The sequence below is a fragment of the Halalkalibacter akibai JCM 9157 genome, from assembly GCF_000513135.1.
Taxonomy (GTDB): Bacteria; Bacillota; Bacilli; order Bacillales; family Bacillaceae_D; genus Halalkalibacter; species Halalkalibacter akibai.
Map to the genome: position 1 here is coordinate 1 of NZ_BAUV01000010.1, position 57671 is coordinate 57671.

Below are 57671 nucleotides of genomic sequence, written 5' to 3' on the forward strand. Positions count from 1 at the left end.
ACTTAAAAAACATAACTGTAGTTGGATGAAATAAGCACAACAAGTTCATACTACTCCTAGATATGTAAAAGGAGGAAGTTGTGAATGACGATGGATAATCCGAACCCAGAACAACAACCAGCGCCTTCCGCGCCACCACAAAAAGATAATAAAGGTTCAGGAATCATAGAGAAAATTCAAGAACTAGGTCAAACGAATGTACCTGATATGGGACAATCAAACATTCACTGTATGACAGTTGTGGGGCAAATAGAAGGGCATATGCAACTACCACCACAAAATAAAACGACTAAATATGAACATATAATTCCGCAGCTAGTTGCTATAGAGCAAAACCCTAAAATTGAAGGATTGTTACTAGTATTAAATACCGTTGGTGGAGATGTAGAAGCAGGCCTGGCTATTTCTGAGATGATTGCTTCCATGTCTAAACCATCTGTCACACTTGTTTTAGGGGGAGGTCATTCGATAGGTGTGCCAATTGCTGTAGCAGCAAATCACTCTTTTATTGCGGAGACAGCAACGATGACGATTCACCCTGTCAGATTAACTGGTTTAGTTATAGGAGTACCTCAAACGTTTGAATATCTTGATAAAATGCAGGATCGTGTCATCAACTTCGTAACGAAGCACTCCACGATCACTGAGGATAAGTTCAAAGAACTAATGTTTTCTAAAGGGAATTTAACAAGAGATATTGGAACAAATGTTGTCGGTACGGATGCAGTAAAATATGGTTTAATCAATGAAGTTGGCGGAATAGGGCAAGCCCTTAAAAAATTAAATCAATTAATAGATCAAAATAAATCAAGCCAACAAGGAGATGTAGTTCAATGATTCTTTATACGATGATGCCCCATGAGTATATCTTTCCTGAAGAAGAACAAAATTGGACATCGCAACAAGTCATATCTTGTGAAGCAGGGCATTTAGTCGTTGAACAAATTAATCATACTCAATATCGTATTGTTCGGTTATTAAGTGGGAATGCCATGAATTATCTTGATGAAAAATATGCACCGGGTTCGATAATTCAAGCAAAACCGCAACTTTAGTTATGTAGACTGGCAATTTCTTATGATATAATTAATTTCATCCAAGCGTGGTCGAAGCAGCCTATTTTGGCTGCTTCTTGTATAGGTTGGTTAGATACAGTAGTAAAGGGTGAAATTGTATGGCAAGGCGTAAGAAAAAAAGAAAAACCGAGTGGAAGTCACAGCTTACGTATGAATTAATTGGTCTCGGTCTACTAGTCATTGCCGTTGTAACTTTTGCAAGATTAGGTAGTGTTGGCGAAACATTTGTAAGACTTTTTAGATTCTTTCTAGGTGAATGGTTTATTGTTTTAGCAATTGGTTTATTAGTCATTTCTTTATACATAATGATTAAAAGACAGAATCCGAAGTTGTGGTCTCGGAGAATATCTGGATTATATGTAATTATTCTTTCATTTGTTTTATTTAGTCACGTGGGTCTTTTCCATCAACTAAGTGGAAAAGAAGGATTTCAAGACCAATCCGTAATTCGTAACACATGGCATTTATTTTGGATGGAAATGAGAGGAGAAACTCCGCCTTCTGATTTAGGAGGGGGGATGATTGGTTCTATTGCTTTTGCAATTAGTCATTTTTTATTTGCGGAGATGGGAACGTATTTCTTATGTTTTGTCTTGTTTATCATTGGCTTTATATTACTAACAGGTAAGTCAATTTCTGAACTTCTCGGTAAAGCTATAAGAAAATTTTATTTATTTACTCTTGATACATTTAGTAGTCTGATACAAGAACTAAAATTGGTGAAAGAGAAGGCTACAGAGCGTATCCAAGAAGAAAGAGAAGTTCAAAAAGCAAGGAAAAAAGCTCTAGTTGAGGAAAGCAAGGCTAATGAGAATGTTGATTCTGATCAAGAATTAATAGACAAGATAGAACCAGAAATTGTTGACTTTACTCAAAAAGCTTATAGAGAGCCCGAACAGAAGAAAGAAGTGACAAAACAGAAAGACACGCAAGATGATGGACAAGAAGAAGATGTGCAAACGCCTCTTGTAACAGTTACTGCCACAGAAACAAACGAAGCTTACAAACTACCTAGTGTTGACATATTGAAACTACCAAATAATCCGAGTCAAATTAATGAGAAAAGACACTTAACCGCTAATGCTAAGAAGTTAGAGGATACACTAGAAAGTTTTGGTGTTAAGGCTAGGGTCTCAAAAGTTCATTTAGGTCCTGCAGTGACTAAGTATGAAGTAAATCCAAGTGTAGGTGTTAAAGTTAGTAAGATTGTTAATTTGGCTGATGACTTAGCTTTAGCTCTAGCGGCCAAGGATATACGGATTGAAGCACCGATTCCTGGTAAATCGGCAATTGGAATCGAAGTTCCTAATCAAGAGGTGGCTATTGTAACTCTTCGAGAGGTGCTTGATTCTCCAGAAGGAGCGAGTGATAAAAGCGTGCTTGCGGTCGGACTGGGAAGGGATATTTCAGGTGAACCTGTTTTTGCACATCTGAATAAAATGCCTCACTTACTTGTTGCTGGTGCAACAGGGAGTGGTAAGAGTGTTTGTATTAACGGAATCATTACGAGTATTTTATTGAATGCAAAACCACATGAAGTTAAATTAATGATGATTGATCCTAAAATGGTTGAATTAACCATTTATAATGGAATACCGCATTTGTTAACACCGGTTGTGACCGAACCTAAAAAAGCATCTCAGGCTTTGAAAAAAGTGGTAGCAGAGATGGAAAGACGTTACGACTTATTCTCTCATAGCGGGACTAGAAATATCGAAGGGTATAATGATCTAGTAAAACGCCAAAATGAAGAAGAGGAAGCAAAACAACCACTTTTGCCGTATATTGTTGTTATTGTGGACGAGTTAGCTGATCTAATGATGGTTGCTTCTGGCGATGTAGAAGATTCTATTGCTAGGTTGGCTCAAATGGCTCGTGCAGCAGGAATTCACATGATTATTGCAACACAACGTCCATCTGTTGACGTTATTACAGGTGTAATTAAAGCGAATATTCCGTCTAGAATAGCGTTTGGAGTCTCATCCCAAATTGATTCGCGTACCATTTTAGATTCTGGTGGAGCAGAGAAACTTTTAGGAAGAGGAGATATGCTTTACATGCCGGTTGGGGCAACAAAGCCTAAACGAATACAAGGGGCATTTCTTTCAGATGGTGAAGTAGAAGAGGTAGTGAACTTTGTTATTTCGCAACAAAAAGCTCAATATCAAGAAGAGATGGCTCCTTCTGAAGAACAAGTTGTAACAGAAAAGGTAGAGGATGATTTATATGATTCCGCAGTAGAATTAGTAATGGAACTAAACACCGCCTCCGTATCAATGTTACAAAGAAGATTTAGAATTGGATATACAAGAGCAGCTAGATTAATTGATGAAATGGAAGTCCGGGGTATTGTTGGCCCTTATGAAGGAAGTAAACCGAGAGAAGTTCTTGTTGATAAACCGAGAGAAGATGAGGCTTCCTCATAATGAAGGGATTGTGCAAAAGGGGTGCAGAGTGTGATTAAAGCAGACCACAGACCATTGTATTTACAAGTAATAGATCGTATCAAAGACGATATTGATCAAAAAGTTTATGAAGAAGGGGAGAAACTCCCCTCTGAATTTGAACTTTCTAAAATTTTAGGAGTTAGTCGTGCTACCTTAAGGGAAGCATTACGTCTTCTAGAAGAAGAAGGAGTAGTTGTACGTAGGCATGGAGTGGGAACCTTTGTTCATTCGAAACCACTTTTTTCAGCAGGGATTGAGGAGCTATATAGTGTCACAGATATGATTGTAAAGGCGAACATGCAACCTGGTACCATCTTTTTATCATCTTCCGTTAAAGAAGCAACAGAGGATGATCGTAGAAAATTTTCGAACGAAAATATTACTGAGATGATGGAGATTGAACGTGTAAGAACAGCAGATGGTTCTCCTGTTGTCTACTGTTTGGATAAGATTCCAAATGATCTTGTTAAAAACCATTCCATACATGAAACAAAATCAATTTTTCGTTTTTTAGAGGAACTAGGTCGAGATATTACTTATGCTGTTACTTATATTGAACCAATTGGCTATCATGATCATGTATCTGAGATATTAGAGTGTGATCCAGGATCGTCATTGTTGTTACTAAAGCAAATGCACTATGATCAGTCAGAACAACCTTTATTATATTCTTTAAACTATTTTCGTGCAGATAAATTTAAGTTTCACGTAGTAAGAAAAAGAGTATAAGCATAACCTATGTAAGATTGGTAAAGGAGATGATGAGCGTGGAGCAATTAGCGGAAACTGTTCATGAATTAAAAGGGTTAACAGTTCATTCCATGAAAACAAGTAAATATAAAACCAATTCACTTATTTTAATGATAAAAGCACCGCTAACAAAAGAAACGGTGGCAATGCGGGCATTACTTCCGCACTTATTACAAAATGGTACGGCAAAAAGTCCAACTAGAAAGCAATTGCGTGAACGTCTTGATGACATGTATGGGGCTATGCTTGCAACGGATGTTCAAAAAAAAGGTGAAGAACACGTTATTACTATTCGTTTGGATGTTGCGAATGAACGGTTTTTAACGGACTCCACACCTTTATTTGAACAAGCCATTGAGTTGTTAGCTGAAGTAGTTTTCGAACCGAATCTAGAAGGTAATTCATTCTCAAAATCTGTTGTCGAAAGCGAAAAGCGCTCTCTTAAACAACGGATTCAATCCGTTTATGATGACAAAATGCGTTATGCTAATGTGCGTGTAACAGAAGAGATGTGTACGAATGAGCCATTTGCCCTAACTGCTTTTGGTCAAGAAGAAGAAGTTGATTCAATCACACCTGAAACGATGTTTAACTATTACAAAGAAGTATTAGCATCAAATCAATTTGATTTGTATATGGTTGGAGCCATAGATGACCGTCAAGCGGTAGAATTAGTTTCTTCTAAGTTTCAAAAATTGGCTGAAGCGAATTCTGTTACTTCAACGAAGACAACAGCTAGTCCTGAGATCGTTGACGTTAAAATTGTGAATGAAGAACAGGATGTGAAGCAAGGGAAACTGCACATGGGATTTAGAACTTATACTACTTATGGCGATGATGACTATGTTGCCATGCAGGTGTGCAATGGACTTTATGGTGCGTTTTCACATTCAAAACTTTTTATTAATGTTCGTGAAAAAGAAAGTTTAGCTTACTACGCTGCATCAAGATATGAGAGTCATAAAGGAATTCTCATGGTCATGTCTGGAATCGAATTCAATAAATATGATCGCGCTGTTGAAATTATTAAAGAACAGTTTGAAGCAATGAAAAAAGGTGACTTTACTGATGCTGAAGTTGAACAAACAAAAGCGATGCTTAAAAACCAAATATTAGAAACGGCAGATGTTGCAAGAGGGTTAGTTGAAATATCCTACCATCAAGTTGTGAGTGGCAAAAAGCGTTCAATTAGCGAATGGATGACTGAAATTGATGCTGTTACAAAAGAGGATATTGTAAATGTCGCTCAAAAAGTTCGTTTGGATACAATTTATTTTTTAACAGGTAAGGAGGAGAACAAATGAAACCAGTTCAATTCTCTCAAGTAGAAGAAACTCTTTATCACGAAAAGCTCGATAATGGCTTAGACGTATACGTTCTTCCAAAAGAAGGTTTTAACAAAACGTTTGCTACCTTTACGACTAAATATGGTTCTATTGACCAACAATTCACTCCTCTTGGAAAAGATGAGGTGCTTAAAGTTCCTGATGGGATCGCTCACTTTTTGGAACACAAAATGTTTGAGGAAGAAGAGGGAGATGTGTTCCAAGATTTTAGTAAACAAGGTGCATCTGCTAACGCTTTTACTAGTTTCACTAGGACGGCCTATTTATTTTCGAGCACAACAAATGTTGAAAAAAACTTAGATACTCTTATTGATTTTGTTCAACATCCTTATTTTACAGAAGAAAACGTTGAGAAAGAAAAAGGCATTATCAACCAAGAAATTACGATGTATGATGATAACCCAGATTGGAGAGCTTACTTTGGGGTTATTGAGAACATGTTCCATACTCACCCTGTAAAAATTGATATTGCTGGCACTATTGAATCTATTTCAAAGATTACGAAAGATTTATTGTATACTTGTTACGAAACTTTTTACCATCCAGCTAACATGCTTTTGTTTGTTACTGGGCCTGTTGATCCACATCAGGTAATGGAACAAGTAAAAGAAAATCAATCTAATAAAACGTTCGCAAAGCCAGAAGAAATTAAACGTTTCTTTGATGATGAACCAGATACAGTTGCTAAAGAAAAGCATGTCATTTCAATGCCTGTCCAAACCCCTAAATGTCTGATGGGCTTTAAAGAAAAAGGAGCTACCCGTCAAGGTAATGATTTATTAAAAAGGGAGCTATCTTTAAATGTTCTCCTGGATCTTATGTTTGGTCAAAGCTCCGATAACTATCAGGCGTTATTTGATGAAGGATTAATTGATGATTCATTCTCCTTTGATTACTCTGCTGAGGAGGGTTTTGGCTTTACGATTATTGGTGGGGATACAATGTATCCTGATAAGCTTTCTAATCGAATTAAAGAAATGGTAGAAAAATTCAAGAAAACAAATTTAACGGGTGCGCAAGTAGATCGTGCAATTAAGAAAAAAATTGGTTCATTCCTTCGTTCGTTAAATTCACCAGAGTATATTGCAAACCAGTTTACTAGGTATGAATTTAACAACATGAATTTATTTGATGTTGTTTCTATGCTTGAGAGTCTGAATGCAGATCATTTGCAAGAAGTTCTTGAAGATCACTTCCAATTTGAACGATTCACAGTGTGTCAAGTGAAAGCAGAGGGGTTTGAAGAGTAACGTGAAAAATATATTAATTACGGGAGCATCAGGAGGAATTGGCTCTGCGATTGCAAGAGAGCTGGCATCTCCAAGCTGCTCTCTTTTTTTGCATTATAGTACGAGTCTGGAAAAGATAAAGAATGCAGCAAAGGAATGTCGTGAAAAAGGAGCGACTGTTCACGTCATTCAAGCTGATTTAACTAAAGAAGCAGGTGATGAACAACTTCTGCGGGCAATTCCAAGCGACATTTCATTTGATATTATTGTTCATAATGCTGGCGTATCACACTTTGGTTTATTCACTGACATGACAAACCAAGAAATAAAAGATATCATGAATATCCATTTATTAAATCCAATGAAGATTACTCGAAGCCTTCTGCCTAATATGATATCGAAACAACACGGGAAAATCATTGTTATATCGTCTATTTGGGGCTTAACTGGTGCTTCTTGTGAAGTGACTTATTCAGCCGCTAAAGGAGGGTTAAACAGCTTTGTAAAAGGTTTAGCTAAAGAGTTAGCGCCAAGCCAAATCCAAGTTAATGGAGTCGCGCCAGGAGCGATTAATACGAACATGCTTAACGAAGATTTTCTCATAGATCTGACTGAAGAAATACCAGCAAATCGAATTGGAACCCTCGGGATGTAGCTCATGCTGTTGAATTTTTGAGCTCTAATCGAGCAAATTACATAAACGGACAGATCCTTTCAGTAAATGGAGCATGGTATTGTTAAATCACGAAAATAACATGAAAAAAGCTATATGATGAATAATCTTGTTTTTATTTGAAAAAATAAGATCGTAGTACATTACAAGGGAGGGCTTAATATGTCTGTACTTGACAATTGGGATCAATGGAAAGATTTTCTTGGAGATCGTTTAAACCAAGCTCAAAAAGAAGGAATGAATCAAAGTGTTGTGTCTGATGTTGCTTATCAAGTTGGTGAGTATTTGGCGCAGCAAGTTGAACCGAAAAATGAGCAAGAGCGCGTTTTAGCTGAGCTATGGAAAGTAGCAGATGAGCAAGAGCAACACGCAATTGCAAACATGATGGTTAAACTTGTTCAAAACGAAGGTTAATGTTTGTAAGAAAACGTCGCGTATCGCGACGTTTTTTTATCTTTATGGGCGACACATAATTTCCTTTAAAGGAAGCAAACTGTTATTAAGGGAACTATTAGAAAACTCATCTTTGTCAATGGACAATTATTTCCGACAAAGTTCTTTCATTTACATTCAAAATCAATTATGATGATAGTTAAGATGCATACAATGTCTTATTTACATACAAAGGGTGAGGTAAATGAGTTTGAAGGAATGGTATCTAGAATATCAAATACATAATAATAGACCTGGTTTACTTGGAGATATTTCTTCACTCTTAGGGATGTTAGCGATTAACATTGTTACGATTAATGGTGTTGACAACATGAAACGTGGAATGCTTATTAGAAGCTCCAATGATGACCAAGTCGCTAGATTTCAGGCAATCTTGGAAACAATAGAAGATATTAGTGTGATAAAAGTGAGAGAACCAAGATTACGGGATCGGCTCGCGATACGCCATGGTCGTTATATAGAGCGGGATGCTGATGACAAGAAAACATTTCGTTTTATCCGAACCGAACTTGGACTACTTGTTGATTTCATGGCTGAACAATTTAAACGTGATGGACATTTTCTAGTAGGTATTAGAGGGATGCCTCGTGTTGGGAAGACCGAGTCCGTTGTCGCAGCAAGTGTCTGTGCAAATAAAAGATGGTCGTTTATTTCTTCAACGTTGCTCAGACAAACGGTTAGAAGTACACTTGCTGAAGATGAAATGAGTGAAGATCATATTTTTATTATTGATGGAATTGTAACAACGATGCGATCAACAGAAAAACACCGTATGCTTGTCAGTGACATTATGAGGCTACCAGCAGTTAAAGTGGTTGAGCATCCAGATATTTTCGTACGTGAAACCGAGTACGAGTTAGATGATTTTGATTGCATTATTGAGCTACGGAATGATGACTCGGAAGAAATTACATACGAGGTAGTAGAATCAGGTTTTTCTTCTTTTGATATAAGTTAAAGAGTGTAGGTAGGTGTTAGGATTGTCAGAATTAGGTCAACATTTAAAGGAAATAAGAGAGCAAAAGGGTATATCATTAGACGACCTGCAACAAACGACCAAAATTCAAAAAAGATATTTAATTGCGATTGAGGAAGGACGCTTCGATACTTTACCGGGCATTTTCTATGCGAGAGCGTTTGTTAAAACGTATGCAGAAGCTATTGGATTAGATCCAGATCCATTGTTTGATCAATATAAGAACGAGTTGCCAAATCCTCAACGGGAAGCTGTGACTTTGCCATCACGTTCTGAACGTACAAAAACAGTTACGCCACCCAAAAAAAGAAATAAGAAAAGTTCGTTCTTACCAGCGCTCGCAGCAATAATCTTTATTACAGCTGTAGTAGTGGGGATTTGGATTATGGCTCAAGGTAGTGGAGCTAGGGAAGACGGAGCCATTGCTCCAGATGATAGTGAAAACTTAGATGCAGAATTTGCAGACGAAGTTGGAATTCCTGAAGAACCTGAGTCTGAGGAAGAAACAGGGACCGAAGAAACAGAAGAGCTAGATGAAGTAGAAGAGGAAGAGGTTGAACCAGAGCCGGAACCATCTTTCACCTTGACTTTTATTGAAAGCTCTGGCAATACATCTTACTTTGAAATGAAAGATGGACAATTGTCCGATGTATTGATTGAACTAAATGGTAGTTCATATATCGATGTTAAAAATGCTTTGGGAAGAGTATTTTATAGCGGTCAACCTCCAACAGGGGAAAAAGTAACTCTTGATTTATCAGCGGAGGAACGAATTGTTTTTAACTTTGGTGCATCGCAAAACGTTGATTTCTTTATTAACGGTGAGGAGTTTGAGTTTCCTCTAGATAGAACGCATCAAAAGGTTGATATTATAATCATTGATGAAGCTGAAGAGTAAAAAGAGACTCAGAAGTCCTCACGGGGACGAACGAAACGTTCAAGCTGCTAGTGTTTAGCAGAAACCGAACTTAGTATTTCGTCCCTTGTGAGTCTGGAGTCTTTTTTTATTTGAATAATGGTTGAATTTATCAATTTGACTTAATTATGGTACAATGTTTATAACCTGTCTTAATATCAGATTTTAAAGTGAGAAAGTAAATGTTTTTAAAATGTTACACTGAATGAAGGAAGGGAACCTTGTTGAATTTACCAAATAAAATAACGATTTCTCGAATTTTTCTTATTCCATTATTTATGATTTTCCTATTAGTGCCTTTTTCGTTTGGTGACGTGAATTTTTTAGGTACGGTGATTCCGATTGCTCATTTGATCGGAGCAATTATTTTCATCATAGCGGCTGTTACTGACTTTTTAGATGGTTATCTAGCAAGAAAATATCAACTAGTTACTAATTTAGGTAAGTTTTTAGATCCATTAGCAGATAAGTTGTTAATAACCGCAGCATTAGTTGCGTTAGTTGAATTACAGCTTCTTGCAGCGTGGATTGCGATTATCATTATTAGTCGTGAATTTGCAGTCACTGGCATCAGGTTAGTTGCTGCGGCAGATGGGTCAGTTATTGCAGCTAGCCAATTAGGGAAATTAAAAACAATTACTCAAATTGTGGCAATATCAGCTTTAATGTTACATAATTTCCCATTCCAAGCAATCTCCTTACCTTTTGACATGATAGCTATATGGGTAGCAACGTTTTTAACAATCGTATCAGGGATCGAGTATTTCCAGAAAAACCAACATATTATTTTCAAATCAAAATAGAAGGCGGTCGATACAATGAACGCTGAAATTATTTCTGTGGGATCAGAACTATTGCTCGGGCAAATTGTAAATACAAATGCAACCTTCATCTCTCAAAAACTTGCCATTATAGGAGTAAATGTTTTTTATCAAACAACGGTTGGAGATAACTCCAAACGCTTAACAGAGGCATTGAGACAAGCTAGATCAAGATCAGATTTAGTTATTTTGACAGGTGGATTAGGTCCAACGAAAGACGATTTAACCAAAGAATCAGTTGCAGACCTTATTGGGAAACCGCTTGTTTATCATCAGGAATCGCTTCATTATATTGAAAACTATTTTAAAAAGCGAAATAAACCGATGTCTGAAAACAATAGAAAACAAGCGTTGGTTATAGAAGATAGTCAGGTTTTAGCAAATCATTTTGGCATGGCTCCAGGTATGATAGCCTCGTTTGAAGACTGTCAATTCATCTTATTGCCAGGACCACCTAAAGAAATGAAACCTATGTTTTTAAATGAATTACTCCCTTATTTAATAAACCAAATAGGTGGTATTGAATCAATCACTTCTAGAGTTTTAAGGTTTTTTGGTATTGGAGAGTCTCAACTTGAAACAGACTTACTTGATTTGATTGAATCTCAAACAAACCCGACAATCGCACCATTAGCTAATGAAGGAGAAGTAACATTAAGATTAACTGTAAAGCACTCAAATATAGAAGAGCAGAACCGGTTATTAGATGAAACTGAAGCACTTATCATGGATCGTGTCGGGGAGTATATGTATGGGTATGATGATACTTCATTGATGGAGCAGCTTTTTTTGCAATTGAATGAAAAACGCTGTACGATAGCTACAGCAGAAAGTTTAACTGGTGGTAAATTTTCAGGATTACTCACTTCTTTTTCAGGGGCTTCCTCTGTTTTTAGAGGAGGAGTGGTTTCATATGCCACGGACGTGAAGGAATCAGTTTTAGGTGTGTCGAAAGATGTAATTGATCGACATGGGGTAATAAGTAGTGAATGTGCCATTGAAATGGCCGCTTCAGCAAAAGAAAAATTAAATTCCGATATAGCTATTAGTTTTACTGGTGTGGCGGGTCCAGGTACTCAGGAAAACAAAGAGCCGGGTACAGTGTTCATTGGAATTGCTGGTTTATCAGCAGAGCCTATGTATTGTCAACTAAACTTAGCCGGTGGACGAGAAGCGGTTCGAGACCGTGCGATTAAATATGGATGTTTTTATTTATTGAACCAATTGAAAAGGTGGAATAAAGCGGAATGACAACGTATTTTAATGATTTTCAGATTTCAGATTCAATCAAACGAGCAATTAAAGACATGGGATTTGAAGAACCATCTCCCATACAAGAAAAAGCGATACCAGTTATTTTAGAGGGAGGAGATGTGATTGGACAAGCGCAAACCGGAACAGGTAAAACCGCTGCATTTGGAATTCCTGTAGTCGATAAAGTTACTTCTGACCGTTATGTCCAAGCTTTAATTTTAACTCCAACTAGAGAGCTTGCGATTCAAGTATCAGGTGAATTACAAAAGTTGTCTGTACATAAGTCGATTCGAACACTTCCTATTTATGGAGGTCAACAGATAGGACATCAAATACGTGCCTTAAAACAGGGTGTTCAAGTTGTAATTGGTACACCTGGTAGAATTATTGATCATTTAAAACGTCAAACACTTAAACTGGACCGAGTTCATACGGTCGTCCTAGATGAAGCTGATGAAATGCTAGATATGGGATTTGTTGAAGACATTGAGTCTATTCTTTCACAAGTGAATACAGAAAGACAAACGCTATTATTCTCAGCTACTATGCCTCAAGCAATTAGAAAGTTATCGCATAAGTACATGACTACCCCAAAAGTAGTAACCATTAACAAAGGGGAAGTAACAGCTCCTTTAATTGACCAAATGTACTATAAAGTGTTAGAAAGAAATAAAATTGAATCCCTGTGTCGAATTATTGATAGTGAAGACATTGAGTTAGGAATCTTATTCTGTCGCACAAAAAAAGGTGTTGCAGAATTGGCTGAAGCTTTACAAGCTCGCGGTTATTTGGCTGATGGGTTACATGGTGATTTAACACAGTCTCAGCGTGATGCTGTCATGAAGAAATTCAGAGATTCTTCCATTGAATTTTTAATTGCTACAGATGTAGCCGCCCGGGGTATTGATGTTGACAATGTGACTCATGTCATAAATTATGATATTCCGCAAGATCCAGAAAGTTACGTTCATCGGATTGGACGGACTGGTCGTGCAGGTCGTAAAGGTTTAGCTTTAACGCTAGTTACACCTCGCGAGATGAAACATTTACGTTCTATTGAACAAGAGATAAAGATGACTATTCCATCTCAGGATGTTCCAACTATTGAGGAAGTGGTTGTGAAACAACAAAATTCCTGGAAGAAATTAATTGCAGATGCAATTACGAACGGTGGAAAAGAAGTAGAGCTATTTACTCCTCTTGTTGAAGAGATTCTTAACGAGTATCCTGCTCGTGATGTGGTATCTGCACTTTTAAAACTAAATTTCTCTCCGTCTACAACGTCTGAAGAGTCTGGTTATAATTTTGGAGATACTGGTGCTGCAAAAGGAATGGTTCGTTTCTTTATCAATGTAGGTAGAAATGTCAACATGACTCCGAAAATACTAGTTGAAGCTATTTCTGAACTCGTTGGCATCCCAGGAAAAGCAATTGGGAAAATTGATATTTTTGAAAACTTTACGTTCGTAGAAGTTCCTGAGGAGTCGGCTCCATTCGTATACGAAGCCCTTCGTTACTCACGCATTAGTGGAGCTAGAATTAACCTAGAGCCTGCAAAACCACGTCCAAAGCGTGAACGCCCTGTTACACGTGAACAAAGGACAACTCCAACACGTCGTTAGTTATTAAATAAGAAAGAGTCTCACCCTCTTTGACTCTTTCTTATTTCCTTCTTATTCCCTTAATTTCCCTAAACCATTTTAGCGAATAAATGTTCGTAAAAACTCTTGGCAAAAGCGAAAAAACAAGGTATGATAGAAAAGAACAAAACACATAGATTCGCTTTTCCAATTTTATATATATATTTTTTATTATAGAGGAGAGATTTTAATGAGTGATCGTAAGGCTGCCCTTGATATGGCACTACGTCAAATCGAAAAACAATTTGGTAAAGGGTCCATTATGAAGCTTGGTGAACAAGCTGAGCAACGAGTATCAACCATTTCGAGTGGTGCTCTTGCATTAGATATTGCGCTTGGGGTTGGCGGATATCCTAAGGGACGTGTTATTGAAGTATATGGTCCGGAGTCATCAGGTAAAACGACTGTAACTCTTCATGCAATTGCTGAGGTTCAACGTAATGGTGGTCAAGCTGCATTTATTGATGCTGAGCACGCTCTTGATCCTGTTTACGCACAGAAACTAGGAGTAAACATTGATGAATTGTTACTTTCACAACCAGATACCGGGGAGCAAGCTTTAGAAATTGCTGAAGCTCTTGTACGAAGTGGAGCAGTTGATATTATCGTTATCGATAGTGTCGCGGCTCTTGTACCAAAAGCTGAAATTGAAGGAGATATGGGAGATAGCCACGTTGGACTTCAGGCTCGTTTAATGTCGCAAGCTCTGCGTAAGCTTTCAGGAGCTATTAATAAGTCTAAAACCATTGCCATCTTCATTAACCAAATCCGTGAAAAAGTAGGGGTTATGTTTGGTAATCCTGAAACAACACCAGGTGGCCGTGCATTAAAATTCTATTCATCTGTTCGTCTTGAAGTTCGTCGTGCAGAAACGTTAAAACAAGGAAATGATATGGTTGGTAATAAAACAAAGATAAAAGTTGTAAAAAATAAAGTAGCGCCACCATTTAGAGTAGCTGAAGTTGATATCATGTACGGAGAAGGAATCTCTCGTGAAGGATCTATTTTGGATATTGCAGCTGAACTTGATATCGTTCAAAAAAGTGGTGCGTGGTATTCATTTAATGAAGAGCGTTTAGGGCAAGGTCGCGAAAACTCAAAGCAATTTTTGAAGGAAAATGCACATCTTGCTGAGCAGATTGAAACACTTATTCGTGATCATCACGGACTTAACGGTGAAATTGAAGTGCCAGCTACAGATGAGCCAGAAGAAATTCCGTTTGATTTAAAATAAGGCTTTTATATGAAAATGGTAAATAAGCACCTTTTTTGAGGTGCTTATTTATTTTTTTATATGTTTCTTATAAAGTAAGAATGTTGATAGAATAATGGACATAAAAAGGAGTTATGAACTTTGAAGTTTTTATATGTGACCGATACACATATACGTGGAACAACACCCAAAAATCGTTTAGATATTTATGTAGAAACGTTAAAAGCTAAATTAGTTGAAGTCATTGAATTGGCTAATTCCGAAAAAGTAGATATGATTTTACATGGAGGAGATGTTTTTGATCGTCCAGACTTAGCTCCAAACGTCGTTGGGCAATTTGCAAAAATTTGGATGAAAGCAAACATGCCGATATACGTAGTAGCAGGTAATCATGACACGTTTGGTCACAATCCAGAAACGATTTCAAGAACGATGCTAGGACTTATGGATTCGTTTGGAATTATGACTGTGATTGATCAGACAAAGCCAGTATTATTTGAAAAGGATGGTTTGAGAATTCAAATCAGTGGTCAACCATACCATTATGACCTAGATCAAAGAGATCCTAAGTTAGACTATTACCCAACTAATGCAACCGAAGCAGATGTACTCATTCATATGGTCCATAGTATGCTTGTAGAAAAGGCACTACCAGAAGGTGTACCTCATACACTGATAGACCATATTTGGGGTACGACAGCAGATATTTTATTTACTGGGCACTTTCATGGTGGCTTTGGCATTAAAGAACGAAATGGAAAATTTATTTGTAATCCTGGTGCATTAGCTCGAGTAAATAATCATTGGTCTGAAATGAGTAGAATGCCGAAAGTTATTATTGGTGATGTTGCCAAAGAAAAAATATTGTTGAGAGAAGTTCCGATTAAAGTTGCACTAAAGGGAGAAGCGGTTTTAGACCGAACATTTCTTGAGAAAGCAGTTCATCAAGAAGAAAAACTTCATAGTTTTGTTCAGCAAGTAAAAGAATCAAGTCAATTTCAATCTCTTAATATGAGTGATATTATCTTAGAAATTGCTTCTTTGAAAAATGTAGAAGAAAAAGTGAAGCAAGAGGCACTTAGAAGAATGACAGTCGTTGAGGAAATGTGGAAGGATGAAGAGTATGAAAAACATTAAAGCTGTCCGACTAGAAAACTTTCAATCTCATCTAGATACATATATTGAATTTGGCGACGGTTTAAATGTGATTGTCGGACAATCAGATAGTGGGAAAACAGCAATATTAAGAGGGATTCGTTGGGTTTTATACAATCAACCACGTGGTACGGATTTTATCCGAGTATCAGGAGACTTTGTTAGAGTGTCGATCACTTTCGAAAACGAGACGGTTATCATTCGAGAGAGAACTGGTTCTAAAAACAGGTATACGATTAAGAAAGCAGGACATGAAGATCTAGTTCTTGAAGGGTTCGGGATTCATGTTCCTGAGGAAGTAATTGAATCTCATGGCATGGGGTTGATGAGAATTGATCATGATAATGAATTAATGATTCATCTATCTCAGCAACTAGATGGTCCTTTCTTATTAGAACAAACTAGCTCAATCCGTGCCAAAACACTAGGTCGCATAAGCGGGGCTCATTTTTTAGACATGGCTATTCGCGATACAACTAAGGATCTTTCTCAGTTGAATCTCAAGATGAAGCAAGAACAAGCAATCATTGAACAACTTAACAGTGATTTAGAGCCATTTAATGGTTTAAGTGAGTTACAACATAAACTAGTAAGCTCTGAACAAAGAATAGAAAAAGTTAAAACAATGTTAAAAAGAAAAGAGAAGCTTGTGAAGTTACAATCCAAGTGGGTTCAGATGAAGAAAGAAGAGGAGCTAGCATCAACCAAAAAAAGGTTAGTCAAAGATGTAGACAATTGGGATGAAGGGTTTAATCGAGTACAACAATTGGTTCAGCGTTTTTTAATATTTAAACAAAAAAAACAAAGAAATGACGAATTAAAACGCTCTATTCAAATTTGCCATAACTGGATTGAAAAAACACAACACACAGGAACTGTAAGCTCGAACTATGAGAGATTGCTAGATGAAGTGAAACAAGTACAAAAATTTAAAGAACATGCAGTTATATGAAACAATTACAAACATCAATAGACCAGCAGTTAAACCAACTAAAGAAAACGACCTTTATAGACTCGGTGAACATTCACGAAATCAATAACATTATGGAACAAAAAAGCAAAAGGGAAACTCTTTATGCTTATCAGCAAAGGCTACAACAAAATCAAATTCAGTTGTCAAAAGTTCAAAACTTTCAAAGGAAATTACCTGATATGAATGCCTTAAAGCTTAAGCACGAGCATATAGAAAGATTGTCTTTGAAACACCAGAAACTACAATTAATTCAAAATCAAATAAAAGATTATCAAATGAGAATTGTTGATGGGAAGCATTTCAAACTAAAACAAATAAAAGAACAAGAACAAGCAGAGAAAGAGTTGCAAGATCGTTTATTAGAAATGGGAACTTGTCCTACATGTGGACAAAAAATTTGTAAGCATGGTGAACAGAAGTAGGAGGAGAACGATGTCAGTAGAACAACAGTTGGCTCAAATAAAAAAGGCAATCGACAAAGCACGTGATATGCGATACAGAGCAGAAGCAAAATTAGAAGAATTGGAAAATCAAAAAACAAGATTACTAGTTGAGTTAGAAGAATTAGGAGTTAAGCCTGAAGAACTTGAACAAGAAATACAAAGGCTAGAAAGAGAGATTGATCATTCATTGAAAGAAACATGGGATCTAATTCCTAAGGAATTGCTAAACAATGAATGATTACTCCTTTCAATTAGAGAAACTCGAAGCAAGGTTTAAGAAAGCTCAAGATCAATGGACAAGGCTTGATGCAAAAAAACAATTACTTGAAGAACAATTGGCGAACAAGATCAAAGAGCTTGATTCTTTTTTTGAAACGATAGACACTTACGAAAAGACAAGAGTCTTATTACAGCAATCAGCTGAGTATGCGAGGGAACAAGCAAAACAACAAATTGAAACGTTAGTGACCAACGCATTGCAATATGTATTTGGTCCGTTATTTTCTTTTCAAATTGAACTTGAAGAGCATGGAAACAAAGCGGTTGCAGAATTCTATGTAGTTTCTGAGTATGAGGGAGTAAAAGTTAAAACGAGACCACAAGATTCTAGAGGCGGCGGTGTAGTTGATATTGTAACACTAGCTTTAAGGATCGCGTTAATTGAAACAGTCCAACCAAGAAGAGAGGGCCCTCTTCTTTTAGATGAGCCAGGTAAACATGTTTCTGGAGATTATGTTTTATATTTATATGAATTTCTTAAATCATTAAGTACAATGTTTAATCGACAAATTATCATGATTACTCATAACTATCATTTAGCACAGTCAGGCGATGTGGCATATGAAGTTTCGATAAAAGATGGAATTAGTGAAGTTACTAAAATTGACAACACTTGACATTAATATGAACGAGCTTTAAAATTAAGTGGAATGCGGTGAAGTTTTATGTCATATTTATTTTTTTCCGCGATCAAATGTAATATGCGTTTGTTTTTAATATTCTTGAAAGTATGACAAATTTGAAAACCAACAATTAGATAGCAAGGGGAGGTGAAAGAGTATGGATATTTTAATCATCTCCATTTTGCTTGTTGTCTCTGCAGGTATTGGTGCAGTTGTTGGATATCTTGTTCGAAAATCCATTGCAGAAGCGAAAATTTCCAGTGCGGAACATGCAGCAAAACAAATTTTGGATGATGCGAAACGTGATGCGGAAGCGAGTAAAAAAGAAGCAGTTCTTGAAATGAAGGACGAAGCTCATAAAATTCGAACTGAAGCAGAACGTGAAGTTCGTGAACGTAGAAATGAGATTCAAAAACAAGAGAATCGTTTGGTTCAAAAAGAAGAGATTCTTGACCGGAAGAGTGAAACCTTAGATAAGAAAGAAGAGTCTTTGGATAAAAGGGAGGAATCTCTCACCAAAAAACAACGACAAATTGAAGAGATGGATAGCAAAGTGGAGGAAATCTTGAACAAGCAGCAAACTGAGCTTGAACGAATTTCTGGATTTTCCCGCGAAGAGGCTCGTGAAACCATTCGAAGTGAAGTTGAGCAAGAGCTTGCTCATGAAACGGCTCTTATTATTAAAGAGAGAATGGCACAAGCGAAAGAAGAAGCCGATAAGAAGGCGAAAGAAGTATTGTCACTTGCAATCCAACGTTGCTCTGCTGATCATGTTGCAGAAACAACGGTTTCGGTTGTTGCCTTACCAAATGATGAAATGAAAGGTCGCATCATTGGTCGTGAAGGACGTAATATCCGGGCACTAGAAACATTAACAGGGATAGATTTAATTATTGACGATACACCTGAAGCTGTTATTCTATCTGGTTTTGATCCAATTCGTCGTGAAATTGCTCGTACAGCATTAGAAAAACTTGTTCAAGATGGACGGATTCATCCTGCTCGTATTGAAGAAATGGTCGACAAGTCACGTAGAGAAGTGGACGAAGCGATTAGAGAGTATGGTGAACAAACGACCTTTGAGATGGGTATACATGGTTTACACCCTGACTTAATTAAGATACTTGGTCGTCTTAAGTTTAGAACAAGCTATGGTCAAAATGTCTTGAAGCACTCAATGGAAGTTGCTCATTTAGCTGGTTTAATGGCTTCTGAGTTAGGAGAAGATGTTAAACTTGCGAAACGAGCTGGTTTACTACATGATATCGGAAAAGCGATTGATCATGAAGTAGAAGGAAGTCACGTTGAGATTGGTGTTGAGCTTGCTACAAAGTATAAAGAACATCCAGTTGTTATTAATGCAATAGCATCTCATCATGGAGATACAGAATCAACCTCCATCATTGCGACCCTTGTCGCTGCCGCTGATGCATTGTCAGCAGCTAGACCAGGTGCTAGAAGAGAGACGCTCGAAACATATATTCGTCGTTTAGAGAAACTTGAAGAAATTTCAGAGTCGTTCGAAGGCGTTGAAAAGACCTATGCTATACAAGCTGGGCGTGAGGTGCGTATCATGGTACGACCAGATGTCGTTGATGACGCCCTTGCACATAAGCTAGCTCGTGATATTACGAAGCGAATTGAAGAGGAACTTGATTACCCAGGGCACATTCGTGTCACAGTCATTAGGGAAACAAGAGCAGTTGAATATGCAAAATAAAGTGGCGGTTTCACGCCACTTTATTTTTTTGGAACACTGTTTTGATATAATCTTGGACTGAATCCTTTGAAAATAATAGTAAAAGATAGTAAAGAGGCTTCTGCTTTTTTACATCATGATATAAAGGAGATTATATGAGAATTTTATTTATAGGTGACGTGGTAGGTTCGCCTGGCCGCAAAATGGTTAAAGACTACACGATGAAATTGAAACAAAAATACAAACCAACCATTACCGTGATCAACGGGGAAAATGCAGCATCTGGAAAGGGAATAACAGAGAAAATCTATAAAGGATTTTTAGATGCAGGTGCACAAGTTGTTACGTTAGGAAATCATAGTTGGGATAACCGAGAGATCTTTGAATTTATTGACAGAGCAAAATCCCTTGTGAGACCTGCAAATTACCCTGCTGGTGTTCCAGGTAAAGGCTATACACTTTTTAAATTCAATCAAATTGAAATTGCTGTTATTAACTTGATGGGGAGAACATTCCTTCCGGCGATTGATTGTCCATTTCAAAAAGTGGATGAAATACTAGAAGAGCTCAACGGGAGAACTCCATTTATTTTTGTTGATTTCCACGCAGAAGCTACAAGTGAAAAACAAGCAATGGGCTGGTATTTAGATGGACGTGTATCGGCAGTTGTTGGAACTCATACTCATGTTCAAACAGCAGATGAACGTATACTTCCTGATGGAACAGCTTATTTAACCGATGTGGGAATGACGGGGCCTTATGATGGGATTTTGGGTGTTGAGAAGGAAGCAGTGTTGCATAGATTTCTAACTAGTTTACCAGTTCGTTTTAATGTCGCTGAAGGTCGTGAGCAATTAAATGGTGTTGTGATTGATTTAAATCCTAAAACAGGTCAAGCGACATCGATTAAAAGAGTCGTTATTAACGAAGATCATCCATTTTTTGAGTAAGCGATAATAATTTTAAGATTTTAGGAATAAGGATAGGTTTTCTGAAATATGATGAATTAGATGAACATCTTGTACGATTAGCGATTTCCTTGCTAATGTCACAGAATGCATGACGACAATCGTAATCATGACAGCCCACTTATCGTTTACAGAGGAGGTACAAGAAATGGAAGTCTTAAAAGTTTCAGCAAAATCTACTCCCAATTCTGTTGCTGGCGCCCTAGCTGGTGTCATACGTGAACGTGGAGCAGCAGAGATTCAAGCAATTGGAGCAGGAGCGCTTAACCAGTCGATAAAAGCGATTGCGATTGCCCGTGGGTTTGTAGCCCCTAGTGGAATTGATCTTGTTTGCATCCCGGCATTTACAGATATTAAGATTGAGGGAGAAGAACGCACAGCAATGAAAATTATTGTAGAGCCAAGATAATAAAACTTAGCTCACGAGGTTAAATCAATTGGTTATGACCAATTGATTTAACCTCTTTTTTTGTGAGTTAACTTTATATACTTCTTATCCGAAAAAGCTTGCTTTTTCGGATAAGAGAGACTATTATAAGGACGTTTGATAGCTTTTAACATTTCAGAAATCGAGTAATTCTAGTAAAATACTCGGAAAAATGCTAAAATATTAGAAAATAACCGAAATGTGATACGAGTCTATATAGATACGCAAGGAGTGGAGAGAGTGAGAGAGCAATTATCATGGAAAGTTGGCGGTCAGCAAGGTGAAGGTATTGAAAGTACAGGAGAAATTTTTGCTTCTGCCCTAAATCGTCAAGGATATTTTCTTTATGGGTACCGTCATTTTTCATCGAGAATTAAAGGTGGGCACACAAACAATAAAATTCGTGTAAGCACAAAACCTTTAAATTCGATTTCCGATGATTTAAATATACTTGTTGCATTTGACCAAGAAACAATTGATGTGAATATTCATGAACTTCGTCAAGACGGGATTATTATTGCGGATGCAAAGTTCAATCCTGTAGTAACGGAAGGGTTCAATGCTCGTTTGTTTGCTGTGCCCTTTACAGAAATTGCGACAGAACTTGGAACCTCACTCATGAAAAACATGGTTGCGGTTGGAGCTTCTAGTGCGATATTAGGCTTAGATCCGGAAAGTTATAAAGATGTAGTAGAAGACTTATTCTTAAAAAAAGGAGCTTCCGTTGTTGAAAAAAACATGGAAGCGATTCATGCAGGAGCAGCCTTTTTCCGAAATGAAGCTGGAAATGACTTACCTGACTTGAAATTAGCACCTGCAGATGGGAAAAAGCGTATGTTCATGATTGGAAATGATGCAATCGGTCTTGGGGCAATTGCTGCAGGAAGTCGTTTTATGGCAGCATATCCTATTACTCCGGCATCAGAAATTATGGAGTATATGATTGAAAAGTTACCTGAATTTGGTGGAACGGTTATTCAAACAGAAGATGAGATTGCTGCTTGTACGATGGCGATCGGGGCTAACTATGCTGGAGTACGTGCTTTTACAGCCTCAGCAGGACCAGGTTTATCTTTAATGGCAGAAGCTATTGGTCTATCAGGTATGACAGAACAACCGCTTGTTATCGTAGATACACAACGAGGTGGTCCAAGTACTGGATTACCAACGAAACAAGAACAGTCTGATTTAATGGCAATGATCTACAGTACTCATGGTGATATTCCTAAAGTTGTAATTACTCCAAGTACAGTAGAAGAAGCGTTTTATGATACAGTTGAAGCGTTTAACCTCTCAGAGGAATATCAATGTCCAGTTATTTTAGTGACAGACTTAGCTTTGTCTCTTGGAAAACAAACAGTAGAACCACTTGATTTTAATCGAGTAGAAGTTCGACGTGGTGCACTAAGACTTGAGAGTGAGATTCCAGAGAGAATAGATGGAGCCTATTATAAGCGTTATGAAGTAACCGAAACTGGAGTTTCAAATCGTGTTATTCCAGGCATGAAAAATGGGATTCATCATGTAACAGGTGTTGAACATGACGAGACAGGAAAGCCTTCTGAATCTCCCGAAAATCGGGTAGCTCAAATGGATAAGCGTATGCGCAAACTAGCTAACTTACCAAAGACGTTCAAAGATCCTCTTTATGTACATGCTGAGCATGAACAAGCTGATTTGTTAGTGGTTGGGGTCAACTCAACACGTGGAACGATAGAAGAAGCTATCCCTAGACTTGAAGCTGACGGAGTAAAAGTAAATCATGCACAAATTCGTCTATTACACCCGTTTCCAACTGATGAGTTAATGACTGAAATTGCAAAAGCGAATAAAGTGGTTGTTGTTGAGAATAATGCCACTGCACAACTGGCGAACATTATTAAAATGAATGTCGGCAATGTAAAAATCGAAAATGTTTTAAAATACGATGGAAATCCATTTTTACCTGGTGAATTACATGAAAAGTGTAAGACATTAGTTGAAACAAGCAAGGAGTTGGTGTAAATGGCGACATTTAAAGATTTTCGGAACAAGGTAAAGCCTAACTGGTGTCCTGGATGTGGTGATTTCTCTGTTCAAGCTGCGATTCAGCGTGCTGCTGCTAATGTAGGGATTGAACCAGATGATCTTGCTGTTGTTTCTGGTATTGGGTGTTCAGGTCGTATTTCTGGTTACATTAATTCCTATGGTCTTCACGGTGTGCACGGACGTGCTCTTCCAATTGCCCAAGGTGTTAAAATGGCAAACCGTGATTTAACTGTTATTGCTTCAGGTGGGGATGGTGACGGATTTGCAATTGGAATGGGTCACACCATTCACGCGATTCGCCGTAATATTGATATTACTTACATTGTCATGGATAACCAAATTTATGGTTTAACGAAAGGCCAAACGTCACCTCGTAGTGACATGGGCTTTAAAACAAAGAGTACTCCAGGTGGTTCAATTGAATCAGCCTTAAACGTGATGGAAATGGCTCTTACAGCTGGTGCAACATTTGTTGCTCAAAGTTTCTCTAGTGATTTGAAAGAGTTAACCTCTTTAATTGAACAAGGAATGAATCATAAAGGATTCTCTCTTATTAATGTTTTTAGTCCGTGTGTGACATTCAACAAAGTGAACACATATGAGTGGTTTAAACAAAACATTACGAAACTAGCTGATGTAGAAGAGTATGACCCGAATAATCGCATGAAAGCGATGCAGACATTAATGGAGCATAATGGACTAGTGACTGGTCTTATCTATCAAAATACGGAACAACCGTCTTACCAACAGCTTATTGATAGCTATGATGAAAAGCCACTTGCTCACCAAGATTTAAAAATAAGTGAAGAGAAGTTTAATCAGTTGATGACTGAGTTTATGTAACAATGAAAAATCGACGCTTACTTAAAAGAAGTGTCGATTTTTTCTGTTCATTCTTCTATTTTTTATTGTATGAAGATCATAAATTTTTTCTAATGAAAGCTTATTAATAGAACCTTTTATACTTGTTCTGAAATCGACAAACAAGTTTCATTGAGTTTATGAAAAGTTCCACGTATAATGTATGAAGGAAACTTCGCTAAAATTCGCTCAAAACAGATGGGCTTTTTATATTTTGGTTGTACGTATGATAGGAAGGAGTTTTAAAGATGAACGAAGATCAACGTTTAGGACGTTTAGGAAATACTTCAGACGCTGATAAGAGCCAGACAGAAGAGAAACCAAAAAAAGATTATGGGAAGTATTTTGATTTCTCGAATGCGAAAGTTATATCAGAAGAAGACAACAAAAAGGTGATTAGGATTGCTGGACGCGAAATCTCAATCTATGATCAACCTGACTATAAACAGGGGAAACGCAGAGGGAAAGAGGATGTACAAGTTCTTCGTCCTGATAGCTTGATTCCTGATGATATGAAGGAAATTGGAAAAGGGAAGAAATTTCTCATTCGGACGTATGGCTGTCAAATGAATACACATGATTCAGAAAATATGGCTGGGCTATTACAAGAAATGGGTTTTGAGTCAACTGAAGAAACGACAGAGGCTGATGTAATTCTTCTTAATACATGCGCGATTCGCGAAAATGCAGAAAACAAGGTTTTTGGTGAAATTGGACACTTAAAAACATTAAAAGTTGAGCGCCCAGAAGTCATTGTTGGGGTTTGTGGATGTATGTCACAAGAAGAAAATGTTGTTAACCGCATCATGGCGAAACATCAGCATATTGACTTGATTTTCGGTACGCATAATATTCACCGTTTACCTGAGCTTCTTCGTAATGCTATCTATGGCAAGGAAATGGTCATCGAGGTTTGGTCGAAAGAAGGGGACATTGTTGAGAATATGCCCCGTGCTCGCCAAGGAAAGACTCTAGCTTGGGTGAATATCATGTATGGCTGTGATAAATTTTGTACGTACTGTATCGTACCTTACACTAGAGGAAAAGAGAGAAGTCGTCGACCAGAGGACATTATTAGCGAAGTTCGTGATTTAGCTAGACAAGGTTATAAAGAGATCACTCTACTTGGTCAAAATGTTAATGCTTACGGTAAAGACCTTACCGATATCAATTACGGCCTTGGTGATTTAATGGATGAGATTCATAAGATTGATATTCCACGTGTTCGTTTTACAACCAGTCATCCGAGAGATTTCGATGATCATTTAATTTCTGTTTTATCAAAAGGTGGAAATCTTGTAGAGCATATTCATTTACCAGTTCAACATGGAAATAATGAAATTCTAAAATTAATGGCACGTAAATATACTCGTGAGTCTTATTTGGAACTTGCTCATAAAATCAAAATGGCAATCCCGAACGCTTCATTTACAACAGATCTAATTGTTGGTTTTCCAAACGAGACTGAAGAACAGTTTGAAGAAATGCTATGCTTGTACGCGAAATTGAGTTTGATAGTGCGTATACGTACATTTACTCTCCGCGTGAGGGAACACCAGCAGCAAAAATGAAAGATAATGTTCCGATGGATGTTAAAAAAGAACGATTAGCTCGGTTGAATGCGCTTGTTAACGAAATTTCTGCAAAGAAAAATCTCGATTATCAAGATCAAATTGTAGAAGTGCTTGTTGAAGGAGAAAGTAAGAAAAATCCTGAAGTGTTAGCTGGACGAACAAGAACGAATCGACTAGTAAACTTCAAAGCACCTAAATCATTAATTGGAAAAATTGTATTCGTGAAAGTAACAGAAGCAAAAACTTGGTCACTAACAGGTGAACTTGTTGAAATGGCGGAGGTAAAAGGACTATGACAGTAGTTTATACAAGAGAAGAAATTCGTTTAAAAGCAAAAGAATTGGCAAAAATGATGGCAGAAACAGAAGAAGTTGATTTTTTTAAGAGAGCAGAAAAGCAATTAAATGAACATTTGAGAGTGCAAGAATTAATTGCCCAAATTAAAAAACTTCAAAAAGAAGCTGTTAACTTGCAACATTATGGAAAGTCAGAAGCTTTGAAAGAAGTCGAAGCTAAAATTGATGGCTTGCATACTGAGATTGATGAAATCCCACTTGTTCAAGAATTTAAATCTAGTCAACTTGAAGTAAATGATTTATTGCAGATGGTCTCTAACACCATTTCAAAGACAGTAACAGAGGAAATTATTACTTCAATGGGTGGAGATGTTCTTAAAGGAACAACAACGAAAAGCCCTTACTTTGATGGTGGTTGCCAATAAAAATTTCGGGTTTAATGATTTAATTTACAAGCCGGTAATCGAGCTGCCCTTTTTTAACAACAAAAGGGTTTGAGGGTTACCGGTTTTTCCTGTATTTAAAAGGCTTTATTTGTAAATATGTTCTTTAAATAAATAGTGAAATCGAGCAAACACATATACTTTACCAAAAACAACAAGGTATGAGAAAATGACCATTTTAAAGACATTATTAAAACTTAAACGCATAAAATATTAAAGGGAACAATCCAAGAACGCTCAGCTTTTTGGAACTGTAACCTGAAAAAAATATGGTTGCTATAAAGAACTTTTCTCGATTCATGTACTAAACTTTAACATCTCGACATATCGTGTACAGATAACGCTTTGCTATCATCATCTTTATTTCTTTTTTAGCACATTGGTTATTCGCCCTGCATAGGATGACAGTGAAGCATTTGGCGGAGCGAATTAGGCAAAAGTAGCCGACACGAGCGACCGACAACTGGATATGATATGAGAAAGAGGAGGGTTTTGTTTCATGTCTCAAAAATTTAACTATCGTGAAATTATTACAAAAGCGGTATGTGGAAAAGGTCGTAAGTTCTGTGAAGCAACTCATACGATTAGCCCTTCACACAGACCGTCAAGCATTCTTGGGTGCTGGATTATTAATCACAAGTACAGCGCAGAAAAAAAGGGTGACACGGTTGTAGTGCAAGGAAGCTATGACATTAACGTCTGGTTCTCGTATAATAAAAATACGAAAACAGACGTGGCAACACAAACAGTTACTTACTCAGACGCGATTCCACTTACTATGCAAGATGCAAACATTTTATCTGATGAAATGGATGTTATTGCAAGAGCAGTTCAACAACCTAATACGCTTGAAGCAACGATCTCTGAAAACGGAGCAAATGTTGATGTTCAAGTAGAGAGAGAATTCCTAGTAGAATGCATTGGTGAAACAAAAGTGGCCGTAGCAGTTAACCCAGATGGGCTGTTAGACGACTTTACAGCAGCAGCAGACTACACAGATGATGTTAGTGACGAGGAATATGAGCGTCTTGATCCAAATTTCCTTCACAGTGAATTTGATAAGTAGGACGATAGAGCGAGCCCAAACAGTGGCTTGCTCTATTTTTCTTTTACTTGTAAATCGAGTACTAGTTTAGAGTGAATCAAGTTGGGAGGGAGTTTATCCCTAATGCTAGCTTGTAAGAAGCTATGTTATAATAAGGTTGACTTGAATACGTACGGTGGAGGACAACAATGGCACAGATTACCCCAATGATGAAGCAATATTTAGAGATTAAGGCTCAACACCAAGATGCCTTTTTATTTTTTCGTCTAGGCGATTTTTATGAAATGTTCTTTGATGATGCTGTAAAGGCAGCGCAAGAATTAGAAATTACGTTAACTGGTCGTGGACAAGGAGAGGATCGCATTCCGATGTGCGGTGTTCCTTATCATTCGGCTGATCAATATATGTCTAGATTAATTGAAAAAGGATATAAAGTCGCTTTGTGCGAACAAGTAGAAGACCCAAAGCAAGCAAAGGGCGTTGTTAAACGTGAAGTAGTTAAGTTATTAACTCCCGGAACGATGATGAATGGAAATATGATTAAAGAAAAAGAGAACAATTTCTTAGTTGCATTGACCCATTTTACCGATGGTTCCTTCGGGTTGGCTCGAACAGATTTAACCACTGGTCAATGTGAAGTAACTCATATTGCAGGAGACTTAGATGAAGTTATTCAGGATATAGCCATTTCGGGAGCGAAAGAATTGGTTGTTTCATCAAATCTAGAGGCTAGTGTTTTAAAAAGAATACAAGATAAGTGTTCTGTAACGATTTCTATTGAGAATGAAACTGAATTGCCTAGAGAATACGAGCATTTAGTAGATCATTTAAGAATGGATCAATTATCTATTAGTTTTTCTAGATTATTACAGTATCTGATTCGTACACAAAAACGCTCTCTAGGACATTTGCAAAAAGTGAGTCATTACCAAAACAACTCATATATGAAAATGGATGCTCACACAAAGCGAAATCTTGAATTAACCGAATCGTTAAGAGAAAAGAAAAAAGCTGGATCCCTTCTATCGATTGTTGATCAAACGGTTACCGCTATGGGAGGTAGGCTCGTTAAAAATTGGATTGATCGCCCGCTTATTAACGAGCAGATGATAGAAGAACGTCTAACTCTCGTAACCTCGTTTAAAGAGTGTTATTTTGAACGAGAAGAATTAAGAGATGAATTAAGACATGTTTATGATTTAGAGCGATTAGCAGGAAGGATTGCTTACGGTAGCGTTAATGCTCGTGAATTAGTTCAGTTGAAACGCTCACTACAAAAGGTGCCTCTGTTAAAAGAGTATATAAATAAAATTGCTCCTGCGTTTACAGACAAGTGGTTTAAAGAAGGTCATTCTCTTACTCAGCTAATAGAACTGCTTGAGAGAAGCTTAGTTGAGGATCCGCCGATATCTGTTACTGATGGTGGAATGATTCAACCAGGTTATCATCAGGAACTCGACTCTTATCGCGATGCAAGTTTGAATGGAAAACAGTGGATTGCCGAGTTAGAGCAAAAGGAAAAACAAGAAACAGGTGTTAAATCTTTAAAAATAGGGTTTAATAAAGTATTTGGTTATTATATTGAAGTTACTAGAACCAACCTCCATTTGCTGCCTGAGGGAAGATATGAGCGCAAACAGACGCTATCAAATGCGGAGCGATTTATAACACCAGAATTGAAAGAGAAAGAAGCGCTAATTCTAAATGCTGAAGAAAAAATGGAGCAGCTGGAATATGAACTCTTTGTAGAAGTTAGAGATGAGACAAAACAGTATGTGAATGAGATTCAAAATCTAGCACGCGCTATTAGTGAAATCGACGTCTTAGCTGGGTTTGCAACGATCAGTGAGAAAAGACATTATGTAAGACCGACCTTCTCAAAAGAGCGATTAATTGAAATTCAAGATGGACGTCATCCAGTTGTAGAAACAGTCATTGAGAAAGGGCAATATGTTGCCAATGATGTTCACATGCATCAAGGCAGGGAAATGCTGTTAATTACTGGACCAAATATGGCAGGGAAAAGTACGTATATGCGGCAATTAGCCTTGCTTGCTATTATGGCGCAGATTGGTTGCTACGTGCCAGCAACAGCTGCTAAACTACCAATCTTTGATCAAGTATTTACAAGAATCGGAGCAGCAGATGATCTTGCAAGTGGTCAAAGTACGTTTATGGTAGAAATGCTTGAAACAAAATATGCGTTGACTAAGGCAACGGAGAACAGTTTATTGTTATTAGATGAAATAGGGAGAGGAACATCAACTTACGATGGAATGGCATTAGCTCAAGCGATTATTGAGTACATTCATAATACTGTTCGTGCCAAAACTCTTTTCTCAACTCATTATCATGAATTAACACAGCTAGATCAAGAGTTGACCGATTTAAAAAACGTTCATGTCTCAGCTGTAGAAGAAAGTGGTACGGTTGTATTCCTGCATAAAGTAGTAGATGGACAAGCTGATCGAAGCTACGGAATCTATGTGGCTGAATTAGCCGAATTACCTAGTGAAGTAACGAAAAGAGCAGAGATATTACTTGAAAAATTTGAGCAAAAAGCTTCCCAAAGAAGCGAAACGCAACGAGTTAAAGAAGAACAACAATTATCTTTATTTATGGAAGATCTCGAAGTTACCAACGATTTAAATCATAAACGAACGTCCACGGTTGTAGCCTCACAAGAAGAGAAAGTATTGAAAAAATTAGTTAAAAAAGATGTACTGAATATGACTCCTATCGAAGCGATTCAGTTTATCAATGACTTACAGAAATTATTGAAATAGGTTAGAAAACAAGAGGTAATGGGGGGATTCTGGTGACAAAAATAATTAAATTAGATGATGCCCTATCTAATAAAATAGCTGCTGGCGAAGTGGTAGAGCGTCCCGCTTCGATTGTAAAAGAATTAGTTGAAAATTCAATAGATGCAAATAGCAACCATATCGTCATTGAGATTGAAGAAGGTGGACTTTCGCTTATTCGGATTGTAGACAATGGAAATGGAATTGAAGAAGATGATGTTGAAACGGCATTTTATCGCCATGCTACAAGCAAGATCCGGACTGATCGTGATCTTTTTCAAATTGCAACGTTAGGTTTCAGAGGAGAGGCGTTACCAAGTATCGCCTCTGTCTCTTATGTTAATTTGAAAACAAGTACAGGGAATGGACCTGGAACAGAGTTAACCATTGAGGCGGGCTCATTAAAAGTCGAAAAGCGGCCACTGCCAGAAAAGGAACAGAAATTATTGTTACGAATCTTTTTTACAATACACCTGCCCGTTTGAAGTATTTAAAAACCGTTCATACTGAGGCAGGAAATGTAAGTGATATAGTGAATAGACTGGCACTTTCACATCCGCATATTTCTTTCGAGTTTACCCATCAAGGTAAAGAAGTACTACGAACATCGGGGAACGGCGATATACGTCAAGTTATCGCTTCAATTTACGGAAGAAACGTTGCTAAAAAAACGATCTCTATTTCTGGTCGATCACTAGACTACGAAATAACTGGTTTTGTGGCATTACCAGAATTAACGCGGGCTTCTAGACAATATATGTCTATTTTCGTAAATGGGAGATATATACGTAACTATGCTTTAGCACGTGCGATTCAAGATGGATATCATACCCTTCTTCCGATTGGTCGATATCCGTTAGTCGTATTAGCTATTGATATGGATCCTAAATTAATAGATGTTAATGTGCATCCAGCCAAGTTAGAAGTGCGCTTAAGTAAAGAAGAAGAACTAGGTCAGCTCATCACCCAATCAATAAAAGAAGCCTTTGAAAAACAAGTTTTAATTCCAGCTGCAGATATTCAAAAGAGAACTGAATTCAAGCCTTATAAAAGTGAGCAAGTAGCTTTTAATTTTGACCAAGTTCAAGAAGATAGGAAAGAAATAGAAGCGCTCCCTCAGGTTAAAGAAGAATCGGTAGAACCTAATAGTGTAAATCCATCTATTAAGCCTATAGAAAATGATTACACAAAAGCTTACCAACATGATAAAACTAATCAAGAAATAGAAGAAGTAGTAGAAGTATCAAGAGAAGAAAAACAACCAGTAGCACTGAAATCTCACTCTGAATCTCCTGCTCCTGTTTCTCAGGAAGAAGTTTCTGATCGAATTCCAGCATTATATCCAGTCGGACAAATGCATGGAACGTATATAATTGCTCAGAATGAGACAGGAATGTATTTAATTGATCAACACGCTGCTCAGGAACGAATAAAATACGAATTTTTCCGAGAAAAAGTAGCAGAGGTGGATGCAAGCGTCCAAGAGTTGTTAATGCCTTTAACTTTTGAATTTACGACTCAGGAAGTCGCGACGATTAATGAGCATATCGACGAATTGAATGCGGTAGGTGTGTTCTTAGAGGTGTTTGGCTCACAAGCATTTATTGTTCGTTCACATCCAACTTGGCTTCCGAAAGGGCATGAGGAAGAAACAATTAGAGAAATGATAGATTACCTGCTTTTGCATCGTAAAGTAGATTTAGCTAAACTTAGAGAGGAAGCGGCTATCTTAATGTCTTGTAAAGCTGCGATTAAAGCTAACCGTCATCTTCGCCAGGATGAAATGTTTGCGTTATTGGAATCATTAAGAAAAAGCAGTGATCCGTTCACTTGCCCTCATGGTAGACCAATTCTCGTCCACTTTTCTACTTATGCCCTAGAGAAGATGTTTAAGCGAGTGATGTAATGTAAGTAATAATGTTTAGGGAAGAAACAACCATGAAAGAGGAGCTAGTATGATTGTTACAACAGCTAGAAAAGGGGCTGACGTTTTAGCTGAAAAAGCCCAGACTTGTAGTGAACAACTAAAAGCGTCGTTCATTGTTCGCAAAGAAAATTCTGTTCAAGATTTAATGGATATCTATGGACAAGACGTCTTAGTTGTAGGAAAAAATAAACTTACGCTTCATTCAAAGTCCGGAGGGGATCCGTTTTTTTATCATCCTAATTCAAGTATGTTCCGAGTCAAACAGTTTATCAAAACCGGTTACGATCCACTTGTAGAAACGGCTGGTTTAAAAGAGGGGATGTCTTTTTTAGATTGTACATTAGGGCTTGCCTCTGATAGTCTTGTTGCTCAGTTAGCTGTAGGGGCAACGGGATCAGTAACTGGACTCGAAGCAAATCCAACGCTAGCTTATATTGTTCGAAATGGTCTTCAGTCTTGGCTAGAAGGAGGGAAAGAGATGCTAGAAGCAATGAGAAGAATTAATGTTCTTCCTGTAAATCATAGCTCGTATCTCGCCTCTCTTTCTGATCAATCTTTTGATGTCGTCTACTTTGATCCAATGTTTGATCAGCATCTTTCTGGTTCAACAGGCATTAAAGGGTTAAAACAATTTGCTTGCCACGATGATCTAAATCATCAGGTGATTGCTCATGCATTACGCATTGCTAAAACAAGGGTTGTTCTAAAAGATCATTTTAAAAGTGAACGTTTTGAGCGATTTGGATTTAACGTGGTGAAGAGACAACATGCTGCTTTTCACTACGGTTATATAAATACGCAAAAGTAATATGTTTGAATTTGTTGAAATAGGGAGAAGATGATGAAAGAAAAACTGATTGTGATTGTGGGACCAACCGCTGTTGGGAAAACAGCTTTAGGAGTTAAGCTTGCTCAGAAATATGGCGGTGAAATTATCAGTGGTGATTCGATGCAAGTGTATAAAGAAATGGACATAGGTACGGCTAAGGTGACTGAAGAAGAGCAAGAAGGTGTACCACATTATCTTATTGATATTAAAAATCCTAACGAATCATTTTCTGTTGCTGAATTTCAAGAACGGTGTGTACCGTTAATAACGAATATTAATCGTAATAAAAAGATCCCTTTATTAGTAGGGGGTACAGGGCTTTATGTCAATGCGATTATTAAACAGTATCAATTTGAAGCGATGCCTACAGACGAGACATACAGACAGGAACTTGAGCAACTAGCAACAAGCGTGGGTAATCATGAATTACATAACATGTTAGAAAAAGTCGACCCGCAAGCAGCGAAGTCTATACACCCTAACAATCTTCGGCGCGTCATTCGTGCTCTTGAGGTTACAAAAGCAACCGGAATTCCATTTTCAAAGCAACAAACAGCTGAAGACAGTGAGTCTCCCTATGATTATGTTATGATTGGGTTAACGATGGATAGACAAAAGCTGTATGAGCGTATTGATGATCGTGTAGATTTAATGATGGAACAAGGTCTTATAAAGGAAGTAAAATTTTTATATGAACGAGGAATTAGAGATTGTCAGTCCGTTCAAGCAATTGGATATAAAGAGATTTATGAATTTTTAGAAGGTTCTGCCACGTTAGAAGAAGCTGTTGATAAGCTAAAGCAAAACTCAAGAAGGTATGCTAAGAGACAATTAACATGGTTTCGAAACAAGACGAACACAACATGGTTCGACGTTTCTGCCGGAATGAATCAACAAACTTTTAACGAAATTTGTTTATTTATAGAAGGAGAATTTCCATCTTTATCGAATTAAAGAGAGAGTCAATTAGAGGAGGACACCCCGATGAAACAGCCAATTAATATTCAAGATCAATTTTTAAATCAGCTTCGTAAAGATAATATTTCTGTTACTGTCTTTTTAACAAATGGATTTCAGATCCGTGGTTTAATCAAAGGATTTGATAATTTCACTGTGATCGTAGAAACTGAAGGAAAGCAGCAGCTTGTTTATAAACATGCGATTTCTACTTTTGCGCCACAGCGGAATGTTCAATTAAAAGCAGAGGAAGCTGAATAGGTAATAGTACTATCACAATTAAGTTGAATTGACCATCAAAATTACTATTTTGATGGTCAATTTTTGTGTCATAACATAATAATAACTAAGGATTTATAATTAATTGTTGTTGCTGTGTAAGAACAAATGAAACCAGTAGAATTTATTTCAAATCTTGTTTCATGTCTGTAGTTGTTTGAGGAATATTCTCTTTCTTTACTTCTTCAATCACAACCTTACAGCAACTCTGTTGGTGTTTTTTGTTTTTTTTGAATAGTGATAACATATATAACATCTCCTTTTTAAATTAGATTAAATAAAAGATAAATCCAGAAACAGTGGACATTGTGATAACTGATAGAACAAAAATGAAAACTAACTCTTTCCTGAAAATTGATTTAAGAAGAACAATTTCGGGTAAGCTTGCACCTGCAGAACTGATCATCATCGCCATTACTGGGCCCAGTGCCATCCCTTTTAAAATAAGAATTTGTGAAATTGGGATCATACTCGATAAACGAATATATAAGGGGACTCCAATAAGGGCAGCGATAGGAATTAACCACCAATGATCTTTACCGAATGTGCTTGCAACCCACTCAGTTGGGACTAAACCATGGATAATGGCACCGATTGCCGCTCCAATTAATAAATATGGAAAGACACTTTTCATTAAAGAGAGAGTTTCATTTACTGCTTGTTTGAGACTGAAGCGTCTTTTCTGTTCATCGTACCCAGTCATCACAACCTGTTTTACGAATTTCTCAAAACCTAAAGCTTCAAGAGAGAATCCGATAATCATTGAAAAGATAATCGTTAATAATAAGTAAATAGCGGTTACCTGCCAACCTAAAATAACTCCCATTATCGTTAATATAGTTGGATCTAGAAGAGGAGAGGCAAACAGAAATATCATCACAATTCCAAAGGGCATTTTCTTCTTTAACATGTTAACGATGATGGGAATCGTTGAACATGAGCAAAATGGCGTTACAAAAGCAAAAGCAACTGCAGCTAACGCAGCAAAGAGTTTGTTTCGACCTGCTAGTTTACTCTCAATTTTTTCAAGAGGTATAAATCCTTGAAGTAAGCTAATTACAAAGGAAATCACGATAAACAGCACGGTTAATTCCAGTGCAATAAATAGAAAACTCGTTAATGTTTCAGTCCACATATAATATCCTCCTAAAAGTGAATAAGTGTTAATAGACTTTGAAAGAAATTAGAGCATTTGATTCGCTGTTTGTTATATCTCCAAGTTTCTTTAGAGATTTCTTCAACTTCACGTTTTCGTTGATTCGCTATTAATTCATTTTGTAAGTACATGTATTAAACCCTCCTTTTTTATATCAATTTTTTTTGATGTTAAACATAAAAAAATGACCGACCTCAGTGTTATATTCACCATATCAATTTATTTTGATGAACTCATCATATTACCAATATTTTCTTTTGTCAATATATAAATCAAAAAAAAGTTGATTTATATATTTTATCCGGGGCAATGACTATGCCCCGCTTAAAGTCAATTGTTCGATTTGTATTTTCGATAAAGAGTCGACTGTAGATAAATAGCGCTTTACAGATAAAGGAGTTGTATAACCAATCGATTTGATTAAATCTTCAGGTGAGTGAGTTTCTAAGAGGCTAGATAGAATAAAGGTATTCCGAAGGGTTTGAGCACTAATACCTTTTCTTAAATTAGAACGCGATACTTCTTGTCTAAGCATTTTCTGGATAGCAATCATAGACATTCTTTTAGGTTGATCAAATGTGTAAGACCAATGAAACGTTTTTCTTTTGAAATCAAAAGCTACGAAAAAAGGATCGTCACTATAATAACGTGGGCGAACAGGTTCTGGGATCTTTTTAAAATAATGATAAGCCAGCTTTTTATCGGACTCTTGTAAGGTTATTATTCTTGAGTTTTTTTCTTGATTTATTTCAATTTGATTTCGTTCAAATTTAATATGATTCATCGACAATTCATGAACTTCATGGAGGTTGAGACCATAGTTTAAAAATAACCGAATGATGAACTCGTTTCTTTCTTTATAGAAGGGGAAGGTTTCCTTTTGTTGATCGGACAAGCCAACTGTAGATGAAGCGGTTTCTAGTAGGATTGATCTTTCCTGTGCTGAAATCCACTCAGATTCATGCAGAATTTGAAAAGTAAGTTCGGGTGCTTCTATTTCTTTAATAGGATGAAGTTCGCTTGAGCCAAGATAAGACCTGTAGGAGGCAAGTTGACGAAGTACACTATGAATTCGCCTAACCGTTTTAACATTGTATTTTCTGTCTTCGATTAAATGTACAAAAAATAAATTCAATTCCTCTTTCGTAATGGATTTCCAGTTTATATCATTTGTAGTTGCTCTGTGTTTTTGAAGCCAGTAAGAAAAGTCATTAAGATCGTATATATAACGTTTGATCGTTGATTCCTTACGGCCTTTAAAAGTAAGATCATTTAAATACTCTTCTATAAACTCTGGAAATAGTTGATTCAAGTTAAAACACCTCTTTTCTCTCTATATAATTAGGGATTCATGCTAAAAATTCCTGCAATTGGGATAAGGGAATTAAAAATGATAACGCCTTACTCGAAAAATGTCGAAAAGTGATGATCTTGAGAATAATGAGGAAATAAGAAAGGAAAAATAAAAAAAGGCTATTTCCAAAAAGATTGTTGCTATGAAATATATATTTTCCCTCTTAGAGTGACTAGAGCAATCGAACGTGCATCTGCAGATTAAACCATATAAAACAGAGTATGCGAAAACACAGCCTAAAAAAATAAACAAAGGACTGACTATATGAGAAATAATAAATGGCTTATTTTAGCAATCATCATTTTACCTTGGTTAACCTTTCCGTTTTTAGGGAGAAAGAACATCAAACATTTTTGGCCAGGGGCCTTATTTATGAGTCTTTTTCTTATGGTTGAAGGATTTGTCGCGCAACAGAGAAAGTGGTGGTGGTTCTACCAATCACTAAAACCAAATGTGTTAGGACTTGTTCCACTTACAGTAGGTCCTTTTTTTGTCGGTTCTATTTGGATACTCAGGTATACATATGGGCGTTTTTGGTTGTACCTAGTCGTTAATTTTATCGTTGATTCATTCTTTGTTTACATTTTATTAAATTGGTTTACACGAATTCGCTATGCATCGCTCATTGAAATGAAAAAATATCAGCTTTCCTTCTGCTTCTTTATAAAATCTCTCCTTATGTACGGTTGTCAAGTTTTAGTTGATAAAAATAGATAGAAGAAGGGTCATTCAAAAAGGTGAAAAGACAACCTTTTTAGAATGGCCTTTTTTAATTTCATAACTTATAAAGCCAATAATTAGGCATCCATCCTTTTTTTCTTGCGTAAGATGGTACATATAAACAAAACAACAAAAGAAAATGGGTGTTTGTCACACGTTCGCCCATTTTTGCGTATAGTGTAGAAGAAAACTAAAGATGGGTTAAACGGAACAACAAAGGGGTGTACAACATGAGTAACCCGGTTAATTCAAAAAAACGAGGAAGAATTAATGTAGTATTAAATCATAAACGAGTAGACACATTTAACCAAAATGATTCATTATTTCAATCAGAACAGGAAAAAGAAGAACATGAAATTTTATCGAAATTCGAAAAAAAGCTTGAGGAGTATATCGGACTAGAAGAGGTAAAACGCCTTGTTAATGAGATATATGCTTGGCTTTACGTAAATCAACGACGAGAAGAGCAAGGTTTAAAGGCGAGTAAACAAGTTCTTCATATGATTTTTAAAGGAAATCCCGGAACAGGTAAAACGACGGTCGCGCGAATTATTGCTCAGTTTCTTCATGAGTTGGACGTTTTAACTAAGGGGCATTTTATGGAGGTTGAGCGTGCAGATTTAGTAGGGGAGTACATTGGACACACTGCGCAAAAAACTAGAGAAGTGTTGAAGAAAGCCAGTGGTGGTGTTTTATTTGTCGATGAAGCCTATTCTCTTGCTCGAGGCGGAGAAAAGGATTTTGGTAAAGAAGCGATTGATACTTTAGTTAAGGCAATGGAAGATCATCAACATGATTTTGTTTTAATTCTCGCAGGCTATTCAAAGGAAATGGATTATTTTTTATCTTTAAATCCAGGTCTCCCATCACGTTTTCCTATTTCAATTGATTTTCCGAATTATTCAACCGACCAATTAATGGAAATGGTTAAGCAAATGTTAAAAGAGCGTGAATATGAATTATCAAAAGATGGAGAATATCATATAAAGGAGCATATTAGGAAGGTTAGACAAGAACAGCAACGAACGTTTAGCAACGGACGTTATATCCGAAATATAATTGAAGAAGCCATTCGATTGCAAGCTGTCAGGTTATTACGAGAAAATAGCTTTGATAAAGAATCATTGCTAACAATGAAACGAGAGGATTTTAATTTTCATTCCTCTCATGTGAAATTAACGTAGAGAAGAGTCGGTACCCGACTTTTCTTTTTTTGTCTTATTCGTGGTATGATGCGTATGAAAAATAAACGAGAACAAATAGTAATGAGTAAGATGATAAAGGGAAAGGTGTGTGAATTATTTGCAAGAAATAAACCATAGAGAAACGGAAAAGGTTGTTCTTGTAGGATGCGATTTTGAAGGTGATGACGTTGCTTTTCAACATTCGATGGATGAGTTAAAAAGCCTGGTTGAAACAGCTAAGGGTACGGTCGTAGGGATGTTGACTCAAAAGAGGCAAAAGGTAGAACCTTCAACTTATATAGGAAGGGGAAAGGTTGAGGAATTACAAGCTCTTATTGATGAAAAAGGTGTAGATACAATCGTTTTTAACGATGAATTATCTCCAAGTCAAATTCGTAACGTGCATACTCGCACGAAAACGACTGTAATTGATAGGACACAATTAATACTAGACATTTTTGCTCAGCGTGCAAGATCGCGTGAAGGTAAATTACAAGTTGAACTTGCTCAACTATCGTATTTATTACCTCGCCTTGCAGGACAAGGGTTAGCACTTTCTCGTCAAGGAGGTGGAATTGGCTCTAAGGGGCCAGGTGAAACACAACTTGAGTCCGATCGTCGTCATATTCGTAGACGAATGGATGAAATTAAACATCAACTCGAAGCTGTAGTGGGGCATCGTCAACGCTATAGAGAACGCAGAAAACAAAATGAAGTGTTTCAGGTGGCAATTGTTGGGTACACAAATGCAGGTAAGTCAACGATATTGAACCGTCTTGCTGATGTAGCAACGTTAGAAGAAAATCAATTATTTGCGACACTTGATCCAACGACGCGCCAATTCATTCTTCCTAGCGGGATGAAAGTTTTATTATCTGATACAGTAGGATTCATACAAGATCTTCCAACGACTTTAGTTGCGGCTTTTAGATCAACGCTAGAAGAACTTCAAGAAGCAAGTATGTTATTGCATGTTGTAGATAGTTCAAATCCGGATTACGTTCAGCATGAAAGAACAGTAAAAGAATTAATAACAGATTTAGAGGCAGAAAAAATTCCACAGTTAGTAGTGTATAATAAGAGTGATCAGAAGCATTCGGATTTCTTTCCAAGTCACGAAGAAGATTCGATTGAAATTAGTGCTTTTGAACAAGAAGACTTAGAAAGCCTAAAGCATGCTATTGAAGAGAAGTTAATGGAGCAAATGACTGAATATCATGTAGTATTAAGAGCAGAAGAGGGAAATTTGCTTTCTAGATGTAGAGAAACAACTTTAATTCAAAAGCAGGAGTGGAATGAAGAGACTGAACATTATGAGTTACGTGGTTTCGTCCTTCCTGACACGGCGCTTGGACATGAATTAGCGATTAGGTCGATAGTTGAGCGAAAAGAGAGGAACTAAATGTTAAAGCTTAAGAACGAAAAAGAGTTATTATCAACAACAACGGAAATTGAGCAACAAATAAGAGAACATCATCAAGAAATAGAGGAAATTGCTTTATTTAATCAGTCTAAAGTTATGACAGCTTTTAGGGAACATCAAGTTGCTGATTTTCACTTCACTCCGTCTACAGGCTATGGATACGATGACGTTGGAAGAGATACGCTTGAGTCTATTTACGCACGCGTTTTTGGTGGTGAGGCAGCACTCGTACGTCCGCAGATCATTTCTGGTACGCACGCCATTGCAACAGCTCTTTTTGGCGTGTTAAGACCAGGAGATGAGTTACTGTATATAACGGGAAAGCCATATGATACACTTGAGGAAATCGTTGGCATACGTGGTAATGGAAATGGATCATTAAAAGAGTTTCATATTAATTATGAAGCAGTCCCCCTCCTCGAATCTGGCTGGATCGACAAAGAGCAGATTAAAAGTAAAATAAACCCTCAAACAAAAATGATCGGAATTCAACGATCGAAAGGGTATGGTGACCGTCCATCATACACAGTTGGTCAAATTGAAGAAATGATCCAATTTGTCCGTACAATTAAAAAAGATGTCATCGTTTTTGTAGACAATTGTTATGGTGAATTTGTTGAAACAAGGGAACCATGTGAAGTTGGAGCCGACATAATGGCAGGTTCCTTAATAAAAAATCCTGGTGGAGGGATTGTGAAGACTGGAGGATATCTCGTTGGGAGAAAAGACTTAATAGAGCTTGCCTCATATCGTCTTGCAGCACCAGGCATTGGAGCAGAGGGAGGAGCAAGTCTTTATAGCTTGCTTGAAATGTACCAAGGCTTTTTCTTAGCTCCGCATGTCGTCTCACAAGCCCTCAAGGGAGCGATCTTTACGGCTGCTTTGCTTGAACGATTAGGTATGAATTCTACTCCTAAATGGGATGAACGACGAACCGATTTAATACAGTCTGTGCACTTTCCGTCAGCAGAAAAAATGATTGCTTTTTGCCAAGCGATTCAAGCTGCTTCCCCTGTAAATGCTCATGTTACACCACAACCGAGTCCAATGCCCGGTTACGAATCACCTGTAATTATGGCCGCGGGTACCTTTATTCAAGGTGCAAGTATTGAATTAACAGCTGACGGTCCTATTCGGCCTCCATACGTTGCTTATGTTCAAGGTGGGCTTACATATGAGCATGTTAAGATTGCGGTTCTTCAAGCAGTGGATATAATCTTTGATTCAGGTAGATAATCTTACGATAAAAGTAGTGAATTATGCTCCATAGAAAAGGCTTGTGAGGTAATTTGACAGCGGTTGACATGGTTGTTTGCTTCTAGTAACATGAAGGTAGTTCTTAGTCCGAACACTCTTTATATGAGCGTTCAATCCATAAAACAAGCTTACTAGATTACTATTTATCGTACAGGTATGAAAGTTATTTATTACACATTTTGAGTTTGTTGAAAGGGGAATACATAAAGTGGCAAAATTTAGCAAAGAAGATATCTTAAAAATTGCAAAAGAAGAGAATGTACGCTACATCCGTCTTCAGTTTTCGGATTTATTAGGGACAATTAAAAATGTTGAAATCCCAGTCAACCAATTAACAAAAGCGTTAGACAACAAAATGATGTTCGATGGATCCTCAATTGAAGGATTTGTTCGTATTGAAGAGTCTGATATGTACCTGTATCCAGACACAGATACATGGGTAATTTTCCCTTGGACACCAGACAAAGGTAGAGTAGCTCGTTTGATTTGTGACGTATATCTACCTGGTAAGCCAGGTGAAGAGCCAACACCATTTGCAGGTGACCCGCGTGGAATTTTAAAACGTGTATTAAAAGATGCTGAAAAGCTTGGATATACGGCATTTAATATTGGACCAGAACCAGAGTTTTTCCTTTTTAAAAATGATGAAAATGGAGAACCGACTCTTGAGCTAAATGATAAAGGTGGCTATTTCGACTTAGCACCAACGGATCTTGGTGAAAATTGCCGCCGTGATATCGTTCTAGAACTAGAAGATATGGGCTTTGACATCGAAGCATCTCACCATGAGGTTGCTCCTGGTCAACACGAAATTGATTTTAAATATGCGGATGCTGTTACAGCTTGTGATAACATTCAAACATTTAAACTTGTTGTTAAGACGATTGCTCGTAAACATGGCCTTCATGCAACGTTTATGCCAAAGCCTTTGTTTGGTGTAAATGGATCAGGTATGCATTGTAATATGTCTTTATTTACAAAAGAAGGAAATGCATTTTATGATGAAGGTACAGAATCGCAATTAAGTGAAACAGCTATGCAATTTTTAGCTGGTATCTTAAAGCATGCGGAAGCTTTCACTGCAATTACAAATCCAATCGTTAACTCTTACAAGCGTCTTGTTCCTGGATATGAAGCACCGGTTTATGTAGCTTGGTCGATGCGTAACCGTAGTCCACTAATCCGTATTCCTTCATCTAGAGGGGTAAGTACACGTGTTGAAGTTCGAAGTCCAGATCCAGCTGCTAACCCGTATTTAGCTATGGCTGTTATGCTTGCTGCTGGTCTTGATGGAATTAAGAAAAAATTAACTCCACCACCTGCAACAGATCGTAATATTTATGTGATGAGCAAAGAAGAGCGTATTGAAGAAGGAATTAATGATCTACCAGCAACTTTAAAACAAGCAATTGATAAGCTTGTTCAAGATGATGTTATGATTAAAGCCCTTGGAGAGCATGCTGTAGAAAACTTTGTTGAAGCTAAAGAAATCGAATGGGATATGTTCCGCACGCAAGTACATCCGTGGGAACGTGACCAGTATATGCAGAACTATTAAGATGTCTTAAACCCCCGACACGATATGTGTTGGGGGTTTATTGTATATTTTGTTTTAGAGTATAGTAGTTTTATTTATGAACAAACACCTTCATCGTTCTAGTCCAATAAATGAAATACAGATAACTTCTAAAAAATCTTTAGAGGCTTGTCTATGAATCTTTCGTTCTCCCTCGTGTAACGTTTTACAGTCAATCTTTTCTTTACATCGTAAATAAAAACCATATTTATTTTTATATTTCACGTTAAAAAGATGTATGGACATACGTATCCCTTCAATTCCTTTTCCAACTGTCATGTATTTTTCGTTAAAGTTATATTTTTTGAATTAAAAGTTTGTATTATGGATTATTACATATTTTTTAGATTCGGTGTTTTAGAGTAAATGCGTTCTGAGGTCTGGTTATGGAGGATATTAGAAGTATTACTCAGTATAGCGCGTATCTATATTAATATTTGAATATTTATGAAGGGACTTTATAATGCTGTTTTCATAAAAATTGATGCGCAAACTATACATAACAAACTTCCAATTAAAGAGCAATAAGGTATAAATTTACTTTTTTAATTCAAAAGACCTAATAAAACTAGTATTTTAAATAGTAAAATAGTATTGCGTTTTGCGATCTATCCCCTATAATTAAAAATAATAAAAGCGTTTTCAACTAAAACATTTAATAAGAAGGGGCAGCAGCATGAATATTCTAAGGAAAACAAAACGTGTAAAAGACAAAAAGGAAAAGCTTAAAGTGACAAAGTTTTTAAATGTAAACAATATGAAGATTAAAACGAAATTACTAATTGTTTTTACCGTTTCTATTTTAGGGCTAGTATTATTATCAACTTTTAGTTTTCTATCTCTATCGAGTATAAATAATCAAATGGATAGTGTATATGACCATGAATTAGAAGCCATGAGTCTTGTACAAGAATTGCGCTCAAATATCGTTAGGTTAGATCAGAATCTTTTAGTTAGTATTAGAGAAGCTAGGCAAAACAAAAGAAACCTTGAATATGATTCTCAAATGATCATCGATCAGATTGAAAGATCTCTAGAGAGTTTAAATCACTTGCTGACAACTGAGAATGAACAGTATCTCTACAAAACCATCTTTGAAGGTTGGAATAACTATCAACTTAGCGTACATACCTTAGTTGAAGAAAGTCTGAACGGAAATACTGACCGATTTTATACCGAACATTCTAGGGCTCAAAGAGAACTGAATTCTGTGAACTTTGCTTTGAATACCTTATTTACGATTAAACAAGTCGAGGTTAACAATTCAAGATATTTTATCCAAGATATTTTTGCATCATCAGTGAAAATAAATGCGGTCGTGTTAGCAGTTGTAGTATTATTTATTGTTACATCTGGTGTGTTAGTGTATAAAAATATCATTAATAGACTTAATCAATTATCAGACTCTAATCTTAAGATATCGAACGGGGAATTAACGACAGAGGTGAGTTCACTTATTAGTAAAGATGAAGTAGGATCACTTGCCAAAAGTAGCCAATCGATTGCTTTCAATTTAAAAGGAATGATTCGTGACATTAAAGATTCGATCGAGTTAATGAATGATACAGTGGGAAAAGTGAGAGAAATTGTTAACACGGGATTTGAGTCCCAAGAAACGGTCTCTTCTAATATTAGAGAAATCTCCTCTGGTTTGACTAAACAAGCATCCAATATGGAAGAATCAATGAAAGATATTTCAGAATTGAATGTGTCAATGACGGATGTTAATACATTCATTCAACAGTTGAAAAATGTATTTATCACAGCGATGGAAGAAGTTAATAAGGGTGTCATCGAATTACAAACAACTGTGAATCAAATGGAAGAAATTTCTACAACTAATAATCATCTAATTGAATCTTTTGCCGAACTTAAAGTTGAATTAAATGAAATTAAAGAGTATGCGGATTCAATTGTTAGTATCTCAGAAAACACAAACCTTCTATCATTAAATGCTAGCATTGAAGCTGCCAGGGCTGGAGAGCATGGACGTGGGTTTGCGATCGTGGCAGAAGAAGTGAGAAAACTTTCGACTGAATCGAGCTTAGTAGCTAAGGGAGTACAAGAAGTTGTTCGTCGTAATGAAATAAAAACAGAGAAATTTAGAGAAACGCTTCAAATGGCAAATGCTAAAATTCATAACGGTACGAATAATATGCATGAAACAAATGTTATTTTTAAGAGTATAGAAGAAAGAATTAAAGAAATTGATAATAGAATTGATGCTGTTGCAGATAAAAGCGAAAATGTTACTAAACGTAGTAGTTCAGTTACTTTAATGATTGAGGAAGTAAGTGCAATCTCAGAGGAAACGACTGCTTCTATGGAAGAAATTGCAGCCTCTTCTACTGAACTTGTTGATCACTTTAAAGAAGTTTTAGAGCAAGTTGATAAACAAAAGGAATTAGCTGAAAATCTTGAAGGGAATATTAAGCAATTTAAAATCTAAAATTGCTAGTTGCCAAAAAGTCCTTTAACACAAGTTGTGTTAAGGACTTTTTTTGCATTTAATTCTATTTAAATGAGTAAACAAAGGCATGTTTAACTATTTAAGTCATAGATTAATAGTGAAAATCTAGTAAGTATAATTAGAGGAGGACTATTTAATGGAAAAAGACTTAGCTTCACTCTCGCGTTTTGCTTTTTTAATTGTTGCTGTGTTAAATGCTGTATTAAACTTACTAGGGTATCAAACAATACCAGAACAATTTGTTAACGATGTAGTGGCGATCTTATCTGGTGTTTATTTTATTTGGGCAGGTTGGAAGAATAATTATATTAGTGAGAAGGGGCTTCGACAAAAAGAAGTGCTTAAACAGCATAAATTAGATTAAAAGAGGCTAACCTAAAAGCAGAAAACAATAAAGCGACTTTCAAATAGTAAGAACATGTTCGCTTTTTGATTCAAAGGCTTCTAAGTCATCCCCACATGGTAATGATGTTTTTCGTGGAGTGATATGCACAACCATGTTTTCATATTATAGCCATAATAATCAAATATTATAATAAAAAAGAATAGTCAAAAAACCTTAGCTGTTTTAAGTGTTTTCCAAGTAATAAATCATTTATACTTAAAGTAGAGGAGGAGGAGTTATATTTGAGTAAAAAAACGTTGTTATTGATTATATATGTATTATCTTTTATGTTCTTTCTGCGAAGTATATTTAGAATATTGACCTATGAAGGAACTGGTGGATATGGAATGGTAATCGTTAGTGCATTAGTAATGACTTTTGTATTGAGGACGTATCTAAAAGAAAGAAGTAAAGAAAAACAGGAAGCTGCACAGTAATTAGCAGCTTCCTGTTTTTCTTTTGGTTAGTGAATCGTGCGAAACACTCCTACAACTTTTCCAAGCACTGACACGTCCTTCAAAAGTATCGGTGCCATTGTTGAATTTTCAGGTTGCAGGCGAATATAATCTTTCTCCCGGAAGAAGCGTTTAACAGTTGCTTCGTTATCCTCAGTCATAGCAACAATGATATCTCCATTATTCGCTGTTTGTTGTTGACGAACTATTACCATATCACCATCAAAGATACCCGCTTCGATCATACTATCTCCTTGAATAATTAATACATACGTATTTTCAGAAACAAGATGATCAGGTAAGGGTAAATAATCTTCAATATTCTCAATGGCTGTAATCGGTAACCCGGCCGTTACCTTTCCTAAAACTGGGACATATGTAGTTTTTCTATCAGGTAATGGAACTGTTTCATTTTCTAGATCGAGAATTTCAATAGCTCTGGGTTTAGTAGGATCTCTACGAATGTATCCTTTTTTCTCTAATCGTGAAAGATGTCCGTGTACGGTTGAACTAGATGCTAGCCCAACTGCTTCACCAATTTCTCGGACTGAAGGGGGATAACCTTTCTTTTTTACTTCCACTTTTATAAAGTCTAGTATTTCGAGTTGACGTTTTGATAGCTTTGTCACAGATACCACCTCACTTACTTTCCTAATTATCTAAATTGTACCATGCGAACATATGTAACGCAAACGTTAGTTCTAAAATCTATTGACACAAACGAATGTTCGTATTAAAATAAATTACGAACAAACATTCTGTAGAGGTGAATTTTTTATGTTAAAACGATTTTCAGGACAAGAAGTGTTTATTGTATCCTCAGCTTTCTTAGTTTTACTGTTTATGTATATTGCCATTATCGTTTCTGCTCCTATAAATGAATTATCAGAAATAGTGGAACAAGGTGAATTAGATTTTTTAACTGAATCAAATGATGAATCTTCAACGGAAACAACTTCAAGTTATGCACTAGGGGATAGCTTAACTGGAGATAAAAATGAATAAAGCAATCATTTATTGTCGTGTAAGTACGGAAAAGTCGGATCAAGAAACTTCATTAAAAAGACAAGAGCAAGAATTAAAACAATTAGCAAATGAATATCAGCTCGAAGTTGTAGAAATAATAGCAGAAAAAGCAAGCGGTTTTGAAGTGGACAGAGAAGGTATACTGACAGTTTTAGATTATGTGATTGAAGGCAACATTGATGCACTATTAATTCAAGATGATACACGTCTTGGGAGAGGGCATGCTAAAACTGCTTTATTATATCAATTAAAAAAGTTAAATATAACTGTTTTAACAGTATCAGATCGTGGGGAACTTACTTTATCCGAAGCTGATAACATGGTGCTTGAAATTGTAGCTGTAGTAGAAGAATTTCAACGTAAATTACATAATAGTAAGATAAAAAGAGGAATGAAAGAAGCAATCAAAAATGCTATCGCCCCGAAAAGAACCTTCCAGCTGGTGGGAGTGGTGGTAGGACTAAAATAGAAGCTCCTTTAGATGAGATTGTAAGATTAAGAAATTTGGAATTAACCTTTCATGATATAGCAGCAACATTAAGAGGGTTTGGATATGATATTTCAAAGGCTACAGTACATAGACGATATCAAGAGTATATTAAGAACAAGTAGTTTAAAGGGTATCAGTTGAAATCACATAGTCGATCCTGTAAAGTAGACAAAGTGTAAGAAGATTGTATAAGAAGGCAGGGGTCGTAATGTTATCGCAAGAAAAAATAAATAGAATCAATGAGTTATCTAAGCGCGCTAAAACAACCGGTTTAACGAAAAAAGAGGAAAAAGAACAACAGATCCTAAGGCAAGAATATATAAAAGTTTTTCGGAATTCGTTTAAAAACCAACTTCATTCTGTTACGGTTGTGGACGAAAATGGAAATGATGTAACTCCAGATGCCCTAAAAGCTAGTAAAGAAAATAAAAATAATAAAGGTATGCATTAAAAGTCTCAGATGGTTTTAGAGGCTTTTTTTCGATTATTTATATGTTTCTGAATGCTTGAAGAATTTAAGGATAAAGTATATGATGTAAACCATGTAGATAGATTTAAGTAATTTTCAGAAAGTAGGGAATACAGAATGTCAAAACAAGTAGAGCAACTTGCAGTGAATACGATTCGTACACTATCCATTGATAGTATTGAGAAAGCTAACTCTGGTCATCCAGGAATGCCAATGGGAGCTGCCCCAATGGCGTTTAGTTTATGGACTAAATACATGAATCATAACCCGGCTAACCCAGATTGGGCTAATCGAGATCGTTTTGTTTTATCAGCAGGTCATGGTTCAATGTTACTTTATAGTTTATTGCACTTAACAGGGTATGATTTATCCTTAGAAGATTTACAGCAGTTCCGCCAATGGGGAAGTAAAACACCAGGACATCCGGAATTTGGTCATACACCGGGAGTTGAGGCAACAACAGGTCCACTTGGACAAGGCGTAGCTATGGCGGTAGGAATGGCTATGGCTGAGCGTCATTTAGCAGCTACTTATAATAAAGAAGATTTCAAAGTAGTAGATCATTATACATATACCATTTGTGGTGATGGAGATTTAATGGAGGGTGTTTCTGCGGAAGCAGCGTCTTTAGCTGGACACTTGAAGTTAGGACGTTTAGTAGTGTTATACGATTCTAATGATATTTCATTAGATGGAGATCTTCATATTTCATTCTCAGAAAGTGTTGAAGATCGTTACAAAGCCTACGGATGGCAAGTGATTCGTGTTGAAGACGGAAATGACTTAGACGAAATTAACCGCGCTATAGCAGCAGCAAAAGAAGATGAACGCCCTACGTTAATCGAGGTTAAAACGGTGATTGGTTACGGCTCGCCTAACAAGTCTGGTAAGTCTGCTTCTCATGGCGCACCACTTGGTAAAGATGAGGTTACTTTGACAAAATCTACTTATGAGTGGGCTCATGAGGAAGAATTTCATGTTCCAGATGAGGTAAGGGATTTTTATGCAGCTGTAAAAGCTGAAGGTGAGAAAAAAGAACAGGAATGGAATCAATTATTTGCTTCATATAAAAAGCAATATCCAGAACTTGCAGAGCAATTTGAACGAGCGATGAAAGGCGAACTTCCTAATGAATGGGATGCACAAACTCCAGTTTACGAGCCAGGTTCTAATGTTGCTACGCGTAATTCTTCCGGTGAAGTGTTAAACGTTTTTGCAAATTCAATACCAGAACTATTTGGTGGATCAGCTGATCTTGCGGGTTCGAATAAAACCTACATGAAAGATCTAGGAGATTTCTCGCGTGATCATTATGAAGGGCGCAACATTTGGTTTGGTGTACGTGAATTTGCTATGGGGGCAGCTATAAACGGTATGGCTCTTCACGGTGGATTAAAAGTATTTGGGGCAACATTCTTCGTATTCTCTGATTACTTACGTCCTGCTATTCGTTTAGCTGCATTAATGAAACTACCAGTTATTTATGTGTTTACGCATGATAGTATTGCAGTGGGTGAAGACGGTCCTACACATGAACCAGTTGAGCAATTACCAGCCTTACGCGCAATGCCAGGTTTATCTGTTATTCGTCCTGGTGATAGTAATGAAACAGCTGCTGCTTGGAAAGTAGCACTTGAGAGCCAAGATACACCAACAGCTCTAGTATTAACTCGTCAAAACTTAAAAACGCTAGATAGTACAAAGGAATTAGCATATGAAGGTGTTAAAAAAGGTGCTTATATTGCCTCAAAAGCGAATGGAACTACGGATGCGTTGCTACTTGCTTCTGGATCAGAAGTGCCTTTAGCTGTAGAAGCACAAGCTGCTCTTGAAAAAGAAGGTATCTATGCTGACGTAATTAGTATGCCTAGTTGGGACCTTTTTGAGAAACAACCACAGTCTTATAAGGATGAAGTCATCTCGCCTAATGTGAAAGCACGTCTAGGTATTGAAATGGCAACATCTTTAGGGTGGGCTAGATACGTTGGAGACAATGGTGATGTGTTAGCGATTGATCAATTTGGAGCATCTGCACCAGGTGAAAAGATCATGGAGGAATATGGATTTACGGTAGAGAATGTAGTAGCTAAAGTGAAAGTACTCCTACAAAAATAAAAGCTTAGAACGGGACTTTAGAGATCTACAAATTTCTAAAGTCCCGTTTTTATATGTAATTAACTAATATGCCCTGATTTTTTGATAATTCGACAAAACTAGTGTGAATCTTCTCCGATTTAAGACAATCATTTTACTAGAGATCTCGTATACTAAATTGTAACAAAACACGAGAGGGTGTCCATGATGAGACATTATGAATTATATATTGTTGAAGAAGATGTTGCTCGTCAATATTACGGACAAGAATCGAAGCTTTTTTATTTATTCCTTGAACATGAAAAAGCAAAGGGTTCACAAAAAGAGATTTTAAGAAAACAGATTGAATATATCACTAAACCAATTCCTGCTCTTCTATTACAACAAAAATTAAAACAAGACCTAATGAAAATTGAAGGATATCGTAAAAAGAAGAATACACACCTTATAGAAATCATAGATCGGGATTCAAAAGCAGAATTAGTTATAGGGTCTGATGCCCTTTATTTAACAGCAGAAGGATCATTTGAAATTGAAACGATGTTTTTTGAAATCCTCAGAAAGTGTGAACCAGCCTTTTTTGCCTTTTCCATTTCTGAACACAGGTATGGATGGTTAAAGCCATTGAAGCAACAAGACTTTTTAAGAACGAATCCTGTCTAATTGATATTTTGAGGAAGTGCTTTTAAAACCGTTCTCATTAAGATATAATAGATAAGGTTGAATCGAGTTTTTACTCGGAAGGTTAGATAGCACGAAGGAGGACGTTGGACTTATGTGGATTCATATTCTTGGGTATACACTAGCTGTTGCAGCTGGTATCGCAATCGGCTTCTTTATAGCACGTAAGACAATGATGTCTTATTTAAAAAAGAACCCACCGTTTAATGAGCAAATGCTACGCGTCATGATGATGCAAATGGGACAAAACCCATCACAAAAGAAGATCAATCAAATGATGAAAGCAATGCAGAAGCAACAAGGTAAATAATTCAGATGGACAAGCACCTCAAGCATGAGGTGTTTTTCTGCTTTCATATAAAGATTTCTTACAAGGAGAATATACAGTGACTGTTCAGGTAGCTCAAGTGAAAATTGAAGAAGTAAATTTTGATCAAGACTTATTTATTGACGTTCGCTCCCCTGGCGAATTTGCGGAATTTCGTTTACCTAATGCGATCAATGTTCCTCTTTTTTCCAATGAAGAAAGAGCACAAGTAGGGACCGTATTTAAAAGGAATAGTAGAGAAGAGGCAATTGAGCTAGGTTTAGCTCTTTATGCTCCAAAAATGGAATACTTCTACAAACGAATAAAGGATTTACAAACAGAGATGCCGAATAGACGTATCGTTGTCTATTGCTTTAGGGGTGGGCTTCGTAGCAGAACGATTGCTGGTACGATAGGTTTACTAGGGGTGGACTGTGTTCAACTAGAAGGTGGAATACGGTCTTTTAGAAAATACATTCAAGAAGGCTTAGAGCAAGAGGCTCAAATACAAAGGGAGTACTTAGTCCTTTCTGGCCATACTGGTACTAGAAAAACAGAGATATTAAATCAACTTCAAAATAAAGGCTACCCAGTAATTGATTTAGAAAATCTAGCAGGACATCGTGGTTCGATTTTTGGCTATATTGGAGTTCAACCGAATAGTCAAAAACAATTTGACTATTTGCTATTAAAACGCTTGAAACAACTTGAACAATCTCCTTACGTTATAATAGAGGGAGAAAGCAAACGTCTTGGCCGCGTAATTCTTCCTGATTTTTTGTTAGAAGGAAAACAAATTGGAGAAAGACTCGAATTACATTATCCGTTTTGGGCAAGAGTTGAACATGTTTATCAGACTTATGACCCAATTAAATATAAAGGGGAAATTCAGGAAGGCATTGATAAAATCACTAAATATTTATCATATGAGTTAAAAGAAGAAATGAAGGTACTTCTAGATAGGGAAGATTATAAGGGAGTTTTTGCAAAGCTATTAGAAGGATATTATGATCCAAGATATGCCCATAAGTTTAGTAGCTATAAGTCTCAAGCGACTGAACTTGAGTTCGAAACACTTGATGAAGGTGTTGAGAAAGTGATAACTTATATCGAACATTATAAAACAATGATAAAAAAATAAAAATGTACTGTCTTAAGAAAGGTGATCGTTTAGAGTGAGTGTGTTTAAGGATCTTTGGTGGTTTTTTAAGCAAGAAAAAATGGCATATGGGATTGGGATTTTAATTTTAGCATTTGTTTCACTTTTTACTCTTGTTCCCCCGTTAATTGTCGGGGTTATCGTTGATCAAATCATAGAAGAGACATTGACAGGAAAATCGCTTTTGATGTGGGTCGGTATTTTACTAGCTGTAGGTGCGTTTACGTATGTTTTTCGATATGTATGGAGGATTATGATCTTCGGAGCATCAATTCGGTTAGCCCGTTTACTGAGAAATCAGCTTTATGGTCACTTTACAAAAATGTCTCATCGTTTTTATCAGCGGTATCGTACTGGTGATTTAATGGCCCATGCTACAAATGATATTAAGGCGGTGCAGATGACGGCGGGGCAGGGTGTTCTTACACTAGTAGATTCATTAGCAATGGGTGGATTTGTAATCATTACTATGGCAGCAACCATTAGTTGGCAATTAACTCTGATTTGTTTAATACCGATGCCTTTTATGGCATATTTAACAAGTTACTATGGAACGTTACTGCACTCGCGTTTCCATCATGCACAATCGGCATTTTCTGAACTGAATGATAATGTTCAGGAGAGTGTGACGGGTGTAAGGGTTGCCAAGACATTCGGACAAGAGTCGAATGAGATAGAGCGGTTTAAGGAAAAATCAAAAGAAGTAGTGGATAAAAATGTAGAGGTTGCAAGAATTGATGCATTATTTGATCCAACCATTTCATTAATAGTAGGAATCTCTTATTTTCTAGCTGTTGTTTTTGGTGCGAGATTTGTCATTGCTGGAGATTTAACATTAGGGCAATTGACTAGCTTCACTTTATACTTAGGACTTCTGATTTGGCCAATGTTAGCGTTTGGTTGGCTTTTTAATATTGTAGAAAGAGGACGGGCTTCATATGACCGTATATCCTCTTTGCTCTCTGAGAAGCAGGATATAACGGATGATGATGCAGGTCATAATCAAAAAGCAGTAGGAAACCTTCATGTTAGTATCAAAAGTTTTATGTATCCAGGTAGTCAAGAAAAGGCTCTTGAAAACATTGAGTTCATGCTAGAAGAAGGAAAAACTTTAGGTATCGTTGGGAAAACAGGTAGTGGTAAATCAACATTGATTCGCTTGCTACAACGAGAATACGATGTAAGTGACGGGTTTATTTCAATTGGCGATAAAAAAGTAAATCAATATCATCTTGATGTTTTGAAAGCGACTTTTGGTAATGTACCTCAAGATCATTTTTTATTCTCTGCTACGATCGCAGATAATGTTGCTTTTGCTAAGCCGAACGCAACGATACAAGAGATTATAGAAAGTTGTCAATTGGCAAATATTCACGAAGATATTACCTCGTTTAAGGACCAATACGAAACGGTTGTTGGAGAACGAGGAGTCACTTTATCAGGGGGGCAGAAACAGCGGATCTCAATAGCTCGTGCTATATTGCCAAATCCCAATATACTAATTTTAGATGATTCACTATCAGCCGTTGATGCAAAGACTGAAGAATTGATATTAAATTCTCTTCGTCAAAATCGACACGGGAAAACAACTATTATCACAGCACACCGTCTAAGTGCAATTAAGCATGCAGATTTGATACTTGTCTTAGAAGACGGTCACATTGCTCAGCGTGGAACTCACGTTGACTTAATGAAAGAAGCGGGTTGGTACCGGAAAATGTATGAGCAGCAACAACTAGAAGAGATGGTTGAGAAAGGAGTAATCGAAGATGAAGCATAAGGACCAGGTACTAACAAATAAAGAGCAGAAAGCGATTCTGATTCGGTTACTTTCTTACGCAAAAAATCATACAAAAACCTTGTTGTTTGCGTTTTTCTTGCTCGTACTAGCAACTGTAGCTGAATTAATCGGACCCATTCTAATTAAGATCTTCATTGATGATTATTTAACACCGAGAGAATTTCCTTTTGAACCATTACTTTGGCTAGGAATTATCTATGTTGTTTTACATTTGTCATCTGTTTTTATCAATTATTTCCAAGCTTTTTTATTCCAAACAATCTCTTTGAAAATTGTACAAGAACTTCGGGTTGATGTTTTTTCAAACGTAGAGAAACAAGGATTAGCCTTTTTTGATCGAACGCCTGCGGGTGCACTCATATCTCGAATTACGAATGATACAGAATCAATTAAGGAATTTTACTTAACTGTACTAGCCAATTTCGTTCAAAACATTTTATTCTTAGTCGGGATTTTTATCGCAATGTTTTATTTAAATGCCACACTGGCTTTATTTTGCCTTGTTCTGTTACCAATTATTTTTGGTTTAATGCAGGTTTACAGAAAAATTAGTTCACGCTTGTATGCTGATATGAGCGAAAAACTAAGTTTATTAAATTCAAAAATGAATGAGACGATTCAAGGTATGGCTATTGTTCAAATGTTTAGACAGGAGAGTAGGCTAAGAAAAGAATTTAGTGATGTGAATGAGGAGCATCTTGAGTCTGGAATGAAAACCATGAAACTAGATGGATTGTTACTTAGACCTGCGATAGACTTAATATCTATTCTGGCATTAATCTTAATCTTAAGCTTTTTTGGTTTTAGGTCATTCATTGGTCCTGTTGAAATTGGTGTGTTATATGCATTTGTTAATTATCTTGATCGATTCTTTGAGCCTGTTAACCAAATGATGATGCGCTTATCCTTGTTTCAACAAGCAATTGTTTCCGGTGGAAGGGTATTTAAACTGATGGATCATGAAGAATTAGCTCCGGTTCAAAAAGGAAACGATTCCCCAAAAATTAATAACGGTGAGATTGAGTTTAAGAATGTCTCATTTTCTTATGATGGAGAAACGGATGTGTTAAAAAATATCTCGTTTTCTGTAAAGCAAGGTGAAACGATTGCTTTAGTTGGGCACACTGGTAGTGGAAAAAGCTCTATCATTAATGTATTAATGCGATTTTATCCATTAGACCGTGGGGAAGTATTGATTGATGGAAAACCTCTTGACACATATGCTAATCGTGAATTAAGAGAAAATGTCGGGTTGGTTCTCCAAGATCCTTTCCTGTATACTGGAACCATCGCAAGTAACATAAGGTTATATAGAGAACATTTAACAGATACACAAGTGAAAGAAGCAGCTGAATTCGTAAGGGCTAATGAGTTTATAGAGAAGCTTCCAAATGCCTATCAAGCCGAAGTAACTGAACGAGGTTCCACTTTATCTAGTGGACAAAGGCAATTGTTATCTTTTGCAAGAACGATCGCAACGAACCCTAAGATTTTGATTTTAGATGAGGCAACGGCCAATGTTGATACCGAGACAGAAGAAGCGATTCAAGATGCATTAAAACGTATGCAAAAAGGTCGAACGACTATCGCGATTGCCCATAGGTTGTCAACAATTAAAGACGCTGACCAAATTTTAGTTCTTCATAAGGGAGAAGTGGTTGAAAGAGGAAATCACTTAGAACTGTTAGAGCGTAAGGGACTTTATCATAAAATGTATTTATTACAAAAGGGTTCAGACCTCGAACGCGTATAATACAAGAGAACCACCTTCTATTTAGGGAAGTGGTTCTCTTTTGTCGTCATATGATTATAATGATTGAGCAATGCATCAAGCTCTTGACTCAACGCTAGTACGGCTTGAGAGGAAAGGCCTTTTAAAGATGCAAGTTCTATTAGTTCTCTACGTTTTATTTCAATGATGTCTAGTAACCGTTCGCTCATCGAGATTCCTTTCTTCTCTAAACTATTGTAATAATTATACATTTTATTTTATATAATTTCAAGGTTTAGTGAATGATGAATAAACTGTAAGAAAAAGGTGATAGCTGATTTAATAGATTCCCTACAGCGAATGGATTGAAACTAGACAAGCTTTCATGTATCTTTAGAAGAGATAAACACCTTTATCGTGGAAAGGGGTGGACAGCTTGAATGACACCTATGTATGGATTACAACGATTGGGGCAGTGGTAATGGCAATGTTCGCTTTCGTTATTCGGTTAAGAGCAACGAAAAAGCCAGTTTCAGTTAAAAAAATTATTATCCCCCCTTTGCTATGTCAACCGGCTTTTTGATGTTTCTATATGAACCTGCTAGACCAGCTTTCTTACAAGTAATAGAAGCGGTGTTAGTCGGTATACTCTTTTCAATTTTATTAATTAAAACGTCTAAATTTGAAATTAGAAACCAACAAATTTACATGAAGAGATCAAAGGCATTCGCTTTCATTTTAATAGGGTTGTTGCTAGCTCGGATCATATTTAAATTGGTAATTGGAGATGCGATTCATGTAGAAGAACTCGCAGGCATGTTTTTCTTATTAGCTTATGGCATGATTATCCCTTGGAGAATCTCTATGTATATTAATTACCGCAAAATTGAAAAAGAGCTTGAAGAACATATTCGAACCCAACCACTGCCAATGTCGTAATTTTAACTCTTTATAATGAGCCCAAAAAGAATAAACAAGAAAACGACACCGGCTACCGATGTCGTTTTCTTGTCGTTAAGATGATTCTAGCAATTCTTGATATGGTTGCATATCAATGTTCTTCTCACGTAATTTCTTAATAAGAAATTTGTGATCTCGTTTTGGAGTAGCTAATATATAGCCACGAATAATATAGTCTAGTGTTAATTCATCAATTTTGTCATGAAGAGCAAGTTCACCAATTTTTCCTGCGATCTTCCCCTTTGCTACATCACGGAACAACTCAGGTACTGGTTCTACTAAATCATTTAAGAGTTGACGTTGGTCTTCTTTCCATAAATGAAGTGTTTTTTCTATATAATATTCCTGCCAATCAAGAATAGATTTTCCGTCTTCTTTAGGTAGTCTCTTCAAGAACTTTCGGAACATAAAATATCCACCAATAAACATGACAGTAATTAAGAAAATAGTCCATAAAACGATAAACCACATAAACCAAGTGGGCATTATTTTCACCTCAGCTTTTATTCATTCCTATCCTACCACAAAAACGAAAAACCTGCGAATAGAATAGGTTAAAATAGAAAGATTCCAATATTGATGTGTGAGT

General features: G+C 36.7%; 52 protein-coding genes and 5 pseudogenes. 50 read left to right on the forward strand and 7 right to left on the reverse strand.

Features of this window, described 5'->3' with window-relative positions; all coding sequences use genetic code 11:
* The first annotated feature begins 90 nt into the window (after window positions 1-90).
* The 32 genes and pseudogenes from JCM9157_RS07915 (at window position 91) to hfq (ending at window position 34386) form a co-directional block, all read left to right on the forward strand.
* Window positions 91-837 (forward strand): ClpP family protease, encoded by a 747-nt coding sequence (locus JCM9157_RS07915; protein ID WP_035663819.1) that lies wholly within the window; start codon window positions 91-93, stop codon window positions 835-837.
* Window positions 834-1055: a YlzJ-like family protein gene (locus JCM9157_RS07920; RefSeq protein WP_035663665.1), complete on the forward strand. Its 222-nt coding sequence runs from the start codon at window positions 834-836 to the stop codon at window positions 1053-1055. The genes JCM9157_RS07915 and JCM9157_RS07920 overlap by 4 nt, the downstream gene beginning before the upstream one ends.
* Before the next feature lie 119 nt (window positions 1056-1174).
* Window positions 1175-3502 (forward strand): FtsK/SpoIIIE family DNA translocase, encoded by a 2328-nt coding sequence (locus JCM9157_RS07925; RefSeq protein WP_035663666.1) that lies wholly within the window; start codon window positions 1175-1177, stop codon window positions 3500-3502.
* A gap of 30 nt (window positions 3503-3532) precedes the next feature.
* Window positions 3533-4252, forward strand: a complete 720-nt coding sequence (locus JCM9157_RS07930) for a GntR family transcriptional regulator (protein ID WP_035663668.1) — start codon at window positions 3533-3535, stop codon at window positions 4250-4252.
* A gap of 32 nt (window positions 4253-4284) precedes the next feature.
* Window positions 4285-5577: an EF-P 5-aminopentanol modification-associated protein YfmF gene (yfmF, locus tag JCM9157_RS07935; protein ID WP_035663670.1), complete on the forward strand. Its 1293-nt coding sequence runs from the start codon at window positions 4285-4287 to the stop codon at window positions 5575-5577.
* The gene (gene yfmH / locus JCM9157_RS07940) at window positions 5574-6869 is read left to right on the forward strand and encodes an EF-P 5-aminopentanol modification-associated protein YfmH (RefSeq protein WP_035663671.1); all 1296 of its coding nucleotides are present in this window, start codon (window positions 5574-5576) and stop codon (window positions 6867-6869) included. The genes yfmF and yfmH overlap by 4 nt, the downstream gene beginning before the upstream one ends.
* Before the next feature lies 1 nt (window position 6870).
* Window positions 6871-7589: pseudogene (ymfI, locus tag JCM9157_RS07945) on the forward strand (elongation factor P 5-aminopentanone reductase).
* A 94-nt stretch (window positions 7590-7683) separates the two neighbouring features.
* Window positions 7684-7935, forward strand: coding sequence for a DUF3243 domain-containing protein (locus JCM9157_RS07950; RefSeq protein ID WP_035663673.1), 252 nt, complete (start codon window positions 7684-7686; stop codon window positions 7933-7935).
* 223 nt (window positions 7936-8158) lie between these two features.
* On the forward strand, window positions 8159-8932 hold the full coding sequence (locus tag JCM9157_RS07955; RefSeq protein ID WP_035663675.1) for a DUF3388 domain-containing protein: 774 nt from the start codon (window positions 8159-8161) through the stop codon (window positions 8930-8932).
* A 13-nt stretch (window positions 8933-8945) separates the two neighbouring features.
* Window positions 8946-9848, forward strand: a complete 903-nt coding sequence (locus JCM9157_RS07960) for a helix-turn-helix domain-containing protein (protein ID WP_235714855.1) — start codon at window positions 8946-8948, stop codon at window positions 9846-9848.
* Window positions 9849-10090: 242 nt separating this feature from the next.
* A complete protein-coding gene (pgsA, locus tag JCM9157_RS07965) occupies window positions 10091-10669 on the forward strand; it encodes a CDP-diacylglycerol--glycerol-3-phosphate 3-phosphatidyltransferase (protein ID WP_035663677.1) in 579 nt (192 codons plus the stop codon).
* 15 nt (window positions 10670-10684) lie between these two features.
* On the forward strand, window positions 10685-11938 hold the full coding sequence (locus JCM9157_RS07970) for a competence/damage-inducible protein A (RefSeq protein WP_035663680.1): 1254 nt from the start codon (window positions 10685-10687) through the stop codon (window positions 11936-11938).
* A complete protein-coding gene (locus JCM9157_RS07975; protein ID WP_052013018.1) occupies window positions 11935-13563 on the forward strand; it encodes a DEAD/DEAH box helicase in 1629 nt (542 codons plus the stop codon). The genes JCM9157_RS07970 and JCM9157_RS07975 overlap by 4 nt, the downstream gene beginning before the upstream one ends.
* A 208-nt stretch (window positions 13564-13771) precedes the next feature.
* A complete protein-coding gene (gene recA / locus JCM9157_RS07980) occupies window positions 13772-14815 on the forward strand; it encodes a recombinase RecA (RefSeq protein WP_035663682.1) in 1044 nt (347 codons plus the stop codon).
* A 120-nt stretch (window positions 14816-14935) separates the two neighbouring features.
* A complete protein-coding gene (locus JCM9157_RS07985; RefSeq protein WP_035663683.1) occupies window positions 14936-15931 on the forward strand; it encodes a metallophosphoesterase family protein in 996 nt (331 codons plus the stop codon).
* A complete protein-coding gene (locus JCM9157_RS07990; RefSeq protein WP_052013019.1) occupies window positions 15918-16901 on the forward strand; it encodes an AAA family ATPase in 984 nt (327 codons plus the stop codon). Before JCM9157_RS07985 ends, JCM9157_RS07990 begins: the two co-directional genes overlap by 14 nt.
* Complete coding sequence (locus JCM9157_RS07995; RefSeq protein WP_035663685.1) at window positions 16898-17344, forward strand: hypothetical protein; 447 nt, start codon at window positions 16898-16900, stop codon at window positions 17342-17344. The genes JCM9157_RS07990 and JCM9157_RS07995 overlap by 4 nt, the downstream gene beginning before the upstream one ends.
* A 10-nt stretch (window positions 17345-17354) precedes the next feature.
* Window positions 17355-17603 (forward strand): hypothetical protein, encoded by a 249-nt coding sequence (locus JCM9157_RS08000; protein WP_035663687.1) that lies wholly within the window; start codon window positions 17355-17357, stop codon window positions 17601-17603.
* On the forward strand, window positions 17596-18261 hold the full coding sequence (locus tag JCM9157_RS08005; protein WP_035663690.1) for an ATPase: 666 nt from the start codon (window positions 17596-17598) through the stop codon (window positions 18259-18261). Before JCM9157_RS08000 ends, JCM9157_RS08005 begins: the two co-directional genes overlap by 8 nt.
* Window positions 18262-18424: 163 nt before the next feature.
* Entirely contained in the window at window positions 18425-19987 is a 1563-nt protein-coding gene (gene rny / locus JCM9157_RS08010; protein ID WP_035663691.1) for a ribonuclease Y, read from the forward strand.
* Between the two features lie 134 nt (window positions 19988-20121).
* The gene (locus JCM9157_RS08015) at window positions 20122-20916 is read left to right on the forward strand and encodes a TIGR00282 family metallophosphoesterase (RefSeq protein ID WP_035663693.1); all 795 of its coding nucleotides are present in this window, start codon (window positions 20122-20124) and stop codon (window positions 20914-20916) included.
* 166 nt (window positions 20917-21082) lie between these two features.
* Window positions 21083-21343, forward strand: coding sequence for a stage V sporulation protein S (locus tag JCM9157_RS08020; RefSeq protein WP_035663695.1), 261 nt, complete (start codon window positions 21083-21085; stop codon window positions 21341-21343).
* 258 nt (window positions 21344-21601) lie between these two features.
* Window positions 21602-23365 carry a 2-oxoacid:acceptor oxidoreductase subunit alpha gene (locus JCM9157_RS08025; RefSeq protein ID WP_035663697.1) on the forward strand — a complete coding sequence of 588 codons (1764 nt, stop codon included), beginning with the start codon at window positions 21602-21604 and terminating at the stop codon, window positions 23363-23365.
* The gene (locus JCM9157_RS08030; protein WP_035663699.1) at window positions 23366-24232 is read left to right on the forward strand and encodes a 2-oxoacid:ferredoxin oxidoreductase subunit beta; all 867 of its coding nucleotides are present in this window, start codon (window positions 23366-23368) and stop codon (window positions 24230-24232) included.
* Window positions 24233-24498: 266 nt separating this feature from the next.
* A pseudogene (gene miaB, locus JCM9157_RS08035) lies at window positions 24499-26120 on the forward strand (tRNA (N6-isopentenyl adenosine(37)-C2)-methylthiotransferase MiaB).
* On the forward strand, window positions 26117-26545 hold the full coding sequence (locus JCM9157_RS08040) for a YlbF/YmcA family competence regulator (RefSeq protein WP_035663702.1): 429 nt from the start codon (window positions 26117-26119) through the stop codon (window positions 26543-26545). The pseudogene miaB and the gene JCM9157_RS08040 overlap by 4 nt, the downstream one beginning before the upstream one ends.
* Before the next feature lie 517 nt (window positions 26546-27062).
* Window positions 27063-27629: an outer spore coat protein CotE gene (locus JCM9157_RS08045; RefSeq protein ID WP_035663705.1), complete on the forward strand. Its 567-nt coding sequence runs from the start codon at window positions 27063-27065 to the stop codon at window positions 27627-27629.
* A gap of 167 nt (window positions 27630-27796) precedes the next feature.
* A complete protein-coding gene (gene mutS, locus JCM9157_RS08050) occupies window positions 27797-30394 on the forward strand; it encodes a DNA mismatch repair protein MutS (protein WP_035663707.1) in 2598 nt (865 codons plus the stop codon).
* A 32-nt stretch (window positions 30395-30426) separates the two neighbouring features.
* A pseudogene (mutL, locus tag JCM9157_RS08055) lies at window positions 30427-32318 on the forward strand (DNA mismatch repair endonuclease MutL).
* 49 nt (window positions 32319-32367) lie between these two features.
* Window positions 32368-33147, forward strand: coding sequence for a class I SAM-dependent methyltransferase (locus JCM9157_RS08060; RefSeq protein ID WP_035663709.1), 780 nt, complete (start codon window positions 32368-32370; stop codon window positions 33145-33147).
* A 33-nt stretch (window positions 33148-33180) separates the two neighbouring features.
* Complete coding sequence (miaA, locus tag JCM9157_RS08065) at window positions 33181-34122, forward strand: tRNA (adenosine(37)-N6)-dimethylallyltransferase MiaA (RefSeq protein ID WP_081734108.1); 942 nt, start codon at window positions 33181-33183, stop codon at window positions 34120-34122.
* A 30-nt stretch (window positions 34123-34152) separates the two neighbouring features.
* On the forward strand, window positions 34153-34386 hold the full coding sequence (hfq, locus tag JCM9157_RS08070; protein WP_035663713.1) for an RNA chaperone Hfq: 234 nt from the start codon (window positions 34153-34155) through the stop codon (window positions 34384-34386).
* 142 nt (window positions 34387-34528) lie between these two features.
* Here the strand turns inward: hfq and JCM9157_RS25705 are convergent, their stop codons facing one another.
* The 4 genes from JCM9157_RS25705 to JCM9157_RS08080 all read right to left on the reverse strand — a co-directional run bounded on the left by JCM9157_RS25705 (window position 34529) and on the right by JCM9157_RS08080 (window position 36872).
* The gene (locus JCM9157_RS25705; RefSeq protein ID WP_268870933.1) at window positions 34529-34651 is read right to left on the reverse strand and encodes a hypothetical protein; all 123 of its coding nucleotides are present in this window, start codon (window positions 34649-34651) and stop codon (window positions 34529-34531) included.
* Between the two features lie 21 nt (window positions 34652-34672).
* Window positions 34673-35539 (reverse strand): permease, encoded by an 867-nt coding sequence (locus JCM9157_RS08075; protein ID WP_035663714.1) that lies wholly within the window; start codon window positions 35537-35539, stop codon window positions 34673-34675.
* An 11-nt stretch (window positions 35540-35550) separates the two neighbouring features.
* Complete coding sequence (locus tag JCM9157_RS24585) at window positions 35551-35691, reverse strand: hypothetical protein (protein ID WP_156321477.1); 141 nt, start codon at window positions 35689-35691, stop codon at window positions 35551-35553.
* A gap of 182 nt (window positions 35692-35873) precedes the next feature.
* Entirely contained in the window at window positions 35874-36872 is a 999-nt protein-coding gene (locus JCM9157_RS08080) for a tyrosine-type recombinase/integrase (RefSeq protein ID WP_052013020.1), read from the reverse strand.
* Window positions 36873-37178: 306 nt separating this feature from the next.
* Between JCM9157_RS08080 and JCM9157_RS08085 the strand changes: the two genes are divergently transcribed.
* The 8 genes from JCM9157_RS08085 to JCM9157_RS08120 all read left to right on the forward strand — a co-directional run bounded on the left by JCM9157_RS08085 (window position 37179) and on the right by JCM9157_RS08120 (window position 46366).
* Entirely contained in the window at window positions 37179-37631 is a 453-nt protein-coding gene (locus tag JCM9157_RS08085; protein ID WP_035663717.1) for a hypothetical protein, read from the forward strand.
* A 233-nt stretch (window positions 37632-37864) separates the two neighbouring features.
* Entirely contained in the window at window positions 37865-38818 is a 954-nt protein-coding gene (spoVK, locus tag JCM9157_RS08090) for a stage V sporulation protein K (RefSeq protein ID WP_035663720.1), read from the forward strand.
* 118 nt (window positions 38819-38936) lie between these two features.
* Window positions 38937-40220: a GTPase HflX gene (gene hflX, locus JCM9157_RS08095; RefSeq protein ID WP_035663723.1), complete on the forward strand. Its 1284-nt coding sequence runs from the start codon at window positions 38937-38939 to the stop codon at window positions 40218-40220.
* Window positions 40221-41477 (forward strand): methionine gamma-lyase family protein, encoded by a 1257-nt coding sequence (locus tag JCM9157_RS08100; protein ID WP_035663725.1) that lies wholly within the window; start codon window positions 40221-40223, stop codon window positions 41475-41477.
* Between the two features lie 229 nt (window positions 41478-41706).
* The gene (glnA, locus tag JCM9157_RS08105) at window positions 41707-43056 is read left to right on the forward strand and encodes a type I glutamate--ammonia ligase (RefSeq protein WP_035663727.1); all 1350 of its coding nucleotides are present in this window, start codon (window positions 41707-41709) and stop codon (window positions 43054-43056) included.
* A gap of 694 nt (window positions 43057-43750) precedes the next feature.
* Window positions 43751-45523, forward strand: a complete 1773-nt coding sequence (locus tag JCM9157_RS08110; protein WP_035663728.1) for a methyl-accepting chemotaxis protein — start codon at window positions 43751-43753, stop codon at window positions 45521-45523.
* 157 nt (window positions 45524-45680) lie between these two features.
* Window positions 45681-45908, forward strand: a complete 228-nt coding sequence (locus tag JCM9157_RS08115) for a phage holin (protein WP_035663732.1) — start codon at window positions 45681-45683, stop codon at window positions 45906-45908.
* A gap of 263 nt (window positions 45909-46171) precedes the next feature.
* The gene (locus JCM9157_RS08120; RefSeq protein ID WP_035663734.1) at window positions 46172-46366 is read left to right on the forward strand and encodes a hypothetical protein; all 195 of its coding nucleotides are present in this window, start codon (window positions 46172-46174) and stop codon (window positions 46364-46366) included.
* Window positions 46367-46392: 26 nt separating this feature from the next.
* Here JCM9157_RS08120 and lexA read toward each other — a convergent pair whose 3' ends face one another.
* Complete coding sequence (gene lexA, locus JCM9157_RS08125; protein WP_035663736.1) at window positions 46393-47013, reverse strand: transcriptional repressor LexA; 621 nt, start codon at window positions 47011-47013, stop codon at window positions 46393-46395.
* 148 nt (window positions 47014-47161) lie between these two features.
* Between lexA and JCM9157_RS08130 the strand changes: the two genes are divergently transcribed.
* From JCM9157_RS08130 to JCM9157_RS08170, 9 genes and pseudogenes are all read left to right on the forward strand, one after another.
* Window positions 47162-47389 (forward strand): hypothetical protein, encoded by a 228-nt coding sequence (locus JCM9157_RS08130; RefSeq protein ID WP_035663738.1) that lies wholly within the window; start codon window positions 47162-47164, stop codon window positions 47387-47389.
* A pseudogene (locus tag JCM9157_RS08135) lies at window positions 47382-48022 on the forward strand (YneB family resolvase-like protein). Before JCM9157_RS08130 ends, JCM9157_RS08135 begins: the two are co-directional and overlap by 8 nt.
* A gap of 86 nt (window positions 48023-48108) precedes the next feature.
* Window positions 48109-48351: a DUF896 domain-containing protein gene (locus tag JCM9157_RS08140; protein ID WP_035663741.1), complete on the forward strand. Its 243-nt coding sequence runs from the start codon at window positions 48109-48111 to the stop codon at window positions 48349-48351.
* A 135-nt stretch (window positions 48352-48486) separates the two neighbouring features.
* Entirely contained in the window at window positions 48487-50484 is a 1998-nt protein-coding gene (tkt, locus tag JCM9157_RS08145) for a transketolase (RefSeq protein ID WP_035663742.1), read from the forward strand.
* Between the two features lie 183 nt (window positions 50485-50667).
* Window positions 50668-51126, forward strand: a complete 459-nt coding sequence (gene sirA, locus JCM9157_RS08150) for a sporulation inhibitor of replication protein SirA (protein ID WP_235714856.1) — start codon at window positions 50668-50670, stop codon at window positions 51124-51126.
* Between the two features lie 112 nt (window positions 51127-51238).
* Entirely contained in the window at window positions 51239-51454 is a 216-nt protein-coding gene (locus tag JCM9157_RS08155; RefSeq protein WP_034627753.1) for a YneF family protein, read from the forward strand.
* Window positions 51455-51530: 76 nt separating this feature from the next.
* Window positions 51531-52592 carry a tRNA 2-selenouridine(34) synthase MnmH gene (gene mnmH / locus JCM9157_RS08160; RefSeq protein WP_052013021.1) on the forward strand — a complete coding sequence of 354 codons (1062 nt, stop codon included), beginning with the start codon at window positions 51531-51533 and terminating at the stop codon, window positions 52590-52592.
* A 34-nt stretch (window positions 52593-52626) separates the two neighbouring features.
* Window positions 52627-54390, forward strand: coding sequence for an ABC transporter transmembrane domain-containing protein (locus tag JCM9157_RS08165; protein ID WP_035663743.1), 1764 nt, complete (start codon window positions 52627-52629; stop codon window positions 54388-54390).
* Window positions 54380-56164: an ABC transporter ATP-binding protein gene (locus JCM9157_RS08170; protein WP_035663744.1), complete on the forward strand. Its 1785-nt coding sequence runs from the start codon at window positions 54380-54382 to the stop codon at window positions 56162-56164. The genes JCM9157_RS08165 and JCM9157_RS08170 overlap by 11 nt, the downstream gene beginning before the upstream one ends.
* A gap of 17 nt (window positions 56165-56181) precedes the next feature.
* On the opposite strand, the gene JCM9157_RS23920 is transcribed toward JCM9157_RS08170, so the two are convergent.
* On the reverse strand, window positions 56182-56352 hold the full coding sequence (locus JCM9157_RS23920) for an aspartyl-phosphate phosphatase Spo0E family protein (RefSeq protein ID WP_081734110.1): 171 nt from the start codon (window positions 56350-56352) through the stop codon (window positions 56182-56184).
* A gap of 251 nt (window positions 56353-56603) precedes the next feature.
* Between JCM9157_RS23920 and JCM9157_RS08175 the strand changes: the two are divergent.
* A pseudogene (locus JCM9157_RS08175) lies at window positions 56604-57061 on the forward strand (CcdC family protein).
* 75 nt (window positions 57062-57136) lie between these two features.
* Here the strand turns inward: JCM9157_RS08175 and JCM9157_RS08180 are convergent.
* Window positions 57137-57568, reverse strand: a complete 432-nt coding sequence (locus tag JCM9157_RS08180; RefSeq protein WP_439644335.1) for a DUF2621 domain-containing protein — start codon at window positions 57566-57568, stop codon at window positions 57137-57139.
* Window positions 57569-57671 lie beyond the last annotated feature (103 nt).

What these genes read in the sequence shown, in the direction of transcription:
- JCM9157_RS07915 (WP_035663819.1), top strand. Translation starts at nt 91, where the DNA reads ATGGATAATCCGAACCCAGAACAACAACCAGCGCCTTCCGCGCCACCA.
- JCM9157_RS07920 (WP_035663665.1), top strand. Translation starts at nt 834, where the DNA reads ATGATTCTTTATACGATGATGCCCCATGAGTATATCTTTCCTGAAGAA.
- JCM9157_RS07925 (WP_035663666.1), top strand. Translation starts at nt 1,175, where the DNA reads ATGGCAAGGCGTAAGAAAAAAAGAAAAACCGAGTGGAAGTCACAGCTT.
- yfmF (WP_035663670.1), top strand. Translation starts at nt 4,285, where the DNA reads ATGAGCGTGGAGCAATTAGCGGAAACTGTTCATGAATTAAAAGGGTTA.
- yfmH (WP_035663671.1), top strand. Translation starts at nt 5,574, where the DNA reads ATGAAACCAGTTCAATTCTCTCAAGTAGAAGAAACTCTTTATCACGAA.
- JCM9157_RS07950 (WP_035663673.1), top strand. Translation starts at nt 7,684, where the DNA reads ATGTCTGTACTTGACAATTGGGATCAATGGAAAGATTTTCTTGGAGAT.
- JCM9157_RS07955 (WP_035663675.1), top strand. Translation starts at nt 8,159, where the DNA reads ATGAGTTTGAAGGAATGGTATCTAGAATATCAAATACATAATAATAGA.
- JCM9157_RS07970 (WP_035663680.1), top strand. Translation starts at nt 10,685, where the DNA reads ATGAACGCTGAAATTATTTCTGTGGGATCAGAACTATTGCTCGGGCAA.
- JCM9157_RS07975 (WP_052013018.1), top strand. Translation starts at nt 11,935, where the DNA reads ATGACAACGTATTTTAATGATTTTCAGATTTCAGATTCAATCAAACGA.
- recA (WP_035663682.1), top strand. Translation starts at nt 13,772, where the DNA reads ATGAGTGATCGTAAGGCTGCCCTTGATATGGCACTACGTCAAATCGAA.
- JCM9157_RS07990 (WP_052013019.1), top strand. Translation starts at nt 15,918, where the DNA reads ATGAAAAACATTAAAGCTGTCCGACTAGAAAACTTTCAATCTCATCTA.
- JCM9157_RS07995 (WP_035663685.1), top strand. Translation starts at nt 16,898, where the DNA reads ATGAAACAATTACAAACATCAATAGACCAGCAGTTAAACCAACTAAAG.
- JCM9157_RS08000 (WP_035663687.1), top strand. Translation starts at nt 17,355, where the DNA reads ATGTCAGTAGAACAACAGTTGGCTCAAATAAAAAAGGCAATCGACAAA.
- JCM9157_RS08005 (WP_035663690.1), top strand. Translation starts at nt 17,596, where the DNA reads ATGAATGATTACTCCTTTCAATTAGAGAAACTCGAAGCAAGGTTTAAG.
- rny (WP_035663691.1), top strand. Translation starts at nt 18,425, where the DNA reads ATGGATATTTTAATCATCTCCATTTTGCTTGTTGTCTCTGCAGGTATT.
- JCM9157_RS08015 (WP_035663693.1), top strand. Translation starts at nt 20,122, where the DNA reads ATGAGAATTTTATTTATAGGTGACGTGGTAGGTTCGCCTGGCCGCAAA.
- JCM9157_RS08020 (WP_035663695.1), top strand. Translation starts at nt 21,083, where the DNA reads ATGGAAGTCTTAAAAGTTTCAGCAAAATCTACTCCCAATTCTGTTGCT.
- JCM9157_RS08030 (WP_035663699.1), top strand. Translation starts at nt 23,366, where the DNA reads ATGGCGACATTTAAAGATTTTCGGAACAAGGTAAAGCCTAACTGGTGT.
- JCM9157_RS08040 (WP_035663702.1), top strand. Translation starts at nt 26,117, where the DNA reads ATGACAGTAGTTTATACAAGAGAAGAAATTCGTTTAAAAGCAAAAGAA.
- JCM9157_RS08045 (WP_035663705.1), top strand. Translation starts at nt 27,063, where the DNA reads ATGTCTCAAAAATTTAACTATCGTGAAATTATTACAAAAGCGGTATGT.
- mutS (WP_035663707.1), top strand. Translation starts at nt 27,797, where the DNA reads ATGGCACAGATTACCCCAATGATGAAGCAATATTTAGAGATTAAGGCT.
- JCM9157_RS08060 (WP_035663709.1), top strand. Translation starts at nt 32,368, where the DNA reads ATGATTGTTACAACAGCTAGAAAAGGGGCTGACGTTTTAGCTGAAAAA.
- miaA (WP_081734108.1), top strand. Translation starts at nt 33,181, where the DNA reads ATGAAAGAAAAACTGATTGTGATTGTGGGACCAACCGCTGTTGGGAAA.
- hfq (WP_035663713.1), top strand. Translation starts at nt 34,153, where the DNA reads ATGAAACAGCCAATTAATATTCAAGATCAATTTTTAAATCAGCTTCGT.
- JCM9157_RS25705 (WP_268870933.1), bottom strand. Translation starts at nt 34,651, where the DNA reads ATGTTATCACTATTCAAAAAAAACAAAAAACACCAACAGAGTTGCTGT.
- JCM9157_RS08075 (WP_035663714.1), bottom strand. Translation starts at nt 35,539, where the DNA reads ATGTGGACTGAAACATTAACGAGTTTTCTATTTATTGCACTGGAATTA.
- JCM9157_RS24585 (WP_156321477.1), bottom strand. Translation starts at nt 35,691, where the DNA reads ATGTACTTACAAAATGAATTAATAGCGAATCAACGAAAACGTGAAGTT.
- JCM9157_RS08085 (WP_035663717.1), top strand. Translation starts at nt 37,179, where the DNA reads ATGAGAAATAATAAATGGCTTATTTTAGCAATCATCATTTTACCTTGG.
- spoVK (WP_035663720.1), top strand. Translation starts at nt 37,865, where the DNA reads ATGAGTAACCCGGTTAATTCAAAAAAACGAGGAAGAATTAATGTAGTA.
- JCM9157_RS08100 (WP_035663725.1), top strand. Translation starts at nt 40,221, where the DNA reads ATGTTAAAGCTTAAGAACGAAAAAGAGTTATTATCAACAACAACGGAA.
- JCM9157_RS08110 (WP_035663728.1), top strand. Translation starts at nt 43,751, where the DNA reads ATGAATATTCTAAGGAAAACAAAACGTGTAAAAGACAAAAAGGAAAAG.
- JCM9157_RS08115 (WP_035663732.1), top strand. Translation starts at nt 45,681, where the DNA reads ATGGAAAAAGACTTAGCTTCACTCTCGCGTTTTGCTTTTTTAATTGTT.
- JCM9157_RS08130 (WP_035663738.1), top strand. Translation starts at nt 47,162, where the DNA reads ATGTTAAAACGATTTTCAGGACAAGAAGTGTTTATTGTATCCTCAGCT.
- JCM9157_RS08140 (WP_035663741.1), top strand. Translation starts at nt 48,109, where the DNA reads ATGTTATCGCAAGAAAAAATAAATAGAATCAATGAGTTATCTAAGCGC.
- tkt (WP_035663742.1), top strand. Translation starts at nt 48,487, where the DNA reads ATGTCAAAACAAGTAGAGCAACTTGCAGTGAATACGATTCGTACACTA.
- sirA (WP_235714856.1), top strand. Translation starts at nt 50,668, where the DNA reads ATGATGAGACATTATGAATTATATATTGTTGAAGAAGATGTTGCTCGT.
- JCM9157_RS08155 (WP_034627753.1), top strand. Translation starts at nt 51,239, where the DNA reads ATGTGGATTCATATTCTTGGGTATACACTAGCTGTTGCAGCTGGTATC.
- JCM9157_RS08170 (WP_035663744.1), top strand. Translation starts at nt 54,380, where the DNA reads ATGAAGCATAAGGACCAGGTACTAACAAATAAAGAGCAGAAAGCGATT.
- JCM9157_RS23920 (WP_081734110.1), bottom strand. Translation starts at nt 56,352, where the DNA reads ATGAGCGAACGGTTACTAGACATCATTGAAATAAAACGTAGAGAACTA.
- JCM9157_RS08180 (WP_439644335.1), bottom strand. Translation starts at nt 57,568, where the DNA reads ATGCCCACTTGGTTTATGTGGTTTATCGTTTTATGGACTATTTTCTTA.